Origin of the sequence: Pseudorhodobacter ferrugineus DSM 5888, from assembly GCF_000420745.1 — a bacterium.
In the GTDB taxonomy this organism is placed as follows: Bacteria; Pseudomonadota; Alphaproteobacteria; order Rhodobacterales; family Rhodobacteraceae; genus Pseudorhodobacter; species Pseudorhodobacter ferrugineus.
The window spans coordinates 1-54,363 of the sequence record NZ_ATVN01000013.1 but is presented as its reverse complement, the minus strand read 5'-3'; the positions used below and the strand labels follow the sequence as shown (position 1 = coordinate 54,363).

Sequence of the window (54,363 nt, the reverse complement as noted above, 5' to 3'; positions counted from 1 at the left end):
AGGATCATGGTCACAAGGCGCGCGCCATGATCGGGGGGGAAGCTGAAATTTTGGCGGTTCAGAAAGGCAAGGTTGCCCTGGACCACGGCGCGCATGTCGGCCTTGGGCGACACGGCGATCAGGATGCCCGTGCGTTCACGGTAGATGCCAAAGTTTTTGGAACAAGACGCGGCGATCAGCAGTTCGGGCAGGCGGGCGGCCAAAAGGCGCATACCCGCGGCGTCAGCCTCTAGCCCGTCACCAAAGCCTTGGTAGGCAATGTCGATAAACGGGATTGCGCCGGTTTTTTCCAACAGATCGGCCACGGCGGCCCATTGGGGCAGGGTCAGGTTTGCGCCGGTCGGGTTGTGGCAGCAGGCGTGGAGCAAGACGACATCACCTGCTTTGATTTGGCCCAGATCGGCCAACATGCCGTCAAAATCGACGCCACGGGACTCGGTGTCGAAATACCGATATTCGGACATGGTCATGCCCAGATATTTGATGATTGACGGGTGATTGGGCCATGTGGGGTTGGACAGCCAGACCGTTGCATCGGGGCTGGCAAGTTGGATCAGTTCCAGCGCCTGACGAATGGCACCTGTGCCGCCGGGGGTGGCAATTGCAGACAAGCGGTCGGCGGGCACAGTGCCGTCCAACAGCAAATCCTGCATGGCGGTCGCATAGGCGGGTTCGCCTGCAAGGCCGGTGTAGGTTTTGGTGACTTCGGTTTCCCAAAGCTGTTTTTCCGCTGCTTTGACCGCCCGCATCACAGGGGTCAGGCCCGTTGCATCCTTGTAAACCCCGACCCCAAGGTCGATTTTGGTATCCCTTGGGTCATCCTTGAACATCTGGATCAGTTGCAGGATTTTGTCTTGGGGTTGGGCGTGCAGGGCGTTCAGCATTTTGTGGGCTTTCAAAGTATCAGAGGGTTAACCTTTGGCGATAGGCAGGTCGTCAAACATGCCCCACTCGGACCAAGAGCCATCATAAAGCGCGTGATTGCGGTGGCCGATCCGTTCCAGCCCAAGGCTGAGGATTGCCGCCGTCACCCCTGAGCCGCAAGTGGTGATGACGGGTCTGGACAGGTCAACGCCTGCGGTTTCAAACGCCGCTTTCAGCGCGGGTGGCGCCTTCATCGTGCCGTTATCATTCAGCAAATTACCAAAGGGCAGGTTTTTGGAGTTGGGGATATGACCGGACCGCAGACCTGCGCGGGGTTCGGCCACCTCGCCTTTGAAACGCGGGGCGGCGCGGGCGTCGATGATTTCGACTTGTGCCAATTTGGAGGCTGACGCCACTTGGGTCACATCTTTGACCAAACCGGATTGGCGCTGCACGGTGATGTGGCGGTCGCGGACCACGGGGGGCATATCTTCGACCTCGCGGCCTTCGGCCAGCCATTTGGGCAGGCCGCCATCCAGCACGGCGACATCGGTTTTGCCCATCAGGCGGAAGGTCCACCAGACGCGGGCGGCGGAAAATAGGCCTGTGCTGTCATAGACCACCACTTGATGCCCGTCGCCTATGCCCATCGCGCGCATGCGGCTGATGAATTTTTCCACCGGCGGGGCCATGTGGGGCAGGTCAGAGCGGTGGTCCGAGATTTCATCAATATCGAAAAACCGCGCGCCGGGGATATGGGTGCTGTTGTATTCGGCGCGTGCATCGCGGGCCGCGGCGGGCATGTGCCACGAGGCATCAATGATGCGCAGATCTGGGTCTTTGAGATGCTGGGCCAGCCACTCGGTCGAGACGAGGGTTTTTGGGTCATCTTGCGGGGCGGGGGTCATCGTTGGCTCCTTGCTGCAATGCGTCGGGTATATCGGATCGCGCGATTGAGGCAAGGGCAGAGCGGGGTGGGTCATGCAAAACTGCCCCAGCATGGGGTGCAGGGGCGGCCCAATCGGGCAAAAGGTGGCATGGTGTTGCGGGTTTTACAGGCCGGATGTCAGCGATTCTGCTTTAGCAACCGTGCTTTTTGCCTGTCCCAATCGCGTTTGGCCGAGGTTTCGCGCTTGTCCGCGTTTTTCTTGCCTTTGGCGATGCCGATTTTCAGTTTTACTGTGCCGCGTTCGTTGAAATACATCTTTAGCGGCACGATGGTCATGCCTTCGCGGGCCGTGGAATTCCACAGGCGGGCCAGTTCCTTTTTGGAAACCAGCAGCTTGCGCTTGCGGCGTTCGTCATGGCCCCAGGTTTTGGCTTGCAGGTAGGGGGCGATATAGCCGTTGATCAGCCACAGCTCGCCGTCCTCAACGCTTGCATAGCTTTCGGCGATGTTGGAGCCGCCTTGGCGCAGGGACTTTACCTCGGACCCGAGCAGCATGATGCCGGCCTCGATATCATCTTCGATTGCGAAATCGAACCGCGCGCGGCGGTTTTCGGCAATCAGTTTGGAATTGGGGTCGCTGTGTTTTACCATAGCCCATCAGATAGGGGTTCGCGCCGCGACTGTCCAGATGGGCGCGCGTTTGGGCGCGGGTAAAGGAGCCGTATGATTTTACAGATTGCCATAGGCACGGGGTTGATGATGCTGTCGATTGCCGTAGGCGGGGCGGGGATTTTGGCGATGGAGATGGGGTTTGCGCGCAGTCACCGTTGGTTGGTGCGCGAACCGCATCGGCCCAAGCTGCTGTTGGTGATGCTGGGTGTGTCGTTTGTGGTGTTGGGGATTATTACGGCGGGGGTCTGGATTTGGGCGCTGGCGTTTTGGGGGTTGGGGATTTTTGTGACGCTGGAAGCGTCGGTGTATTTTTCCTTGGTCAGTTTCACCACGCTGGGGTTTGGCGATGTGCTGTTGCCGCGTGAATGGCGGTTGTTAAGTGGAATGGCGGCGGCGAATGGGTTGCTGAATTTCGGGTTGCTGACCGCGTTGTTGGTTGAGGCGCTGCGCCATGTGCGGTTGGGGCAGATGAATGCGCGCAAGCGGCCGGATTAGAGGCGCCGCGCGATTAGGGTGTAGTTTATGGGCCGTTGCGCGGGTTGGTTATGGCATTGGTAACGTGTTTTCATAGCCGCACGATCGCCCAAGGCAAAGCGTTGCGCAAGGTCCGGTTAGCCTGCCTTGCGTCCGCGTAGCAGGGTGTAAATGCCCGAGGCGACAATGATTGCGCTGCCAAGCAAGGTGGCGGCGTCGGGGCGTTCGGCAAAGACGAGTGTGCCGAGGATCAGCGCGAACAGCAGGCGTGTATAGCGGAACGGGGTGACGACCGACACCTCGCCCACACGCATTGCGGCGGTTAGGGCGTAATAGCCCGCCACGCCGAACACGGTTGCAGCGGCAAGGGCCGCGCTGGTGGCGGCATCAGGCACAACCGCGCCGCCTGTCCATGCCAAAAGGCCTGCGCCGGTGGGCACCATCATGGCAAAGCCGTAGACGCCAAGGGTCAGGTTTGACAGGGTTTTGGGCGCGGCGCGGGTGGCGAGGTCACGGCCGGCAAAGCCGAGCATGCCCAGCACGGCCAGAATCGACAAAGGTGTGAACCCCTCCAATCCCGGCCGCAGTATGATTATAACGCCTGCAAAGCCCGCCATGATCGCCGCCCAGCGCCGCCAGCCCACGCGTTCGCCAAACACTAGCGCCGCCCCTGCGACGACGACCAAAGGGGTGGCTTGGAGAATGGCGGAGGCCGAGGACAGTGGCGTCATGGCGATGGCGAGTGTGTAGAACAGCCGTCCCATCACCTCGAACACTGCGCGGGTCAGAATGGGGCGCGACAGGATGTCGGGGTTGAGGAGCTGCGCGCCTTGGCGTTTGGCGAGTATGGCAAAGCCGACCATCCCCGCCGCACCAAAGATCATCAGGATTTGGCCCACAGGGACAGTGCGGGCGGCGGTTTTCAAGAACATATCTTCAACCGCAAAGCCCGCCATAGCCGCGATCATCAAAAGCCCACCGCGTGTGTTGTTGTTCATGGGGCGACCTTTGGTTGGTTTGGCGACTGTTTGCTGCGGATGGAACGACCCCCGCTTAGGCGGGCAGGCGCAAACTGTCGGGATGCAGGTGGCCCGTCTTCACATAGATCAGACAGCCTTCATCGGACCAAGGTTGGTGGCGCGATTGGTGGGGGCTGCGCAGCCAGCTTCCGGCGGGATAGCTGCCGTGTTCATCTTGAAACGTGCCGTCTATCACAAAGATCTCTTCGCCGCCCCAATGGGCGTGGGGGGTAAAACGGGTGCCGGGGGCCCAGCGCACAAGGGCCACGTTTTCGCTGGGGCCGCTGTGCAAGGGCAGAACCGATAGCCCCGCAACCATGCCGGGCCGAAAGGTTGCGTTGGCGGAGTCGATTTTAACCGGCACGTCATCGGAGGGGTCGAATTGGTGCAGTTTCACAAATATGGTGCAGCCTTGTTTGGTGTGAGGCGTGTGGCTGGTGCCGATGGGATTGCGGATGTAACTGCCAGCGGGATAATCGCCGGTTTCATCGGAAAACACGCCGTCCAGCACCAAAAATTCTTCACCACCCGCGTGGGTATGGGGGGTAAATTGGCTGTCGGGGGCAAAGCGCACAAGGCTGCTGGCGCGTGCCACCTCGTCGCCAACGCGGTCCAGCATCATGCGGGTGACACCTGCAGCGGGAGACGCAACCCATATGTGGTCTTGCGGGCGAACCACAACGCGCTGGGTGAAGTCAGCGTTCAATCGCATGCGGGGATCCTTTGGGTTTGGGCGCACATCCGGCAGGCTGTTGCGCTGTGCCGGATGTTTGGGGTTCAACGATCAGTTGATCAGGCCCGCAAAGCGCATGGCGGCATCCATTTTGGCCTTGGCGCTATCGGTCAAGCCCAAAAGTGGCAGGCGCACCTCTTCGGAGCACAGGCCCAATTTGGATAGGCCGTATTTTGCGCCAACCAAGCCCGGTTCGATAAAGATCGCCTCGTGCAGGGGCATCAGGCGGTCCTGGATTTCAAGGGCTGTTTTATAGTCGCCTGCCAAAGTCGCCTCTTGGAACTGGGCGCAGAGGCGCGGGGCGACGTTGGCGGTGACGGAAATGCAGCCGACGCCGCCGTGGGCGTTAAAGCCCAAGGCCGTGGCATCTTCGCCCGACAATTGCACGAAATCCTTGCCGCAGGTGATGCGCTGCTTTGGCACGCGCGACAGGTCACCCGTGGCATCTTTGACACCGATAATGCGCGGCAGTTTGGCCAGCTCGCCCATAGTTGCAGGCGACATATCGACGACCGAACGGCCCGGGATGTTGTAGATGATGATCGGCAGATTGCAGCAATCATGCAGGGCGGTGAAATGCGCGATCAGGCCCGCTTGGGTCGGTTTGTTATAATAAGGCGTGACCACAAGGGCAGCGGAGGCGCCCACGCGTTCGGCATGCTGGATCAGCTCGATCCCTTCGGCGGTATTATTGGAACCCGCCCCTGCGATGACCGGAATGCGGCCAGCGGCGGCTTTGACCACGGCCTCGATCACTTGGGCATGTTCGGCGTGGCTTAGGGTTGGGCTTTCGCCTGTCGTGCCGACGGGGACAAGGCCGTGGCTGCCCTCGGCGATATGCCAGTCGACAAGTTTTTTCAGCGCGTCCAGATCCACTTTGCCGTTTTTCAACGGCGTGACCAAAGCAGGCATTGATCCTTTGAACATGGAACGCGTCTCCCTCTTGCGACAGGGGCGGTTGGATGACTCGCCCCTTTGGTTTCTGTGCCTTCCTAGCCGGATGTGCGCGGCTTGCCAAGCATGGCGCGAAATTGCGCACACGCGGGGATGTGAGTTGCGCCCATGCAGGCACAGTGGCAAGTTGGGCCGTATGAAAACAGTACATGTCACCCGCCTTTTGTCCTTTGTCCGCGCTTGCGGGATGTCTTTGGTTTTATTGGGGGTTGGTTATGCCACGCCCCTGCGCGCCGATGCGGCAGGGGAATTGCGTGCTGCGTTGGGGTTGGCCAGTGGGCGCAATTGGGAACAGGCGCTGGCGGCGGCCCCTGCGGGTGTGGGCCGCGATGTGATCGAATGGCAACGCCTGCGCGCGGGCGAAGGGTTGCTGGGGGAATATGAGGCGTTTTTGACGCGGCGTGCCGATTGGCCAGGGATGGAATGGCTGCATCAAAAGGGCGAGGTGGCCGTGGTGCGGTCCAATACGCCGGAGCGTGTGGTGGCGTATTTCAAAGCTGACAAAGCCTCGACCGCCGCAGGGTCGATTGCGTTGGTTAAGGCGTTTTTGGCGCTGGGCAATACGGATGCGGCGGGGGCCGAGGCGCGGCGGGCGTGGGTAAGCCTGCGGTTTAACGTGGCGGAGCAGGCAGAGATGCTGGCCCTGCAAGGGGCGGCGTTGCAGGCGGTGCATGCCAAGCGGATGGATATGCTGCTGTGGGCGGGGCGTGACGGCGAGGCGTTGCAAATGCTGCCGTTGGTGTCATCCGGTTTGCAGGCGGTGGCACGGGCGCGGATTGCGTTGCAGGCGTTGCAAGACGGGGTGAACCCGTTGATCGCGGCTGTTCCTGCGGCGCAGGCGGGGAATGCGGGGCTTGCCTATGACCGCTTTGCGTGGCGGGCGCGCAAGGGCAATCTGGACGGGGCGCTCGAGCTTATTTTGGAGCGGTCGGTTTCGGCGGCGTCATTGGGGCGGCCCGAGGCTTGGGCGGATCGGCGTGCGCTGGTTGCGCGGGATTTGGTGCAAGCGGGGCGGATGACGGACGCGTACCGCGTGGCCGCATCGCATCATTTGACCGAAGGCAGCGATTATGCCGAGCTGGAGTTTTTGGCGGGATTTATTGCGCTTCGCAAGCTGAATGACCCGATGACCGCGCGGCGGCATTTCCAGCATTTGAAGCAAGGGGTCAGCACGCCGATCAGCCTGAGCCGAGCCCATTATTGGGAAGGGCGTGCCGAGGAGGCACTTGGCAATTTTGCTGCGGCGCGGGTGGCGTTTGAGGCGGGGGCGAAACATCAGACCGCCTATTACGGCTTGCTGTCGGCGGAAAAGCTGGGGGTGGCGCTGGACGCGGCCTTGCTGGCTGATGCGCGGCCGAATGATTGGGGCAAGGCGGGGTTTGCCAAGTCGTCGGTGTTCGAGGCGGCGCGGGTGTTGCTGGCGGCGGGTGATCTGGAGTTGGGCAAGCGGTTTGTGTTGCATCTGGCCGAGGGTTTGAACCCTGTTGAACTGGGCCAGCTTGCCGATTTCGCGCTGCAAAACCGCCAGCCGCATATTGCGGTATTGATTGGCAAACAGGCGGCATCGCGCGGGGTTATCCTGCCGCATGCCTATTTTCCGGTGGTCGATTTGGTGCCGGACGGGTTGGCGGTGAGCCGTGCGCTGGCCCTGTCGATTGCGCGGCGGGAGAGTGAGTTTAACGTGGGCGTGGTTAGCCCCGCAGGCGCGCTGGGCCTGATGCAGGTGATGCCGGGCACGGCCAAGATGATGGCTGAAAAAACCGGCAAACCCTATGCCGTGGGGCAATTGACCACGGACCCCGCCTATAATGTGGCGCTTGGGGCTGCCTATCTGGCGCAGTTGGTTGAGGAGTTTGGCCCCGCCGTGGCGCTGATCGCGTCAGGGTATAATGCGGGGCCGGGGCGTCCGCGCCGTTGGGTTACGGAATTTGGCGACCCTCGCGTGGCGGGGGTAGATGTGGTGGATTGGGTGGAAACGATTCCATTCAGCGAAACCCGCACCTATGTGATGCGGGTGGTGGAGAGTCTGGTGATTTACCGCGCGAAATTGCGCGGGTCGGTTGGGGTGGTCAATGTCACCTCGGAGTTGACGGGGCGTTAAGCCTTTAGTGCCGCCGCGCGCACTTGGGTCAGGGTTTGGCCTGTGGTTAGCATGTCGGGGTCGAGTTTGAGTTCTATTACCGACAGCACGCCACTGGCCTGCGCGCGGGCAAAGGCGGCTGGAAAATCGGCCTGATCGGTGACGGTTTCGCCGTGGCCGCCGTAGGCCTTTGCCAGTGCTGCAAAGTCGGGGTTGGCAAGGTCGGTGCCCGAGGGGCGGCCCGGGTAATGGCGTTCTTGGTGCATGCGGATGGTGCCATAGCGGCCATTGTTGGCGACGATGACGATGGGTTTGGCGCCGTGTTGGACGGCGGTCGACATTTCATTGCAGGTCATCTGAAAACAGCCGTCACCCGCCATGCAAACCACTGTTTTATCAGGGTTTTGCAAGGAGGCGGCGACAGATGCCGGAAAGCCGTAGCCCATAGAGCCGGAGGTGGGCGCAAGCTGGGTGCCAAACTGGCGGAAGCGGTAATAGCGGTGCAGGAAAGCGGCGTAATTGCCTGCGCCGTTGGTGATAATGCTGTCGGGCGCGAGGTTGGCGGCAAGCCATGTGATGACCTGTTCCAATTTGACCGCGCCGGGGGTCTCGGCCGGTTTTTGCCACGCCTCATAGTCGCTGCGGGCCTGTGCTGTCCAATCGGCCCAAGTGCCTGCACCTTTGGTTTGGGCCAGTGCCTGCACCACATCGGCGGTGGGGGCTGCGATGGCAAGCGCGGGGTGAAAGACGCGGCCCAGCTCATCCGGATCAGGGTGGATGTGCAAAATGCGGGGGCCGGGGCGGGTAGGGTCTAGGATTTGATAGCCATCGGTGGCGATGTCGCCAAAGCGCGAGCCTATGACCAAAATCGTGTCGGCTTTTGCCAATCGCTGCCCCAGTTTGGGGTTCATGCCGACGCCCAGATCACCGGCATAGAGGGGATGGTCGTTGTTCATCCGGTCTTGGCGGCGGAAGGTGACGGCGATGGGCAGGTTCCAGTTTTCGGCAAATTTTGTCAGGGCATCGCTGGCGCTTTGCGTCCAGCCCGAACCGCCTGCCACGACCAGCGGGCGCTGGGCGGTTTGCAGGGCATTGGTGATCGCTGTGATTTGGGCGGGGCTGACGGCCACGGGTTGCGGCGCGGGGGCGGGCAGGTCGGGGACATCGGCGTGGGACGACAGCATATCTTCGGGCAGGGCCAGAATTACGGGGCCGGGGCGGCCGGAATTGGCCACATGAAAGGCGCGGCTGATATATTCGGGCAGGCGTTCGATCTGATCGACCTCGGCCACCCATTTGGCGAGGGTGCCAAAGACGGCGCGGTAATCGACCTCTTGAAACGCCTCACGGTCGCGGTGGGCACGGGCGATTTGGCCGACGAACACCACCATGGGCGTGCTGTCTTGTTTGGCGATATGGATGCCAGCGCTGGCGTTTGTGGCCCCCGGTCCGCGGGTCACGAACACCACGCCGGGTTTGCCGGTCATTTTGCCGTGCGCCTCGGCCATCATGGCAGCGCCACCTTCTTGGCGGCAGACGATATTTTGGATGCCGCTGTCGTGGAGGCCATCAAGGGCGGCGAGAAAGCTTTCGCCAGGTACGGAAAACACGCGGGTGACGCCTTGGGCCACCAGTTGATCCACCAAAATTTGCCCGCCGTGCCGCATGTTCGTTCTCCTTGCCCGTGTTCGGGGGAGTTTGCGCTGGCGCGGGGGCGGGTTCAAGGGGGGCTTTAGATGCTGGCGGCGATGCGAAAGTCATCGGGGATGGTATCGCGCCCGTCCAAGACCAGATCGACCATGCAGGCGGCCACACCCGTTGCCATGCCAAAGCCGATTTTGAAGCCGCCATTGGCGATGAAATGATCTGGCCTGTCGGGCCATGCGCCGAGCATCGGGGCGCGGCTGCGGCTGCGGGGGCGGATGCCGGCCCAGCGTTCGGCCACGGGGGCGGTGGCAAGGCAAGGCAGGGCCGCGCGGGCCTTGGCGATCAGGGTATCGAGTTGCGCATCGGTGCTGGTGGGGTCCGTCCAATCGCGTTCAGACGTAGAGCCGATGGCGACCGTGCCATCGCCGTGGCCGATGATGTGCAGGCCATCGGTAAAGATTTGCGGCAGGGTGGCGGCGTTATATTGCAAGGCGGCGGCTTGGCCCTTTACCCCTGTGCCGATGGGGCGGGTGCGGCCGTGGGAGGCGTCTAGTAGGCCAGCGTAGCCTGTGGCCCAGACTTGCGAGCCTGTGGTTGGGGGGGCATCGCCAAGGATGATTTCGCCGCCTTTGGCCGTGATCGCGGCCACCAAGGCGGCGCAGGCGGCGCGGGGGTGGAGGCGGGCGGTGAGCGTGTCGTGGATGAGCCAGCCGCTGAGGCTGTGGGGTTCCCATGCGGACCCTGTTGTGGGGATAATCTGCCAATCGGCGCGGCCTTGCCACAGGGTTTTGGCGGTGTCTGCGCGGGCATGGGCGAGAGCCAAAGCGGCCTCATCGGCGATGGGTTGCAGGCGGCCTGTGCGGGCATACATCGGGTCTGTGCCGCCTGCGGATTGCACCTGTGCCCACCAGTTTTCGGCACCGAGCAAGCAGTCGAGTTGAAACGCCTTTTTGCTGTTCCAGTTTTCCGGCACATGCGGGGCCAATGCGCCGACGATACCGCCGGAGGAGCCTGCGCCTATGCGTGCCGCTTCCACCACCCGCACGGTTGCGCCGCGTTGCAGGGCGGTCCATGCAATTGACAGGCCAAAGATGCCTGCGCCGTGCACTGTCAGATCTGGCGTTGCCATTCGTGGCCCCTTTGCGCATTGTCGCGTTGACCACCCCTTTAGGCGAAATTCCCATGCCAGACCATAGCCCCGAAACCCCGCCCGCGTTGGACTGGCGCGATGGTGTATTGCCGATATCGACGCAGTTTGATGACCCGTATTTCAGCCTTGCCAATGGGTTGGACGAGACGCGCCACGTGTTTTTGGCGGGCAATGATTTGCCCCAGCGGTTTCGGACTGGATTTCATATCGCGGAATTGGGGTTTGGGACGGGGTTGAACCTGCTGGCCACGTTGTTGGCTGTGGGCGATACGCGGGTGCGTTATACGTCGTTTGAGGCCTATCCGATGGCCGCGCCCGATATTGCCCGCGCCTTGCAGGCGTTCCCTGAGGCGGCGGCAGTGGCGGAGGATTTTCTGACCCAATGGGCGCAAGGTTTGCGGCGGTTTCAGCTGGGGCCGATTGCGGTAGAGGTGATTGTGGGCGATGCGCGCGCGACGTTGCCCGCGTGGGGTGGCCGCGCCGATGCGTGGTATCTGGACGGGTTTTCGCCGGCCAAAAACCCCGAATTGTGGACTGAGGAATTGATGGCCGAAGTGGCGGCGCATACCGCACCGGGCGGCACATTTGCCACCTATACCGCGGCGGGATTTGTGCGCAGGGGCTTGCAGGCCGCCAGATTTGCAGTAGAGCGGCGCAAAGGCCACGGCCATAAACGCCATATGGCGACAGGAAAGTTACTGGAATGACCGTTCAAAATACCCGCCTTGGCATGATGTTGATGGTTTTGACGGTGTTCGTTTTTGCCGTGCAGGACGGGTTTTCGCGTTACCTTGCCGGTGGGTACAGTGTGTTTATGATTGTGATGGTGCGCTATTGGGTGTTTGCGGGGTTTGTGACCGTGCAGGCGGTGATGACGGGCAATTTGCGCAGCGTTGTCCGCACCCGCCATCCGTGGCTGCAAATCGCGCGGTCGGTGCTGTTGATTACGGAAATCTGCGTGATGGTATACGCCTATAACCGCATTGGCCTGATCAACACCCATGCGATTTTTGCGGTGTGTCCGCTGCTGGTGGCGGGGCTTGCCATGCCGATTTTGGGCGAAAAAGTGGGTTGGCGGCGCTGGGTGGCGATTATCATCGGGATGGTCGGGGTTGGGATTATATTGCAACCCGATGACGGCGTGTTTTCGGTGGACAGCCTGTTGCCATTGGCCAGTGCGTTCATGTTTGCACTTTACAGTTTGCTGACCCGCCTTGCCACGCGGGACGAGCCTGCGTTTGTGTCGTTCTTTTGGTCGGGGATTATTGGCTGTGTGTTGATGACGGTGATCGGCTTGCCTTATCTTACCGCGATGCCGCCGTTTGATTTGCTGATGATCGGGGTTTATTCGTTTCTGGCCTTGTTCGGGCATTACCTGCTGATCCGCAGCTATTCGATGGCCGAGGCAAGCGCGTTGCAACCCTTTGCCTATTTGCAGATCGTGTTTGTGACTGTGATCGCAATCGTAGTGTTTGACGAGGTGCTGCATATGAATGTGGTGATCGGTGGGGGCATCGTCATTCTGGCGGGGCTGTTTACCGTGATCCGCAGCCGCCAGAAAAACCAAGGCAAGGCGATGCGGGTGTCGCAGCGATAACGGTGGCAAGTGCAGGGGTGAGGGGCGGTGTGACCCGCCCCCACGTTGTTATTCGGCAGGAATAGCGGCCTGCGTGTTGGCGCTGAAATGCCGTTTGTTCAGCACCAAAACCAGCACAATCATGGCGAGTTGAAAGCCCACCGCCACGGCAGACAAGACCCAATAGGCCGCGCCGAACTTGGCGATCAGGCCCGCGCCGACCAGCCCTTTGTTGATCCAGAATTGCATCAGCACACTGATCGCCACGCCGGGGCAGACCAAGGCGTAGGACCCGACAGATGTTTCACGTCCCGCAAGGAACCGCGCGAAATAGCCCTGCGCGCGCAGCACGGCCAGCCCGAACAGGCCAAAGGCGATTTGAATGGACAGGTACACGGTCAGTTGCCGCATCACATCCCCCGACGCTGCATGTGCGTCGAAATGCACGTGCAACCCGTGGTCTTGGCGCAGCACCAAAATCCCCAAAACCGTAGTCAGCGGGACAAGGATAAGCAGGGTTGGCGCGCTTTCGGCATTCGCCCCGTTTTGCAGCATTGCGGCAAGCCCGAGCACGACGGCGACTGCTGCCCAGAGGAGTGAGATCACCAAAAGCAGGGTCGACGCGATTACGGCGATACCCGACACCACAGCAACTTGTGACATCGCGGCTGGGGCTGACAGGCCAACACCGATCATCGCGATGGCAAAGGCTGGCAGCACTTGGGCAAAGGAGTTATTGGCGGCAAAATTAAACCCGCCTTTGGCGATAACCTGCCCGATGAACCGGCCCGTCTGGGCAAAGGCCAGCAGGGCGGTCAGTGCAAAGCCGATCATGGCCAGCGGAAAGAGGTATTCCACGATGCCCCACAGGTTGGGCACAAAGACGAGGCCCAGGATGAAGCCTACGTTGATCGACATCGCAATCGCCAAGGGCAAAGCGGTGAGCTGGCTTTCGGCGTTGGTGCCCAGCATCGCGCCATAGGCGTCGGTTCGTTTGAAACGGGCCAGTTGGCCCATGTTCCAGATCAGCGATTTCAGGTTCAGAATGGCAAAGCCTGCAATCCCCAGCACGGCCATGACAATGGCGGCCTGTTGCAACATGGCGCCGTTGGCAAAGGCCGCTGCGATATCTTCGAACACCGGAACGGGTTGGCCTTTGTGCGGGACCCACATGTAAAGCCACATGAAAAACGTAACGACCAAGCCGCCGGCACCAACGGATGACAGAAAGTAAAGCGGGCTCCAACGATCGGCGGGGCGGGTATATGCAGATGAGTTTGACATCACAGTCTCCATCAAATTCCAATTATTGAATATGTATAGGCGCGGAAAAGTCCTGTGGCGCTGTGACACCGCGTCGCAGAGTTAAAGCGTTTTGGTAAAGACCAAAGATGTCGGGCCAGCAAACCCCGGATGCGAGGTTGAGCCGTGTTGTTTGAAACCGAGCGCAAAGAAAATTGCGTGGTTTTCAACCAACTCGATCCGCGATTGCAGTTCGAGCGCGGGCAGACCTAATGCACGGGCGCGCGTTTCGGCCAGATCAATCAAGACATGGGCATAGCCTTTGCGCTGCCACATCGGGTCCACCGACAAGCGCCCCAAGTGCAGTGCGTTGGGTTTGGGCGTCAAAACCATACAGGCGCGGGCGGGCTGGCCAATGACCCAAATTTCACCGGAATGGGTGGCCAAGTCTTGCGCCGTCATTTTATGCAAGGAGGATGGCGGATCAATCCGCCCTTCCATCCCCGCAAATGCGCGTTTTATCAACGCAAACAGCGCATCCCAATCATAGGGGTCTTTGGGTTGAAACGGGGTCATTGCAGCTTCCATAATCGGCAAGACTTTCCGCGCAGTCCTACGTCCGGTCAAGTGCTTTTCGCAACCGAACCCTGTGGTGCGCGAATTAAAATCTAAATCCCAAGGGCCACACTTGTCAAAGCTCTGTGCGCGGCGGCATCGGCCGCCACGACGTGACCTTGGCCCCGATGCAGAGGATTTTCCAACCCATCGGCGCGATATTGCCAAGATGTTGTGGATAAGCCGGCTGTCGCCGCAGGATGCTGAGGGTTAACGGGTTGACACATTCCGTGATGGGGCGGACCATCGCTGACCTTACAGAATCAATGGTGCCAAGACTTTGCGTTTCAACCGCCTTCGCCTGAATGGCTTTAAAAGCTTTGTCGACCCTACGGATTTGATTATCCATGAGGGGCTGACAGGTGTGGTTGGTCCCAATGGTTGCGGCAAGTCCAATCTGCTGGAAGCGCTGCGCTGGGTGATGGGCGAAAACCGCCCCACGGCGATGCGCGGCGGCGGGATGGAGGATGTGATTTTCGCGGGCACCTCCAGCCGCCCCGCCCGCAATTTTGCCGAAGTGGCGTTGGTGATCGACAACCAAGACCGGCTTGCGCCGTCTGGGTTTAATGAGGCGGACCAGATTGAAATCACCCGCCGTATCACGCGCGATGCGGGGTCGGCCTATAAGGCGAATACCCGCGATGTGCGGGCCCGCGATATTCAGATGCTGTTTGCCGATGCGTCGACGGGATCCCATTCGCCCGCGCTGGTGCGCCAAGGGCAGATCGCCGAGCTGATCAACGCCAAGCCAAAAGCGCGGCGGCGGATTTTGGAAGAGGCTGCGGGGATTTCCGGCCTGTACCAGCGCCGGCATGAGGCGGAGTTGCGGCTGACCGCGACCGAGACGAACTTGTCTCGGGTTGATGATGTGTTGGAGGCGCTGGCGTCACAGCTTGGCACGCTTGCGCGTCAGGCCCGCCAAGCCGCACGGTACCGCGAAATCGGTACGGAATTGCGCCGATCGGAAGGGATGCTGTTGTTCCGCCGCTGGCGCGAGGCGGATATTGCCGTGCATGAGGCGGAAAACCTGCTGCGGGAGCGTTTGGTGCAGGCGGGCAAGGCCGAAACCTTGTCGCGGGTGGCCCAAGAGGCGCGGGCCTTGGCCGAGGAAGGCCTGCCACCCAAGCGTGAAGAGGAGGCGATTGCCGGGGCGATTTTGCAGCGCCTGACCGTGCAGCGCGACACGCTGAATGATGCGGAAACCCGCGCTTTGCAAATGATTGAAACGCTGCGCGGTCGTATTGACCAGCTGTCGCGTGATATGGAGCGGGAGTCAGGCCTGAACCGCGATGCGCAAGACACGATTGAGCGGTTGGATTGGGAGGCCGAGCAATTGGCCCGCGCCGCGGATGGCCATGATGACAAGCTGCGCGAAGCGTCAGAGGCTGCGCGGGAGGCGGGTGCTTTGCTGACCGAGCGTGAAGGCGGCATGTCGGATATGACCGAGGATGTCGCCCGCCTTGCTGCGCGCCACCAATCGGCAGGCCGTTTGCTGGCCGATACGCAAAGCACGGTCGACAAGGCCGAGGCGCAGACCGCGCGGGCCAAGGACGCCTCGGTCGAGGCCTTAGAATTTGAGGCCCGCACCGCCGAGGCGTTCGAGGCGGCCGAGGTCGCGCAAGAGGAGGCCTTGGCAATGGCCGAAGCCACCGAGGAGGCGCTGCTGAGTGCCGAAGAGGCCCGCGCCGAGGTGCAAACGCGTGAGGCGGATGCCCGCGCCATGCGATCCGAGGCCGAAGGTGAAGCGAACGCTTTGCGCGCCGAAGTGGCGGCGCTGGGGCGGTTGGTGGAGCGAGAGTCTGCGGCGGGTTCGCAAGTGCTGGATCAGTGCAGCGTAGAACCGGGGTATGAGGCGGCTTTGGGCGCGGCCCTTGCCGATGATTTGCGTGCCCCTGCCGTGGGTGGCGATGCGGTTTCGGGCTGGGCGGCTTTGCCCGATTATGATGAAAACGCGGCCTTGCCAGCAGGTGCCGCGCCGCTGGGCAAATGGGTGCAGGTGCCCGCCGTTTTGCGCCGCCGGATTGGGCAAATCGGGTTCGTTGATCGCGCGCAGGGGGCGGCGTTGCAACCTGCTTTGCGCCCCGGTCAGCGTTTGGTCAGCCTTGAGGGTGATTTGTGGCGCTGGGACGGGTTTCGCGCGGGGGCCGATGATGCGCCGTCAGCCGCGGCGCTGCGGTTAAAGCAGTTGAACCGTTTGGTGCAATTGAAGCGCGATTTGGAAGATGTGGGCGCGCGTGCCGATGGGGCAAGATTGGCGCATGAGGCGTTGCAAACCCGTCTGGCCGACCTTGCCCGCGCCGACCAAATGGCCCGCGATGCCCGCCGCGCCGCCGATGCCCGCGTGACCGAGGCGAACCGCGCGCTGGCGCGGGCCGAGGCGGACAGGTCGATTGCGGGCGGTAAGCTCGAGGCTGCGCGTCTGGCCGTGACTCGGTATGAGACCGAAGCGACCGAGGCGCGGGCGGGCTTGCGTGATGCCAAGAACGCGGTTGCGGCGTTGCCGGATTTGGAGGCCGCGCGGGCCACGGTGGAGGCGTTGAAAACGACCGTGGAGGCGGCGCGGATCACGATGATGACGCGCCGATCGGCCCATGATGAATTGCGCCGTGAAGGCGAGGCGCGGTTGAAGCGGCGGCAGGAGGTGACCAAGGAAACCTCTGGCTGGAAGCACCGTTTGGAGACGGCGGAAAAGCGCAATCAGGAGTTGGCTGAGCGCAAGGTGCAGACCGAGGAAGAGCTGGAAGACGCCCAAGCCGCGCCCGAAGAAATCGCCATCCAGCGTGAAGAGCTGGCCGATGCGATGGGCGCCGCCGAGGCGCGGCGGGCGGTGGCGGCGGATGCGCTGGTTTCGGCCGAGGCGGCGCTGCGTGAGGCGACGTTGAACGAGCGCGAAGCCGAGCGGTTGGCAGGCGAGGCCCGCGAGGCCCGCGCGCGGACCGAGGCGCGGCACGAGGCGGCCGTGGAGGCGCGCGAGGCGGCGGCTGTTCGGATCCGTGAGGAGGCGGAATGTGCGCCTGCCCAGCTGTTGGAAAGCTTGGCTGCCGATCCCGACAAGATGCCCGATGTCGAGCATTTGGAGAATGAGGTCAGCCGGTTGAAACGGCAACGCGAGGCCTTGGGCGCGGTGAACCTGCGGGCCGAGGAAGATGCGAAATCAGTGCAGGAAGAGCATGACAATCTTGCCGCTGAAAAGACTGATCTGGAAGAGGCGATCAAGAAGTTGCGGGCCGGCATTGCGGGGCTGAACCGCGAGGGGCGTGAGCGCCTTTTGACCGCGTTCGAGCAGGTCAATAATTCCTTTGGCACCTTGTTCACCCATCTGTTTGGCGGCGGCGAGGCGCGGCTGGTTTTGGTGGAATCGGATGATCCGCTGGAGGCAGGTTTGGAGATTATGTGCCAGCCACCCGGCAAGAAATTGGCGGTGTTGAGCCTGCTGTCGGGGGGCGAGCAGACCCTGACCGCGATGGCACTGATTTTTGCGGTTTTCCTTGCCAATCCGGCCCCGATTTGTGTGCTGGATGAGGTGGACGCGCCGCTGGATGATGCCAATGTGACGCGGTTTTGTGACTTGTTGGATGAGATGACACGGCGGACCGAAACGCGGTTTTTGATCATCACCCACCATGCCGTCACGATGGCCAGAATGGACCGTTTGTTCGGGGTCACGATGGCCGAGCAAGGCGTGAGCCAGCTGGTCAGTGTGGACCTGAAACGGGCCGAGGCAATGGTGGCCTGATTGGCCTGTGCGCGGGTTTGTCCGCGCGCGGTCATTTTTGTAAGCTATTGTTTTTGCAAAGCTCCGCGATTTTTGTTTACCAAATCTTAATGCGTCCTCACGGGTCCAAGCGGTGATTGCGGGCGCGTTCTGGGGCGTGTTCCCGTGCCATCCGAGGGCGGGAGATGGATATTTAGGAACAGAAAAAGGTGGGGCCCATATTCTGGGGCAGGTTAGAGTTTGCGCAGGGGGTCGCCGGGGCGAAGGGTGCCGTCTTGTTCCACTGCGCAGAGGACGCCGCGCAGGCGCAAGGTTGGGTGGTTGGTGATCCAGTTTTTGGCGTCTGCGCCGTAGCGCGCTTTCCATTTGACGCAGCCTTCGTTGAAGAGGTTTGAGACGCGCAGGATGGCGGTGCCAGCCTGAAGCCGCGTGCCATCGGGCAGGTTCTCAAGGCTGGTATCAAGATCGGCGATGAAGGTGTCGCCGGGGTGGGGGGTGGTTTGTCGGTTGGTCCAGATCAGATTCAGGACGCGCAGGGGCAGGATAGAGACTTGGATATTCGGGTCGGGGTCGCCATTGGGCAAGCGCAGCCACGGGTCGGTTTGCCAGCGGTCGCCGGTGATGCCGTGGGCGCGGGTTAAGTGCAGCGTTTCGGGGAAGCTGCGTTCGTTGCGGGCGGGGCGCAGGCACAGGCTGTGGATGGTGGTGTCGGTTTTGGGGGCGGCGCGGACGTGGGGCATTGCTGCCGCAAGTTCGGCGGAGGTTACGGTCATTGCAGGCCCATATCTGCAATCGTTTGGCGCAGGTTGAGGGTGGCGGTGAGAAGGGCGTTTTCGGCGCGGAGTTTATGTAGCGTGTCGGGCGTGGCGGTTTGGGTGCCTACGTAAAAAGCGTCGATTTCGGTATCGGAGGCGGCGATGAGCCAGTCTTGGAGCGCGGGGTTGTATTGATAGGCGCCGCGTGTGAGGCGAAAGTGCAGTCGGTCGCGCCAGCGGGCGGGGTCTTGGGCATGGAAATGCAGCAGGGCGATGTTGGGGTGAAACTCGCCGCCCGGTACGCGGGTGCCTGCGCGGAATGCGCCGTGCAGGCGGGGTTCAAACCGCGACAGGCCGGTGCGGAAAAAGCATTTTCCGGCGGAGTGGGATAGGACGCCGCTGGTGAGCAGGGGGGCGTAGGGGCCGAAGGCGCGGCTGCGGGCGGCCTCGTTTCGTTGGCCGTTTAATGCGGCGCGAAACTGGGTGGCGGTGAAGATGTCATCGGGGAGGGACGGGTCGTGCAGCGCCTCATACGGGGCCATGCGGAGCATGGATTGGTCGGGGGGGAGGGCGGCGAGGGCTGTGGGGATGTCTGTGTTTGGCAGGATGTATTCGTCGACGTCGATATGGGCGATCCACGGCAGCGCCTCGGTTTGATAGACCCGCTGCATGTTGCGGCCCTGGCGGTTTTGGTGGCGTTCGGGGCGTTTGCCGATCAGGCCCATCCAATAGGCATGGCTGCACAGGGTTGTGGTGATTTGCGGGTGGGTGAAGTGGTTGGCCGCCGGATCATCGGGGTCATCGAAATGCAGCCAGATATGGGCGGCGCCGAGGTTCAGGTGATAGGCGGCGAAGGCTTGGACCTGTTCCAAGGGTGCCTTTACCGTGGTGCAGATGCCCCATTGTGGGGTAGTGTGGAGCATGGGTTGGGGGCCTGCTGTTTGGGGTGGTGTGACGCCAGACTAGCAGGGTGCGCGGGCGTGGCAACGGGGTTTAAATGCTGGCGATGATCGCTACCGCCAGCAGCATCAGCGCCCATGAGCGCCACAGGGCGTTGCAGGCGGAGTCGATTTGCGTGGGGCCGGGGGTGCGGGTGCCTGCGGGCCAGACCCAAGGGAAATCTTGCATTTTGCCATCATAGCTTCGCGGACCCGACAGGGCGGTGTTGAGGACGACTGCCATTGCCGCCTCGGGCCAGCCTGCATTGGGCGAGCGGTGGAGCGGGGCGTCGCGCAGGATGGGTGCAGGGTCGAATTGCAGGTGGCTGATCGCGATGAGGGCGGCGGTGAGGCGGGCGGGGGCGAGGTTGAGGAGGTCATCAAAGCGGGCGGCGGCCCAGCCGAATTGTTCGTATTTCGGGGTGCGGTGGCCGATCATGCTGTCAGCCGTGTTGGTGATTTTATAGAGCATGAGGCCCGGCAGCCCGAGGAGCAGAAACCAGAAGGCGGGGGCGATGACGCCGTCCGAGAGGTTCTCGGCGGCGCTTTCGATCGCCGCGCGGGAGATGGCGGGGGCGTTGAGGGTGGCAGTGTCGCGGCCCACGATCATCGCGACGCTGCGGCGACCTGCGGGGACGGACATGCGCAGGGCATCGGCCACGGCGCGGACATGTTGGACAAGGGATTTTTGGGCGAGGAGAATCGCGGCGGCGATGATTTCCAAGAGGCCGAAATCGGGGATAGCGGCGATGAGCCAGCCCAAGACCCATGCGCCAAGGGCGAGGAGGGTCATGGCGAGGATGCCCATTTGTTTGCGGGCGGGGCCGTGGTTTAGGTGTTTGTCCATAAAGCCCACGGCGCGGCCCATCAGGACGGCGGGGTGGGGGAAACGGTCCCACAGCCATTTGGGTTCGCCCAAGGCGGCATCAAGGAGGAGGGCGGGGAGGAGGAGGGTCGCGCTCATGCCGCTAGGGCCTGTTGCAGGCGGGCCCAATGGTCGGGCGTGCCGGGCAGGCCGAGGCGGAGCCAGCGGGTAGAGTAGGGGAAGATGCGGGTCCAGATATGCGCGCGGGCGAGGCGGGTTTGCAGGGCCGCCGCATCGGTGGTGTCGTAAAGGCGAAAGAGGGTGGTGCCGCCGACCACGGGCAGGTTTAGCATGGCGTCGAGGCGGGCGGCATCGGCTGCAAGGCGGGTGCGGGTTTGGGTGGCCCAAGCGGGGTCGTTGAGCGCGCGGGTGCCGATTTCCAGCGCGGGGCCAGAGACGGCCCAAGGGCCGATGCTGTGCGCAAGTTTGGCGATAAGGGTAGGGTCGCCGATGGCAAAGCCAAGGCGCAGACCCGCGAGGCCCCAGAATTTACCGAAGCTTTTCAGGATGATGGTGTTGGGGCGGATGGCGTGTTCGATCAGGGTGGCGTTTGGGGTGACGTCACAAAAGCTTTCATCAATGATGGTGGTTTGGGTCAGGTCACTGGCCTGCCAAAGCCGCCCGTCGGGGTTGTTGGGGTGCACGATGACGCGGGTTTGGGCGTCGTCGTCGCTGGTCCAGCCTTGGGCCGCAAAGGCGCGGGCGTGTTCGTTGTAGGTGGGCGCGGGAATGTGGACGGGGCCGGGGAGCGCGATAGTGGGCATGCGGGCGATCAAGGCGCTGGCACCGGGGGCGGGCAGGACGGCGGCGGCATCGGGGATGGTCCAGAAGCAGCGGGCGGCGGTTTCGAGGCGCGCAAAAGCGCCCGTGTCGGGCAGGGCATTCCACGCGTCAGCAGGCAGGTCGCCCAGCGGATAGGGGATGGGGTTGATGCCGGTCGACAGGTCGATCCAACCAGCGCGAGTGCCGCCGAATTGGGCGATTGCGGCGTCAATCCCGCCACCGTGGTCAGGCTTTTGGTCTGCTGCGTCGATCATGGTGCCCTCGATTTCTGACGCCCAGAAACCTGATTTTGCGGCCAAGAGCAACGTGGCTTTTCTGCCGCGCGGGGAGGAATGTGAAAAACTGTCACCGCGGTGTCTTGATTTTAACCCATTTTGCCGCAGACTGAGGGTTAACGAAAGGACACATCATGCTGGAATTTCTGCCGCAAGAGATACGGGACGGGCTGGCCGCCGCAAAAAAACGTGATTTAAAGCGGAAATCGCGGTTGCGGGTGCAGTTGGGCGAGGCGGTTTTTCCGATTCTGCGGATGTGGGACGACGGGATTGCGCTGGATGCTGACCGCACGCCGCATTTGCGCGGGTTGATTGATGTCTATGACGGGGCGAACCAGATTTTTCAGTGTTTGATCATTGCGTCGACGGTTGAGAATGGTGAGCTGATCTGTGAGTTCAAGCGGTCTACGGCGGTGACAGACACGCCTGCGCTGGATTTCTGGCGCGATGAAAACGCGCCGGTGGGGTATTTGACCAAGCAATAGGGGCGCTTTACGGGCGAACCCTAGCCTGAAGCGTTTCGAGTCAAGCCTGAGCCAAATGACGCCACGGGACATCAAGATTTGGGCGGGTTATGTGATGCGCTGCGTTTCGAGGTAACGCCGAAATGCTGTCACGCCTTATCTTTGCTTGTAGCGCTGCCAAAGCCAGAGCAAGAGAACAGCGCCCAAAATTGCGCCGACAAACATGGCGACAGCCCCAGTTACGGCGACAAGGACACGCAAGATAAGCCAACCCACCACCGCGCCGACCACGCCGATGGCGATGGTGGTCGGCACATCTGCCTGAACGCGCATAAAGCGGGTGGCGAGAAAGCCTGCGGCGGCACCGATGATGACGATAAGCAAAATCATGGGCATGGGGCGGTCCTTATATAGCGTTTGCCAAGTGTAGCAGGGACTGCGGGTTTTGCGATAGGGCAATCCGGCGGTTTCAAAATGAAACGCTATGCGTGCGCGTCTTTGGTCATCGCCGCAAGGATGGTGACGAAATCGGTGGCCGAGATTTGCACCAGCCCGAAGCGGAAAACATAGCCCCAGTTGCGCAGCCCGCGGGTCAGGTCAAGGTGTTCGAGCAGTGGGCGGATGGGGGCGATGGCAGAGGGGGGCCAGCGACATCAAGGCGGAAGGGCGTAAAACCTGCGCCCATGTCGTGCTGATAAGGGGGCGGTCAAGGGCGGTGCCGATGGTGCTAAAATTTTACAATCCGTCCTTGCCGCCCATCGTTTAGGCGGGGGAATAGGAGATCACGGCACGGCCCGGTTTGATCCGCCGCAAGGGGCTGCCCTTGTCGTGGCAAACCTGCATAAAACCCTGCGCGCGCCCGATGGCCACGTGATCGGCCGAAGCAACGCCGATCCAGCGGTGTGTCGCGGTTGTTTCTGCGGGCGTGGTGGAGGGGCTTGGCCAGAGCTTTCCTTGTGTCATGCTGTGATCCTTTGCGGTTGGCCGCGGGACAGCAGGGTCGTGCTGACAGATCCTGTCAGGAGAGCGTTGCGGGTATGGTGAAGCCGCGCAGGATGTCGGTGGCATCGGCGGGGCGCTTGCCCTCACGTTGCGCTTGCAGGATTTCAACCGCTCCTGTGCCGCAGGCGATGGTAAAGCCGCCGAGGGTTTGGCCCGGTGCGCCTGTGCCCGTAGCGAGACGAGAGCGCAGCAGTTTTACGCGCTCGCCCGCGATGTCGCACCACGCGCCGGGAAAGGGCGAGAGGCCGCGGATTTGGCGGTCGATGGTGGTGGCGGGTTGGGTCCAGTCGATGCGCGCCTCTGCCTTGTCGATTTTTGTGGCGTAGGTGACGCCCTGTTCTGGCTGGGGTTCGGGGGTGAGAGTGGGGAACTGGTCGAGGGCTTGGAGGATGAGGTCAGCGCCCATTTTGGACAGGCGGTCGTGTAGGTCGGCGGTGGTTTCCTCTGCGCCGATGGCAGTCTCGCTGCGCAGCAAAACGGGGCCGGTGTCCAAACCTGCCTCCATCTGCATGATGCAGATACCCGTTGCAGCATCGCCTGCCAGAATGGCGCGGTGGATGGGGGCGGCACCGCGCCAACGGGGCAGGAGCGAGGCGTGGATGTTAAGACATCCATGCTGCGGTGCAGAGAGAATATTTTGCGGCAATATCAAGCCATAAGCGACGACGACAGCGATATCGGCGTTATGCGCGGCAAAGGCGGATGCTGCGGAATTGCTGCGCAGCGAAACGGGGGTGTGGACGGGGAGGTTTAGGGCCAGCGCGCGGGTGTGGACGGGCGAGGGGCGGTCCTTTTTGCCGCGACCGGCGGGGCGAGGTGGTTGGGAATAGACCGCGACGATATCGTGTTTCGCGGCCAAGGCATCAAGGATCGGGACCGAGAAGTCGGGGGTTCCCATGAAGATCACGCGCATCGGGTTTTCCTTTGGGGTTTGGGGGTAGGGTGGGTGCAACCCACCGTTATTGGGATTTGCGCGCCTTGCGCAGCAGCATATCGCGTTTCATTTTGCTTAAGCTGTCAAAGAACATTTTGCCGTTCAGGTGGTCGATTTGGTGTTGCACCGAGGTGGCCCAGAGATTCACGAAATCACGGTCCTCGGTCACGCCATCGGCGTTCAGATAGCGCACGGTCACGGCACGGGGGCGGGTGATTTTGGCGTGGACGCCGGGGAGATTCGGGCTCGCCTCGTCATGGTCCCTTGGTTGGGCGGAGGCGTGGAGAATTTCGGGGTTGGCCATCAAGATCGCGCGGCCACGTTCGGTGGAACAATCGACCACGGCAAGGCGCAGCATGACGCCGATTTGCGGGGCGGCGAGGCCGTAGCCGGGCATTGCCTCCATCGTGTCGACCATATCTTGCCAAATTGCGCAGATGTCATCGGTGATTTCGGCCACGGGGGTGGCGGCGGTTTGCAGGCGTTTGTCGGGCCAAGGGATGCAGCGGCGGGCGGTCAATGGATTGGCTCCGGTTCTGGTTCAGGAAGGTCGGGGTAGTCGATGCACAAAATGCCGTCGAGGTGGTCGCGTTCGTGTTGGACGCAGGCGGCGGCGAAGCCTTCAAAGAACCCTTCGCAGGCGCGGCCTGCGAGGTCTTGCCATGCCAGTTGCACCACGGCGGGGCGGGCAATGCGGACGGGGTGGCCGGGGATGGATAGGCAGCCTTCGCCATTTATGGCGGTGCCTGTGGCGTTGCGGATGACGGGGTTTATGAAGATCAGGGGGCTGGGGCGACCTTCTTTCCAGCCCGTGTCCATCACGAAAATGCGCTGCATTGCGCCCACCTGCGGGCCTGCGAGGCCACGACCGGGGGCTGCGTACATGGTTTCCAGCATATCGTCGGCAAGGTGTTTCAAGGCGGCGTCAAACTGGGTGACGGGGGCGCAGGTTTGGCGCAAACGCGGGTCGGGCAGGTGCAGGATGGGGAGCAGGGCCATTAAGCGTTTCGCGCCAATTCGCGTTTCAGCTTTTCCATTTTGCGGGTGATCATCTGGCGTTTCAGGGGGCCAAGGTAATCGATAAACAGCTTGCCGTTGAGGTGGTCGATTTCGTGCTGAACGCAGGTGGCCCAAAGGCCTTCGAACTCTTCCTCGGTGGTTTTGCCATCAAGGCCCAGCCATTCCACGCGCACCTTTGCGGGGCGCGTCACCTCGGCGTATTGATCGGGGATGGACAGGCAGCCTTCGTCATAGATCGACGTGTCCTCGGATGACCACGTGACCACGGGGTTAAGCATGACCATCGGGCGCGGGGATTTGGCGGGGTCTTTGACGCAATCCATCACCAAAAGGCGGGTCATCGCACCGACCTGCGGCGCGGCCAGACCGATGCCGGGGGCGTCGTACATGGTGGCCAGCATATCCTCGGCCAATTGGCCAATATCGGTTGTTACCGCGTCCACGGGGGCGCAGGTTTTTTTGAGGCGTGGGTCGGGGTGGATCAAAATGGGGCGTATCATGGGCGTTGATGTAAGGGATGTGGCGGTTTCGTGCAATCCTGTGTGGCGGCGTTTTTTGCGGCCAGCGGATTGTATGGGGCACATTGCGGGGCTGGAACGGGGCGTAAGGCGCGGCTAGGGTGGGGGAAATAGCGAGAGGGTGAGCGATGAATTTTGATGAAGAGATTGACCGCGTTGGCACGCATTCGGTGAAATGGGATGCGATGGAGAGCCTTTACGGGGTGTCGCCTGCGGATGGGATTTCGATGTGGGTGGCGGATATGGATTTCCGCCCGCCGGCCTGCGTGCAAGCCGCGTTGGAGCAGATGACGGCGCATGGGATTTACGGGTATTTTGGCGATGACAGCGCCTATTTGGGCGCGATCCAGTGGTGGATGAAGAACCGCCACGGCTGGGATGTGGAGAAGGCGTCAATTTTCACCACGCATGGGTTGGTGAATGGCACGGGGCTGTGCGTGCAGGCGTTTACCCAGCCCGGTGACGGGGTGGTGTTGATGACGCCGGTGTATCATGCGTTTGCGCGGGTGATTGCGGCGGCGGGGCGGCGGGTTGTGGAGTGTCAGTTGCCTGTGGTTGCGGGGCGGCATGTGATGGATTTTGACGCGTGGGATGCCCAGATGACGGGGGGCGAGCGGATGCTGATTTTGTGTTCGCCGCATAACCCCGGCGGGCAGGTTTGGAGCGTGGAGGAGTTGCGCGGCGTGGCCGCGTTTGCGCGGCGGCATGATTTGATCGTGGTGTCGGATGAGATTCACCATGATTTGGTATTTGCGGGGGCCAAGCATACGGTGATGCCATTGGCCGCGCCCGAGATTATGGACCGTTTGGTGATGATGACCGCGACGACCAAGACGTTCAACATTGCAGGCAGCCATATTGGCAATGTGATCATTCCCGATGCGGGTTTGCGGGCCAAGTTTGCGGGGGTGATGAATGGTTTGGGGATTTCGCCAAACTCATTCGGGTTGTTCATGGCGACGGCGGCCTATAGCGCCGAAGGTGCCGTTTGGTTGGATGCGCTGATGGATTATTTGGCCGAGAATAAGCGGGTGTTTGACGAAGGGGTTGCGGCCATTCCGGGGCTGAAGTCGATGCCGTTGGAGGCGACGTATCTGGCCTGGGTGGATTTTTCGGGCACGGGGATGGGACGGGCCGAGTTTACCGACCGCGTGCAAAAGGGGGCGCGGATTGCGGCGAACCACGGGCCGAGTTTTGGTAAGGGCGGCGAGGATTGGATGCGGTTCAACATCGCCACGCCGCGCGCGCGGGTGGTGGAGGCTGTGGCGCGGTTGAAGGCGGCGTTTTCCGATTTGCAATGAGGTGGTCGCCGCTGAAACCTTTGGCGGGCGTGTTTTCGGCATTGGTGCTGTTGGTGGTGATTGCCGCCGTGGCCGTGCTGATCGTGATGCGCCCGCCTGCGCCTGTTGTGGTTTTGCCGCCGCTTACGGGCGCGGTGGAGCGGATTGTGGTGCAAAAGGCGGCGCGGCGGATGATGCTGTTTCAAGGCGGCGCGGTGGTGCGCGAGTACCGGATCGCGCTGGGGTTTGCGCCTTTGGGCACCAAGGAACGGCAAGGCGATGGGCGTACGCCGGAAGGCAATTTCAAGATTGATCGGCGCAATGCGGGGAGTGCGTATCACCTGTCATTGGGGATAAATTACCCACGGCCCGAGGATGTGGCGCGGGCGGCGAAGAGTGGGTATGATCCCGGTGGCGACATCTTTTTTCACGGGCAGCCCAATGCCTTGCCGGATGGGGCGGTGTTGCCGGGGGATTGGACGGCGGGGTGTATGGCGCTGACCGATGCGGAAATGCGCGAGATTTGGGATTTTGTGCCGATTGGGACGGATGTTCTGATTTTACCGTGACGGGTTTGGGTGACGCGCTTTTAGGTATTTGGACCAAGATGAAATGCAGGGTGGTCCTAGAGTTCGGGGATGGCCCATGTGTCTGCCGGAGCCATGGGGCGGAAGCGGGCGCTGGGGATTTTGTGTTTTTCCAAGGCGGCGGTCAGGGCGGTTAGGGGCGCGTCGCGGGATTCGTTTGTGAGTTGGAAGGTGCCCCAGTGGTGGCCGATGCCATGGGCGGCACCGGAGAGGGCAAAGCCCATCGCCGCCTCGTCGGGGTTTTGGTGTTGGTCGCGCATGAACCAGCGCGGCTCATACGCGCCGATGGGCAGGATGGCGGCGCGCAGTTTGCCGTGGCGGGCGGGCAGGTCGCGGTAGGGGCGGCCGTGGTCAAAGCCTGTGTCGCCGATATGCAGGATTTTGCCCTTTGGCCCGTCGATAACGAAGGCGGCCCAGAGTGCCATCGACCGATCGCGGGTGCCACGGGCGGACCAGTGGTGGCAGGGTTCGAAATGTACGTTCAAGGGACCGTGTTGCGCCATTTGCCCCCAATCGCCGCGCGTGATTTTGGCCTGCGGAATGGCGGCATGGATGATCGCGTCATTGCCCAAGGGGGTGATGATATGGGGGGCGTGGGTTTGGTGCAGGCGCGCAAGGGTATCAATATCGAGGTGGTCGTAGTGGTTGTGGCTGAGCAGCACGATGTCAATTTTGGGCAGGGCGTTGAAGTCGACCCCCGGGGCGGTGGTGCGTTTGGGGCCGGCAAAGGCCACGGGGCTGGCGCGGTCGGACCAGACCGGATCGGTCAGGATATTCAGGCCGGCGGTTTGGATAAGCAAGGTGGCGTGACCGATCATGGTGACGGTCATATCGGCCACGCGCGGGGCGGGCATGCGCGGGGTGACGGCCACCGTATCGGGCCATTCGGCCGGATTGCTGCCCAGTTTCCATTTCAGCAGGTCGCCAAAGCCGCGCGGTTGGCTGCCGCCCGGGTTGAAAAAGCGTTTGCCATCAAAATGGTCGCTGGCGGGGCCGTTGTGATAGGGCTTTGATATCATGGCAGGTTAATTAGAGCGTTGCAGGTTGGATGCAAGGGGCCATGGACGCCCCGTTTTGCTTGCGCTATCACAGCGTTAAGTTTTGAGGAGAACGCTATGTCCGGCCACGGTATTGCCCAAGTTATGACCGCCACAAAGTCTGGCCCCTTAAGCGGGCGGGCCGAAGTGCCGGGGGATAAGTCGATCAGCCACCGTGCGCTGATTTTTGGGGCGATGGCGGTGGGGGAAACCAAGATCACCGGATTGCTGGAGGGGCAGGATGTGTTGGATACGGCATCGGCCATGCGGGCATTCGGGGCCGAGGTGGTGCAGCATGGGGCAGGGGCGTGGTCGGTGCATGGGGTTGGTGTTGGCGGGTTTCGTGAGCCCGATGCCGTGATTGATTGCGGCAATTCCGGCACGGGTGTGCGGCTGATCATGGGCTGTATGGCGACGACTGCGATGACGGCGACGTTTACGGGTGACGCATCGTTGCGCAAGCGGCCGATGGGGCGGGTGACGGACCCGCTGTCGCTGTTTGGCACGCAGGCCTATGGGCGTAAGGGCGGGCGGTTGCCGATGACGGTTGTGGGGGCGGCGAACCCCGTGCCGGTGCGCTATGCGCTTCCGGTGGCGAGTGCGCAGGTGAAATCGGCGGTTTTGTTGGCGGGGTTGAATGCGCCGGGGCAGACGGTGGTGATTGAACGCGAGCCCACGCGCGACCATTCCGAGCGGATGTTGGTGGGGTTTGGCGCTGAGTTGGTGGTGGAGCGGACCAGTGAGGGGAATGTGATCACCCTGACCGGCCAGCCCGAGCTGCGGCCGCAGGTGGTGGCGGTGCCGCGCGATCCATCCTCGGCCGCGTTTCCGGTGTGTGCGGCGCTGATTGTCGAAGGGTCGGATATTTTCGTGCCCGGTGTCAGCCAGAACCTGACGCGCAACGGGATTTACATCACCTTGGTCGAGATGGGTGCGGATATTACATTCGAGAACCCGCGTGAGGAAGGCGGCGAGCCAGTTGCCGATTTGCGCGTGCGGTTTTCGGAGTTGCGCGGCATTGAGGTGCCGCCGGAACGTGCGCCGTCGATGATTGATGAATACCCTGTGTTGGCCGTTGTCGCGGCCAATGCGGTGGGGCGCACGGTGATGCGCGGCGTCAAGGAATTGCGGGTCAAGGAATCGGACCGGATTGATGCGATGGCGCGGGGGCTTGAGGCCTGCGGCGTGCGGGTTGAGGAGGACGAGGACACGCTGATCGTGCATGGAATGGGGGCGGGCGGCGTGCCCGGCGGGGCCACTTGTGCCACCCATATCGACCACCGGATTGCGATGGCGTTTATGGTGGCGGGGATGGCCAGCCAAAAACCGATCACGATTGATGATGCGAGCCCGATTGCCACGTCCTTCCCGCTGTTCGAGGGGTTGATGACGGGGTTGGGTGCCAAGCTGACGAAAGGGTAAGTCATGGATATGCAAGGAAAAGAACGCTTTGCCAAACTGCTGCATCACCGGGCTGCGGGGATTGCCAAGGGCGAGGCTGTGGCCCCGCCGATTGTGTCGGCGACGACCTATCATCTGCCCGAGGTCGACGGGGCGAGCCATGTCTATGGCCGTATGTCGATGCCCACGTGGGACGCGGTAGAGACGCAGCTGGGGATATTGGAGGACGCGCCGTGTGTGGCGTTTCCATCGGGGATGGCAGCGATTTCGGCTGTGCTGATGGCGGTGCTGACGGACCGTAAGCGGCTGATCATTCCGGCGGACGGGTATTATGTGACGCGGGTGTTTTCGGCGGAGTACTTGGCCGCGTATGGGGTTGAGGTGATTGAGGTGCCCACCGCCGATATCGTGACGGCGGATGTTTCGGGCGGGGCGGTGGTGTTTATTGAAACGCCGTCGAACCCCGGTTTGGATTGCTGCGATATTGCGTTGATCGCGCAGCGGGTGCGGACGGCGGGGGGATTGCTGATCGTGGACAACACGACGATGACGCCCTTGTTGCAGCGCCCGTTGGATTTGGGTGCGGATGTGGTGGTGGCCGCCGATACCAAGGCACCCGGCGGTCATTCGGACATTCTGTTTGGCCATGTGGCGACGCGCGATGCGGAACTGGCTGCACGGGTGCGGCAATGGCGCAAGCTGTCGGGCGCTGTGCCGGGCGCGTTTGAAGCGTGGTTGTTGCACCGCGGGATCGAGACGCTGGAGGTGCGGCTGGAACGGATGTGTGCCAGCGCACAGGTGATTGCGGAACGGTTGGCCGTGCATCCTCGGGTCGCAAATGTCCGGTTTCCAGGGCTGGTGGATGATCCGTCACACGCGATTGCCAAGCGGCAGATGGCGGGGTTCGGGTTCCTGATTGGGTTTGAATTGCCGAGTGCCGAGGCGGCGGAGGCGTTTCTTTCGGCCTGTCCCTATATCACCCAGACCACCAGTTTTGGTGGCACCCATACGGCAGGCGAGCGGCGCGCGCGTTGGGGCGACCCTGTGGCGGACGGGTTTATCCGGCTGTCTGTGGGGGTGGAGCCTGTGGAGCCGTTGTGGGAGGCGATTGCGGCGGCGCTGGAAAGCTGACCCAATCCAAACCGCATTCTTTTCGGCACAAATATCCCACGGGGGTCTGGGGGTGTGAAACCCCCAGCTGTCGGTCAGGTCCGCGTTGCGGCTGAAGTTGCGGCTGAAACGGATCGGGCCAGCGCGTTCTCGGGCAGTTGATCGCCGCCCCAGAATTGCGCAACGGTTTGCCCCGGTTTGGCGCGAAAGCGCAGGGCGTCGCGCCATTCGCGCAGCCAGACGCCACGGCCCATGGCCGTGTACCAGCGCTGGGCGTGGCGGATATCGGGATCGGGGTGGCGCCACATCCGCCAGAGCGCGCGGGGACGCAGTTGCAGCGTCGCCTCGATCAGTTTGACCCACAAAAAGACGCGCCATGCAGGTACATGCGGGGTTTCCAGCACCTGATGCTTGTAATCCCACAGCCGCAAGTCGGTTTGCACCACGCGGCGATGGGCGGATTGGCCATGAAACGGGGTCCAGCGGTGCGGGGTGGCATAGACCGACATCACCTGATCGGGATCATAGCGTAGAAGGTGGCGCAAAAGTCGCCAGTAATCGCGGTCGGTTTCTTCCTCGAACCCGACGGCAAAGGTGCAGAGGCCGATCATGCCATGATCGCGCAGCAAGGTGATGGCTTGGGCGTCCTTGGCGCGGGTGCCGCCTTTTTTGAGGGTGGTCAGCGTGGCCTCATCCGTACCCTCTAACCCCAAAAGGAAGCGCAAGCAGCCCGCTTGTTTATAGAGCGACAGCAGGTCGGCATCGCGGACGATATCATCGGCGCGGGTGGAGCCGACGATCAACACTTTGACGTTCTCGGCCACCAGCGCTTGCAAAAACGCCGTCCATGCACGGCGTGAGGAGGTGGGGTTTTCATCGGCGAGGTTGATCAGTTCCACCCCTTCGTCGCGCACCAATCGGGCGATTTCGGCGGCGAATTTCACGGGGTCGCGGTGTCGCCATTTGGTCCAGAACCCGCGCTGGCCGCAATAGGTACACAGATGCGGGCAGCCGCGTGAAAACTGCATGACAACGGCGCGCTTGCCGCCCCAATAGCTGTAATCGCGGTGGTCGATCAGCTCCCACCCTGTTCGGACAGAGTCCAGATCGGCCAGCATGGGGGCGGGGTGGGTGGCGGTTGGGATGCCGTCACAGCGGTAGGCGATGCCTGCAGTTTGGGCCACGTCACCTGTGCCAAGGGCGGCGATCAAGGCGGGGGGGTTGTAACCTCGCCTTCACCGCGCACGATGTAGTCGATTTGTGGCGCCTCCCCCAGCACATCTTGCCAGTGATAGCTGGGATAGACGCCGCCATAGATGATTTTGACCTGCGGATAGGCTGCGCGGATCATCGCGGTCAATTCCAAAACAACCGGATGGGCCGAGGTAGAACCGGAATGCCCGATCAGCACGGCTTCAGCATTGCCGATCTGTGCGATGATCTCGGGCAGGGGCATGGGGGCAATATCGGCATTGATCAGCCGGACCTCGTGGCCTGCGTCGATCAAGGGGCCACCAATGGCCAGCAGGCCAAGCGGGGGCAGCAATTCGCCCGGAACGCGGCTGCCGATGGCGCGATGTGGTGGGTTGATCAGGACAATGCGCACGGGTTACTCCGGTGACAAACCAGTCGTTGCAGGGTAAAGCAAGGGCGCGCGAAGGCAAGCTTTGAGAGGTCCGACATGAAGTTTACAGTTGCCATTGATGGGCCGGCGGCGGCGGGCAAGGGGACCATCAGCCGTGCTGTGGCTGGGCGGTTTGGGTTTGCGCATCTGGATACGGGGCTTTTGTATCGCGCGGTCGGGATGAAGGGGGGCGATCCGGTTTTGGCTGCACGCGGGTTGACGGCGGCGGATTTGGCGCGTGAGGATTTGCGGTCGTTGGAAGCGGGGCAAGCGGCCAGCAAGGTTGCGGTTTTGCCGGATGTGCGAGCGGCCTTGGTTGCGTTTCAGCGCGCATTTGCGCGGCGGGACGGTGGCGCGGTTTTGGACGGGCGCGATATTGGCACGGTAATTTGCCCTGAGGCCGAGGTGAAGCTGTTTGTCACCGCCAGCGCCGAGATCCGCGCGCGCAGGCGGTGGTTGGAGCTGGAGGGTGAAGCGTTCGAGGATGTTTTGGCCCAAGTGCGCGAACGTGACGACCGCGACATGAACCGCGCCGATGCGCCGATGCGGGCGGCCGAGGATGCGGTGGTTTTGGACACATCCGAAATGAGCGTCGAGGCGGCGATTGCGCAGGCGCTGGCTTTGGTGGCGGCCAAGCTGGGATAAAGGTTTTTTGAAACCAAACGGGCGGGTCCTGCGTATAATTAGTATAAGCAGGAGGATGCTATGAAAACGACCGCTATTGCCTTTGGACTTGCCGTGGCCTTTGCCACCGCGGCGCTTGCCGCGCCGCCTGCCGATCCGTTCCAGTCGATTGACGGGGGCGATGTGTCGTTGGCCGATTTTGCGGGGCAGCCGGTGTTACTGGTTAATACCGCGTCACAATGCGGGTTCACGGGGCAGTATGAGGGGTTGCAGGCGCTGTATGACACCTACCGCGCGCAGGGGTTGGTGGTGTTGGCGGTGCCGTCGGATGACTTTAACCAAGAGCTTGCGACAGCGGCCGATGTGAAAGAATTTTGCACGATCAATTACAACATCACCTTGCCGATGACCGATATCACCCATGTGAAGGGGTCGCAGGCGCATCCGGTTTACAAGTGGTTGCGCGATGAGGCGCAGTTTGTGCCGCGCTGGAATTTCAACAAGGTGCTGATTGGCCGCGATGGCGCGATTGTTGCGACTTGGGGGTCGAATGCGCGGCCCATGTCGCCGGAGATCGTTGGCGCGGTCGAGGTGGCGTTGAAATAGAGTTACGCGATTTTCGCACAGACGCTTTGCGTTTTGGTGCCTTTGCCTTGGGCTGGCCTGCGCCTATTTGGGGTGGGTAGCGGTAACATGCCAATGATTTGGCGCAATTAGGAATCTTATATGCTGAACGAACGCTTGAACTGGCGCTATGCCACCAAGAAAATGGACCCGTCGAAAACCGTGCCGCAGGACAAGTTGGACCGGATTTTAGAGGCCGTGCGGCTTGCGCCCACATCCAGCGGGTTGCAGCCGTTTGAGGTGATTGTGGTGAAAAACGCGGCAATCCGTGAAAAGCTGAAAGAAGCAGGTTTCGGTCAGACCCAGATCACCGACAGCACGGCGGTCTTGGTTTTTGCGGCTTGGGATAACTATACCGACGCACGGATTGATGGCGTTTTGGCGCTGACAGAAAAGGTGCGTGGCGGGGCGTCTGAGACGCTGACAGGTTATTACGACCGTCTGAAGGCGTCTTATGTGCCGCGTGATGCGGATACGAACTTTGAGCATGCGGCGCGTCAGGCCTATATCGGGCTTGGCCTTGCCATGACCGCAGCGGCGTTTGAAGAGGTGGACGCCACCCCAATGGAAGGGTTTGATCCCGCGCAATTTGACGAGATTTTGGGACTGCGCGCGCGCGGTTTGAAAACGGTTGCGATTTTGCCTGTGGGTTACCGCGCCGAAGAAGGTGACTGGTTGAAGGGGGCGCCAAAGGTGCGCCGTCCGATGAATGAGTTCGTGACTGTGGTTGAGTAAGGACTAAGGTTTAAAACACACGGCCTGACCATTTGGGCCGTGTGTTTGTGATGATAAGTGGCGTTACTCTCGCAGAGCGACATAAGGCGCTCCTATATTTCAGGCGGGGTTGGTCAGACGCCAACAAGCTGAATTTCGTCGAGGGTGAAGGCTGCATTGCTGATGATCGTTATGGTCGCCATCGCTTGGGTTGCAACGAGAGTTTCGGCAAAGGTCAAAGTGATCTGCGACGTGAAGGACCCATTCTCCTCGGTCTGATCCAACTCTACCACTATGTCCCTGTCGGCTGTTGCGTCGTTTCTTTCGATTTCGATGCGGATGCTGTCTTCATCAGGATTAAAGTCGTTGATACGCGCGACCGATGTTGACAGGCTGTTGCTGCTTTCCTGACTGTTTTGCAGATCGAGAATAACGTTGAAATCGTCCGACCCGTTTCCACCCAGAATGATTGCGCCGCCACGATCAAAAGTGTTTACACCGGCATCTGCGAAAACGTCGATCTGGTCATCCCCGTCGCCGCCGTCGATCCTGGCCACAGAATCGTTCAACTCCACATCGCTGTTGAAGATCAGGTGATCATCGCCTGCGCCGCCGTACAAATTGGTGGCATCAATGCCTGTTAGCGTGTCATTGCCTGCATCACCGTTTAGCGTGTTCCCGACAGTTGTGCTGGAGAGCGTGTCGTCGCCATCGCCGCCGTTTACGGTGATGTCAAAGGGAAGGTCGATCACTGCGGTGTCATCGCCACCAAGCAGGTTGACGGTTTCTGGAGCCAAGTCCTCATCTTGCCCGGCGGCAAGGGTGTCATTACCTTCGGTGCCCTCAAGGGTTTCGGACCCGTCAAAGGTAAGGTTCTCTGCGGTTTCTTCGGTTTGGGGCGCGCTGTCACTCGTGTCATCTTTACCAAAAAGGTCGAATGTGATCGCCCCGAGAAAGGCCGTGCCAAAAAGAGCAAGAAACAAGAATGACATAGCAAACCCCCAAAACAGTACAGAAAAATATAGGTGGCGAAAATCTATAGGAGTCAACTGCGATTTCCGCTGTGCTAGCCTGTTCGCGATGGCAAAACTGCACAAAGCCGCTGTGCCGCCAGCTGTTGTTGGCTGCGTCTTTCCCTTGCCAGCAAGGGGTAATAGGGCTATAGCCCGCCCATCCTAAGGGGGATTCTGTCTGCGTGCCGTATTCCGGCGCGCTTTTGGTTTTCCTTAAAGCGCAACCCAAAGACCGGCGGAGACAACCGCATGGCCAGTGAAAACGACGAAAAGGAAACTGATTTTAATGGCTACTATGAACACTATGGAAGAATTCGAAGCGCTTTTGGCAGAAAGCCTCGAAATTGACACGCCCCAAGAGGGTTCTGTTGTCAAAGGCAAGGTTATCGCAATTGAAGCGGGCCAGGCCATCATCGACGTCGGCTATAAGATGGAAGGCCGCGTTGATCTGAAAGAATTTGCTGAAATCGGCGGCGAGGCCGAAATTAAAGTTGGCGACGAAGTTGAAGTGTTCCTCGACCGTGTGGAAAACGCACGTGGCGAAGCACAGATTTCGCGCGAAAAAGCCAAGCGCGAAGAAGCCTGGGACCGTCTTGAGCGTGCATACGCAGACGAATCCCGTGTTGATGGCGCGATCTTTGGCCGTGTCAAAGGCGGCTTTACGGTTGATCTGGGCGGCGCTGTTGCGTTCCTTCCGGGTTCCCAAGTTGACGTGCGCCCTGTGCGCGACGCAGGCCCGTTGATGGGTATGAAGCAGCCGTTCCAGATTTTGAAAATGGACCGTCGTCGTGGCAACATCGTTGTATCGCGTCGCGCAATTTTGGAAGAATCGCGTGCGGAACAGCGTGCCGAAGTTATCGGCAACCTGACCGAAGGCCAGACTGTTGACGGCGTTGTGAAAAACATCACCGAATACGGTGCGTTCGTTGATCTGGGCGGCGTTGACGGCTTGCTGCACGTCACCGACATGGCATGGCGCCGTGTGAACCACCCATCCGAGATTTTGACAATCGGCGAAACCGTTAAGGTTCAGGTTATCAAGATCAACAAAGAGACACACCGCATCAGCCTTGGCATGAAGCAGTTGCAGTCGGACCCATGGGATGCGGTTGAAGTGCAGTACGCACTTGGCACAATCCACAAGGGCCGCGTTACCAACATCACCGATTACGGCGCATTTGTAGAGCTGGAAGCCGGTGTTGAAGGTCTGGTTCACGTGTCTGAAATGTCTTGGACCAAAAAGAACGTACATCCCGGCAAGATCGTTTCCACGAGCCAGGAAGTCGAAGTTATGGTTCTGGAAATCGACAGCGCCAAGCGCCGTGTATCGCTTGGCCTGAAGCAGACCCAGCGTAACCCATGGGAAGTGTTTGCAGAAACCCACCCCGTTGGTACGAACATCGAAGGCGAAGTTAAGAACATCACCGAATTCGGTCTGTTCGTTGGCCTTGATAACGACATCGACGGCATGGTTCACCTGTCCGACTTGTCATGGGACCAGCGCGGCGAAGATGCGATTGCCAACTACCGCAAGGGCGACACGGTTCAGGCCGCTGTTACCGAAGTGGACGTTGAAAAAGAGCGTATTTCGTTGTCGGTCAAAGCCCTTGGCGAAGACACCTTCACCGATGCGGTTGATGGCGTAAAGCGCGGCTCTATCATCACGGTTGAAGTGACCGCGATTGAAGAAGGCGGCGTGGAAGTGGATTACAACGGCCAGAAGTCGTTCATCCGCCGTTCCGACCTGTCGCGTGACCGTGCCGACCAGCGCCCAGAGCGTTTCGGCGTGGGCGACAAGATCGACGTGCGCGTCACCAATGTCGACGCAAAGACCCGCCGCATGGGTCTGTCGATCAAGGCACGTGAGATCGCAGAAGAGAAAGAAGCTGTGGAACAGTACGGATCATCCGATTCGGGCGCGTCCCTTGGCGACATTCTGGGTGCGGCGCTGAAAGGCGACAAAAACTGATCTAGGGGACTGTTGTTCCTGAATCACCCATTTGGGGCCCTGCTGAAAGGCAGGGCCCCTTGTTTTTGTGCGTTAATGCACGGAGTTACTTGGATTTCCTGTTTGTCAGGGCCGGATTTTTCCCTATAGTCAGGGAATAAAAATGTCGGGGACGCCAAGATCACTGACGCTCACGGGGGGTATAAACGGATGATCCGTTCGGAACTGATCCAAAAGATTGCAGATGAAAATCCGCATTTAACTCAGCGTCATGTTGAGCGTATTGTAAACACAGTGTTTGAAGAGATTATTGAGGCCTTGTCGCGTGGCGATCGGGTCGAGTTGCGCGGTTTTGGCGCATTTTCGGTAAAGTCGCGCGATGCGAGAACGGGGCGAAACCCGCGCACAGGCGAGTCGGTTCAGGTTGAGGACAAGAAAGTCCCCTTCTTCAAAACCGGCAAGCTGCTGCGCGACCGACTGAACGGAAGGTAAGGCCAAGAATGATCCGGTATCTGCGGTACGTGTTGCTAATTGCTTTGGCGATTGTCTTGTTGACGGTGGCGATTGCCAACCGTGGGCCAGTCACGCTGAACGCGCTGCCGCCGGATATGGCCGCCTTTGCCAGCCTGCATTATACCCTGACGCTGCCGCTGTACCTTGTGATTTTTGGCGGGATCGTTGTGGGGTTGATGATTGGCTTTGTGTGGGAATGGTTCCGTGAACATGGGATCCGGTCCACCGCCAACAGCCGCGCGCGTGAAATCACGCGGTTGGAGCGGGAGCTGGAGGCGTTGCGCCGTGAAAGCCCTGCGCAAAAAGATGATGTGCTTGCCTTGTTGGACCGCCCCGCCAAAGCGGGCTGACCTATGGCAGATAGTCGCGTTAAAATCTGCGGGTTGCGCAGTGTGGCGGATGTTGCCGCGGCCGTTGCGGCGCAGGCGGCCTATGCGGGTTTTGTTTTTTTCCCAAAATCGCCACGGCATTTGACCACCGATCAGGCCCGCCTGTTGGCCTTTGCCGCGCCGCCCGGCCTGATGAAGGTGGCGCTGACGGTGGATGCGGATGACGCCACGCTGGACGCGATTTGCGATGCGGTGCCGCTGGATATGCTGCAATTGCATGGACATGAAAGCCCCGAGCGCGTGGCGCAGGTGCGCGCGCGGTACGGCCTGCCAGTGATGAAGGCGGTGGGCGTAGCGGATGAGGGCGATCTGGCCGCGCTGACCGAGTATTCGCTGGCCGCCGACCAGATTTTGATTGATGCCAAGCCGCCCAAGGGCGCCGATTTGCCCGGCGGAAATGGGCTGTCGTTTGACTGGCGGTTGCTGGTGGGGCGCAAGTGGTTGCGGCCGTGGATGCTGGCCGGTGGTTTAACGCCGGACAACGTGGCCGAGGCGATCCGGCTGACCGGCGCGCGGCAGGTCGATGTATCATCGGGCGTGGAATCCGCACCCGGGGTAAAGGACGAGAGGCTGATGGCCGCATTTGTAAAGGCTGCACAATGATCCGTTGGCGAGACGCAAAGCGTGAGGATGTGCCAGCGATTGTGGCGCTATTGGCCGATGATGCGCTGGGGGCCACGTTGGAGGCGGGCGACATGGACGCCTTTTACGCCGCCTTTGACGCGATGTCCTATGAATATGGCAATGACCTGATTGTGGGCGAGGCGGATGGTCGCGTGGTGGCGACCTATCAGTTGACGTTCATCACGGGGCTGTCGTTGCGGGCCAGCCGCCGTGCGCAGGTGGAATCGGTACGGGTGGCGGCCAAGCTGCGGTCCGAAGGGGTGGGGGCGGCGTTGATGCGCGATGCCGAAATGCGCGCCTTTCATGCCGGTTGCACCTTGATGCAGCTGACCACCGACAAAACGCGCGAGGATGCGCACAGGTTTTATGAACGCGCAGGCTTTACCCCTTCGCATATCGGGTTTAAACGCAAATTAACCCCGTAGGAGGTGCCTGATGTCACGGATTATAGGCTTGGCAATCCGCCTGTGCGGCCTAGTTCTGGCTGGGGGCGCATCTGGGCTGGTTGGCTTTGGCATGGGCGGGCCTGTGGGCGCGGTTTTGCTGTTTGCCATCGGCGGGTTTATCGGATTTTTCGCGGCACCGATGGTGTGGCGGTTTGTGGCATCGAACAAGGGGCAGTGACAATGGCCGAAGACGGTATCAACAGCTTTATGACGGGCCCGGATGAGCAGGGCCGCTTTGGAATTTTCGGCGGGCGGTTTGTGTCGGAAACGCTGATGCCACTGATCTTGGAGCTGGAAGAGCGCTATGAGTTTGCCAAGACCGACCCGGCATTTTGGGCGGAAATGGATGATTTGTGGAAGCATTATGTGGGCCGCCCGTCGCCATTGTATTATGCCGACCGCATGACAAAGCATTTGGGCGGCGCCAAAGTGTATATGAAGCGCGACGAGCTGAACCATACCGGCGCGCATAAGATCAACAACGTGCTTGGCCAGATCATTTTGGCCCGCCGTATGGGCAAAACGCGGATTATTGCGGAGACAGGCGCGGGGCAGCACGGGGTTGCCACGGCGACGGTTTGCGCGAAATTCGGTTTGAAATGCGTGGTTTACATGGGCGCGCATGATGTTGAACGCCAAGCGCCGAACGTGTTTCGGATGCGGTTGCTGGGGGCCGAGGTTATTCCCGTGACCAGCGGTCGGGGTACGCTTAAAGACGCGATGAACGATGCGTTGCGCGATTGGGTGACCAATGTGCGCGATACGTTTTACTGCATTGGCACCGTGGCTGGCCCTGCGCCTTACCCCGCGATGGTGCGCGATTTCCAGAGCATTATCGGCAAGGAAGTGCGCTGGCAGCTGCCCGAGCAAGAGGGTGAGGGCCGCTTGCCCGACACCGTGATTGCGGCGATTGGCGGTGGGTCAAACGCGATGGGGTTGTTTTACCCCTTTCTTGATGACCCGTCGGTGAACATTATTGGCGTCGAGGCTGGCGGCAAGGGTGTTGACGATCGGATGGAGCATTGCGCATCCCTGACCGGCGGACGTCCGGGTGTGCTGCACGGCAACCGCACCTATTTGCTGCAAGACGATGACGGGCAGATTTTGGAAGGCTTTTCCATTTCGGCAGGTCTCGATTACCCCGGCATTGGCCCCGAACATTCGTGGCTGCATGACACGGGCCGCGCACAGTACGTGTCGATCACGGACAAGGAGGCGCTGGAGGCGTTCCAGCTGTCTTGTGCGCTGGAAGGGATTATCCCCGCGTTGGAACCCAGCCACGCGCTGGCCCATGTGATGAAGATTGCGCCGAAACTGCCGCCCGAGCATATCATCGTGATGAACATGTGTGGGCGCGGCGACAAGGACATCTTTACCGTGGCCAAGCACCTTGGCTTTGACATGAAGATTTGACGGGACAGAACAATTAAAACAGGGGGCAGGCGGTGGCGTCTGCCCTTTGTCGTTTCGGTCATCACCTCAGGCGCGGTATGCCGCCTTGCAGGGTTTGACCCTCGACAACCCCCATGCGCAGCCCGCGCCCGATGCGGTGGGCAAGGGCCGACCATTGCGTCGCGGTTTCGGGGGGCAGTTGGCGCGCCAGGGTGGCATCAAACAGGGCAAGCCAATCGTCGAACATGCCCGGGCGGACATTGCCAGCGGCCTTGTGGACAGCCATCGGATTGCCGTCATAGCTGCGTTCAAACAGGATGGCATTGCGCCAGAAACGGGCGATTTTTGCCTCGTGCGGGGGCCAATCAGTAACATGGGCGGCGAACACGGGGCCAAGTTTGGGATGCGCGCGGATGGCCGCATAGAAATCGGCGACAACGGCGTCGATCTGGGCGTGGGTTATGGGAAAGCGTGCAAGGGTCATAGCCAATGGCTAGCCCTGCACGGCGCATAGGGCAAGCGCCACGCTGTCGCAGGTTATTCCTGTGCCAAAGCGTTCAGGCGTGATTGCGCAAAGCTGCAGGCCGCAAATTTGGGGGAAGAGGCAAGGTCGCAGGCCTTTTGAAACAGCTGCTTTGCGCGTGCGGGGTCGGCGGCCACGCCTTCGCCAAGCTGATAGGTTTGGCCCGACATGGCGCAGCCCCAGCTATCCCCTTCGCTGCAGGCCAGATCAAAGCTGCGAAACAGGCAAGCGTTCAGATCCACAGACGCGCTTTGCATCGGGTCGTCCGCGACGTCGCGGTTGCGCAAGCCGCCGCCGCGATTGGTGCAACCGCCCGCACGCCCAAATGCGCAAGACAAGGCATGGGCCTTGCGAGACGCGACGCGCGCGCCATCTTCTTTCCGGTTTTCCAATATTCGCGCAATATTGACGCAGGCTTTTGCATCAGACGTGGACAGGCACAGGTTGGTGCAGCGGTCAAAATTCTTTTTGCAAAATTCAAAAGATACGGATGTGTTGCCGCGTGTCAGGTCGCGCCACCAGCTTTTGCGGCTGGCGTAATAGTCTGCGGGGCAGGCGGCATACAGCGCATCAATCCCGTCTGTGGCGGTGACGCCCGCAATGGCGGTGGTCACAAGGTCAGCGGGTATGTCTGCGATTTGTGCAATTTCGGCACGGGCCGAAAGAGCAAAGGTCATGCAAAACGCCAGTAGAATGCCTTTGAAAACCATACTGAACCCTTTTGTTTATGGGCGTGAATACCGTTGAAGCACATCCATCGACACAATGTCCAAGGTGCGGATATGGGTGGCGGCAAGGTTGACCTGCGGTGCCGCGCCTTCCTCATGCGCTTGCAAGAAGCGACCGGCGCACAAGCACCAGCTGTCACCCGGTTTTAGCCCCGCAAAGCCGTATTCGGGGCGGGGGGTGGACAGGTCGTTGCCAAGGTATTTTGACATGGCCAAAAACTCTGATGTCATAACGGCGCAAACGGTGTGGACGCCGTGATCTTCGGGGCCGGTATCACAGCAGCCGTTGCGGAAAAATCCGGTCATGGGCGTGGTTGAGCAGCCTTCGAGAGCGCCGCCCAAGACGTTGGTTGATTGCAGTTTTGCTGGTTTCATCACGTATTCCCTTATTGGTAAGCGGTTGCAATGGCGCGGAACATCGCAATATTGCTGGGGTAGGATTGTGGTTCGCGAAAACTGCGATCGGCGGCATTCACAGCGACCACAACGCCCGCCGCGCGGTTGACGTAGATATACTGGCCGTAAATCCCGCGCGCCAGAAATTCGCCCGCTACGGCCCCGTCGGGCACCCACCATTGATAGCCATAGCCGATAGCGCCCGCAGCCGTATTTGCCTGACGGCTGGTTGACGTATCAACCCAACCTTCGGGCACAATCTGGGTGTTGCCGCGCCGCCCGTGGTCCAGAAACAGCTGGCCCATGCGGGCATAATCGCGGGTGGTCAGGTTCAATCCGCCCAGCACAAAGGGCTCATAAAAACCGTCGGTGACGTAAAAGGGTGCGGCCTCCAGCCCCATCGGGCCGATCAGCTTTTCCTGCATCAAATCGACAATCCCGCGCCCCGTGGCCCCGCGGATCACCATGCCGATGACATGGGTGTCTATGGACACGTATTGCCATTCCTGACCCGGCGCATGGTCGTGTTCCCGTAGCCCTTCGGCGAAACCGTCCATTGATTGACCAAGCGCCAAGACGCGGCCCATTTTGTTGATATCGCTCCAGAAATCCAGATAGTCCTCGTTGAATTTTACCCCCGATTGCATGGTCAGCACATCGCGCACACTGGCCCCGTCATAGGCGGTGCCGGTCAATTCGGGGGCGTATTTCGTGACAGGATCGTCCAGCGAAGCAATCGCGCCTTCGGCCATCACGATGCCAAACAGGGCCGACAAATAACTTTTGGCGACCGACCACGAGATGCGGCGATCTTGTGCGGTGGTGCCAAGGCGGTAGTCTTCGGCCACCAAGGCGCCATTGTGCAGCACGACAAAGCCGGTGACGCTGCGCGCGTCTTTCCATGCCACTAGCCCGTCAATCGGCGGCATCGCGGCACCTTGGGGCAGGGGCATGACAGGTGCCATGATCGGGATGTCGCGGGTCAGGAAAGCGCTGTCCATATGGCTGAAATTCTGGACGATCCGGTCGGGTTTGAACATCCCCAAAACGGCCTGAAACCGTGTGATTTCGTCGCGCTTCCACAAGGCAATCGCGGCGATAAGCAGGGCAAGCACCCCGAGGATTTTGGCAAAACGGCGCATGGCATTCCCTTGGAAGTCGGTTGTGAAAGGGGACCACAGACGCGGTCCCAAGGCAAGAGGGGGGCAAGGCGCGCAACGTGGCGTTACGGCGCGGGGGCCTGCCAATCCACCCAGCGGCCGTGAAAATCGACACGCCCCAGCGGGATGGTTTGCGCATTTGGCCAAAGCCGTAGGGTCAGCGCCGCCCCTGGTTCGGACCCGTCATTTTCCATGCCCAAATGTGCCAAGGGGGCGGTCGCGGTGGCGCGTTTGGCTGCCGCTTGCAGCAGTGCCTCGCCCCGCGCCTGTGCCGCTTTGGGGAAATATTGCCATGCAACGGTGTGAAAGATCAGGTGCAATTGGCCCGACATCGGCGTTTGCAGGCGGGTTTCCAGCCAGTCCACCGCATCGGCACGGTCAATGGTTATGCCTTGGGCCATATCAATTGCGGTTTGGGTCAGGGCCATGCGGTGCGGTTGATCGGCCCAGATATAGGACCGGATGCGCAAGGCATCGCGCGACACATCCAGCGGGTTCAAATCTACGCCGCGACGTTCGGTGATTTGGGGCTGGGTGCGGGGCGGCAAGGGGCCGCACCAATCGGGTGTCAGGCGCAGGGGGCTGCCCACATCGCCAAAGGTTTCGCCGATATCCAGCGCATAGCGGTCCCAGTTCAGGTTCAACCCCGCGCTTGCGCCCAGTTCCGACAAGGCGATTGGCAGGCCGTAATGCGCCGCCAGCCAATGCCCTGCGGCGATAAGGGGGGCCGAGCGGCGGACCTCATTCGTTTGGGGGGCGCTGTTCAGCCATGCCAGCAAGGTTGGCGGGGCGGCGTCGATTGTGTCCAGCAGCACCGCCAGCGCCTCGATATCGGTATAGCGGGCGGGGGTGGTGTAAAAGCTGTGTAGCGCCGTGGGCGTGCCTTGCAAGGCCAGCGCGTGCAGCCCACCCGCCAGTCGCAGGGCGAGCGCATCGGCACGGACCGAAGGGTCGCCTTGCCAGTTCAAAATGCGGTCGGCCACGGGGGTGCCAAGGGCCAAACCATCGGCCAAAAGCCGCAGGATGCGCGCGGTTAAGGGCGAGCCCAACGCCTCGCATGCATCGGCCTGCACGCGAAAGCTGTGGCGAACTGTGTTTGTCACCGGAACCTATCGGCCAGTTTTTGCAAGGCGTTACGTGTATCGGGGGCGGGTTCCGGTTCGGGTTTGGTAGGCGGTGCGGCGGGGGCGGGTTTTGGCCCTGTTTGCACGCCTGTGGACGGGCGCGCGGGGGCTGTGCGCAAGGCCACGGCATTGGAAAACTTGGGGCCATCGCCTGCGGCCAAAAAGGGCGCGCCATCGGACAGGCCGCGCAAAAGGTCGTCCAGCCAATCCTGATCAGCCTTGGCAAAATCATGCAGAACGTAACCTGCAACCGCATCCTTGTGGCCCGGGTGGCCGATACCAAGGCGGACGCGGCCATACGCCTCGCCGATATGGGCATGGATGGAGCGCAAGCCGTTGTGGCCCGCATGGCCGCCGCCCTGTTTCAGGCGCATCTTGCCGGGGGCAAGGTCAAGCTCGTCGTGGAACACCATCACCTGCGCGGGGGTGATTTTATGAAAGGCCATGGCGGATTGCACCGCTTCGCCCGACAGGTTCATAAAGGTTTCGGGCTTCAACAGCAGCACGCGGGCATCACCCAGCCGCCCTTCGGCAACCAGCCCCTTGAACGCCTTTTTCCATGGGCCAAAGCCGTGATCGGCGGCGATACGGTCCAGCGCCATAAAGCCGATGTTATGCCGATTGCCCGCATATTTCGCGCCCGGATTGCCCAAGCCAACAAACAGCCACATGTCGCGCCCCCTTTTTTCCGTTTCTTACCACCCCCGCCCCCCGAACGCAAAACGCGAGAGCCGTGGCCCCCGCGCTTTTTCGTGTTGTTCAGAAGGTTGCAAAGATTACTCTTCAGCAGCGTCGTCTTCTGCCTCATCCACGCCCGACGAGCGCAGGCCCGATGGGGCCGAGAGGTTGGCGATAACAAAGTTACGGTCCACAGTCGGCTTGGCACCAGCAGGCAGCACGATGTCGTTGATGTGGATCACATCGCCGATTTGCTTGCCTGTCAGGTCCACGGTGATGTGGTCTGGAATGTCGCCTGCGGTCACTTGCAGTTCAACCTCGTTACGCACGATCACCAACGTGCCGCCCTTTTTCAGACCGGGTGCCTTTTCATGGTTGATGAAATCAACGTGAATGAACAGGTTCACCAAGCTGGTCCGACGCAGACGCATCAGGTCGAGGTGCAGCGGGATATCCTTGACCACGTCGCGCTGAACGTGACGGCAGATCACGCGCACGTCGTCTTGACCTTCAACCTTGAGGTTGAACAGGGTCGACAAGAAACGGCCTGCCTTCAGGTGCTTGATCAAGTAGTTATACTTGATGTTCAGCGGCTGCGGGTCGATGCCGCCACCGTAAACGATGCCGGGTACCAGTTGATCACGACGAGCTTGGCGGGCGGCCCCCTTGCCTGTCCCCGCGCGAACCTCGGCTACAAGATCTGGGATCTCTTTTGCCATTGTAATTCTCCATATGTTAAATCCGCCGCCCTCCAAGGGTGTGCGACGCGACTGGGGGGCTATAGCGGGGAATCACTTTGGGGGAAAGGCGGAAAGTGGGCTTAGGGGGCGAGAAAGGGCGCGGAATCTGGGTCTTGCTGCGCATTTGTATCGCCTGTAGCAGCAATGCAGAGTTTTGGAGCGTATGATGTCCTTTTCAGCCACTCTTGTTGCCGTGCGTCCGGCATTGGCCGCGTTTGGCGCGATGGGTGTTTTATGGGGCGGTTTTGCGGCGACCTTGCCCGATATCAAGACAATGCTCGGGGTGGATGAGGCGGGCTTGGGGCTGTTGCTTCTGGGCACGCCCCTTGCGGCGGTTCTGGCAATGTTAGTGGCCCCTGCGGCGGGAGTTGTGTTGGGGCGGGTGGCGTTGCCGATTGCCGGGGTGGCGATGGCACTGGCATTCATATTGCCGGGGCAGGCCCCGATGGCAGGCGGGGCGATGCTGGCGGGTTTTGCCGTGGCGATGGCGGTGTGTGGGGCGACCACGGGGTTGCTGGATGTTTTGATGAACGCACGAGTGGCGGCGATGGAAAACGCGCGGGGGCATTCGCTGATGAATCTGTGCCATGCCGCCTATTCTCTCGGCTATGCTGCATCTGCGCTGTGGACGGGGGCGTTGCGCGGTGCGGCGTGGCCACCTGGGCAGGTGATGCTGGTGGCGGCGCTGGTCGCATTGGGTTTGGGGGTGCTGTCGTATGAACGGGATGGCACGATTGACGGTTTGGGCAGGCCAAAGGATGGCAGTTCGGCGGCACTGGGGCGGGCCACGGTGATTGGCGGAGCGATCGTTCTTATCGCGTTTTTGTCGGAAAACGCAGCGGAAAGCTGGTCGGCGCTGCATATTGAGCAGACCTTGGGTGGAAGTCCGGCCCAAGGGGCCTTTGGGCCGGCTGCGATGGCGCTGACGATGGCCGTGGCGCGGTTGGGCGGGCAAAGCATCATCGCACGCGTCAGCCCGCTGCGGCTGCTGACCTTTGGGTCTGTGATCGCAGGACTAGGCGCGCTGATTGCGGCGGCAGCGGTGAGCCCCGCAATGGCCTATGTCGGGTTTATCGTGCTGGGAATTGGCGCGTCCGTGGTGGCCCCAACGGCGTTCACGCTGGTCGGGCAAATGGCCCCGCCCAACGCCCGGGCGCGCGCTGTGGCACGGGCCACCTTGCTAGGTTATCTCGGCTACTTTTTTGGCCCGCCGGTGATCGGGTTTATCGCAGCCAGCTTTGGGTTGCGGGCGGCGTTCGGCTGTGCCGCGGTCGCCTTGCTCGCGGTGACGGTGTTGGCACCGATGATGCTGCGCAGCAAGGCCCCTTAGGTCAAGGTGTGCTAATCAACCCAGTCGCCTTCAAACCCCTTGGGGATCAGCAGGTTGTGGCGACCAAGGTCATTGATAGTACGTTCGCCGACAAGGCCCATCGTGGTGATCAGTTCCTTCTGGATCACCTCTAGCGATTTTGTCACGCCCGCCTCGCCCATTGCGCCCAAACCGTTCACAAAGGCGCGGCCGACATAGGTGCCTTTGGCCCCCAAAGACAGCGCCTTCAGCACGTCTTGGCCCGACCGGATACCGCTGTCCATATGGACCTCAATCTTGTCGCCGACCGCATCGACGATGCTTGGCAAAGCGCGGATCGACGACAGCGCCCCGTCCAATTGCCGCCCGCCGTGGTTCGACACCACAATCGCATCGGCCCCCACGGCCAGCGCGTTGCGGGCATCTTCGGCGTCCATCACGCCTTTCAAAATCACCTTGCCGCCCCACATTTCCTTGAACTTGGCGATCCGCTTCCAATCCAAGGACTCGTCAAACGCCTCGGCCGTCCAGGACGACAGGCTGGACGGGTCGGACACCCCTTTGGCATGGCCAACGATATTGCCAAAGAACCGCCGCTTGGTTTGCAGCATCCCAAGGCCCCACTGCACCTTGGTCATCATATTGGCGATGGATTGCGGGGTCAGTTTGGGTGGCGCGGACAACCCGTTTTTCAGGTCCTTGTGACGCTGGCCCATGATCTGCAAATCGACCGTAATGACGATGGCCGAACATTTCGCGGCGCGCGCCCGTTCAAACAAACGGTTCATGAAATCATCGTCTTTCAGGGTATAGACCTGAAACCAGAACGGCTTGGTTGTGTGTTCGGCCACATCTTCGATCGAACAAATGCTCATGGTCGACAGGGTGAATGGGACGCCCATTTTCTCGGCCGCTTTTGCTGCCAAAATCTCACCATCCGCGTGCTGCATGCCCGTCAGGCCGACAGGGGCAAGCGCGACCGGCATCGCCACATCTTCACCAATCATCGTACTGGCGGTGCTGCGCCCCGACATATCGACCGCCACCTTTTGGCGCAGCCGCAACTGCGCAAAATCGGAGGTGTTTTCGCGGAATGTCTGTTCGGTATAGCTGCCGCTTTCCGCGTAATCATAAAACATCTTGGGCGTACGTTTTTTATGCAAGCGCTTTAGATCATCAATGCAAGTAATCACGGGCATAGCAGCCTCTCCCTAATCTGGTAAGGTTTTATTACCAATGATCGCGGTGCATTGCAAAGCATTTGATGATGCAGGGTCAAACGGTATGCAAATACAAATCGAAATCCACCTCGGACACGGTGCGCGCGACACGGGCATATTCGGCAGCTTTGATGGCGACAAAGGTGCGGTGCATATCCTCACCCAGCGCATCGCGCAAGAACCGCGACTCGCGCGCAGCCTCAATCGCGCCGCGCCAATCGACGGGCATATCGCCCGCTTCGGCCCCGTCATAACCATTGCCCGTTGTTTCCGGCCCGGGATCAACGCGGTGGGCAAGGCCTGCCCGGATGCCCGCCAAAACGGTTGCGGCGACCAAATAGGGGTTGGAGTCCACGCCTGCGGGGCGGTGTTCAATGCGCCGCGCCTTGATGTCACCTGCCGGAATGCGCAACGCGACCGAGCGGTTGTTGACGCCCCAAGACGGGCTGACCGGCGCATAGGATTGCCCGACAAACCGCCGCCACGAATTGGCATGCGGCGCGAACACCAGCATCGATTCTGCCATCGTGACGCGCAAACCGCCCAAAGCGTGCAGGATGGTCGGTGACCACTCGCCCTCCACCGCCTCGACAAACACATTGCGACCCGCTTTATCGAGCATCGACACGTGAAAATGCATGCCCGACCCTGCGTAATGTTCCACGGGCTTGGCCATAAAGCAGGCGGTCACCCCATGGGCCCGCGCCTGCGCCCGCACGATCCGTTTCAGGCGCATCAGGTCATCGGCGGCCTGCATCACATCGGTCCGGTAGTGCAGCGTCAGCTCGTACTGCCCCGGCGCATATTCGGAAATCATGGTTTCGGCCTTGATCCCCGCCAGCGCCGCCCCTGCGTAAATATCGGAAAACAAGGGCAACATGCCGTGCAAATGGTCGACCGAATACACTTCGGTCTTGGAACTGGGCCGCCCATCCAGCACATCTCGGGCAGGCTGCACGCGGCCATCGGGGCCGCGCTCATTGGCCAGCAAGAAAAACTCCAACTCGAACGCGCCCGCAGGCATCATGCCCTCAGCGGCGAGCGCATCGACCTGCCGTTGCAAGGCATGGCGGGGGTCGGATGTCATGGGTTTACCGTCCAGCGAATACATGCACATGAACACCTCGGCCCGCGCAGGTTTGGTGCCATGCAGCGGCACCAATGTTCCGGGCACGGGCCAAGCGCGCAAATCGCCATCGCCTTGATCCCAGATCAGCCCGGTTTCATGCACATCCTCGCCGCAGATATCCAAGCCCAGAATGGAAATCGGCAAATGCCGCCCGGACTGGTAAAACCCCAGCAACTCATGTCGCCGGATGATCTTGCCGCGCCCAATGCCATTGGCGTCATGCAATACAAGGTCAATCGCCTCAACTTCGGGGTGGGCGGCCAAAAACGCCTCGGCCTCGGCCACGGTTGATCCCGAAGGGCTTAGATCCTGTTTCACTTGCGCCATCGCTTCTTTCCTTTTTCGTCTTTCTGTTCGGCCCAAATATCCCGGGGGGAATCCGGGGCACCCGGATGGGGGGCAGCGCCCCCCTTGCCCGCGCCGCATATCATGCGGCGCAACCTGTCATTCCACCAATTCCGCCAAAACCTCGACAAAGGCCCCGATCAACCGATCCACTTGCCGCTTTTTCGTCGCAGGGCTGACCAGCATCATATTGTGGAACGGCGCGATCAGGCAGCCACGGTTCACAAGTCCCAAATGCACGGCGCGTTCCACAGGGCCGCAATGCGCGGCCTTGGCTTGCGTGCCGTTGCGCAACGGGCCGGGGGCGCAGATAAACTCCACTCGCGCACCCACCCGCACCACATGCCACGGCAGGCCCGCACCCGTGATCGCCGCCGCCAACCCATCGGCCAGCCGTGCCGCGCGCTTTTCCATGCGGGCATAGGATTTGGCGGTCATCACTTCGCCCAGATTGGCACGCAGGGCGGCAAATTGCAGCGGGTTTCCGGACAGCGTGGTGCCCATCCCCGAATGGCCCGGCAGGCGTTTTGCATCTTGGGCCATAAATTTGCGCGCGAGATCTGGAGCCAAACCCCATGCCGCACAGGCCACACCACCCGCGACCGATTTGCCGATCACAAAGGCATCGGCCTGCAAGCCGTGGCCCCGCGCCCAACCGCCCAAACCGCTGGAAACCGTATGGGTTTCATCCACAATCAACAGCGTACCCGCCGCATCACAGGCCGCACGCACGGCAGGCCAATAGCCATCATCGGGCAAAACCATGCAGCAATTGGTCATCACGGGTTCGGCCAGAACGGCGGCGACATCGCCCTTTGCAAGGGCGGCTTGCAGGGCGGCGATGTCGTTGAATTCCACCACAACCGCATGGGCGGCGGGGTCGGCAACTTGGCCCACCATACCCGCACGGGTGACGGTTTTGCGCCCCTTCAGCTCGACCATCACATCATCCACCGTGCCGTGATAGCAGCCATTGAACACCAAAATCTTGGGCCGCCCCGTCACCGCCCGCGCAATCCGAATGGCGCAGCGGTTGGCATCGGACGCGGTGGTCGCAATCTGCCAGCGGAAATTGCCAAAGCGTTTGGTCAGCAACCGCCCCGCCTCGAGCGCATCAGTTGACGGCAACATATAGGTGAGGCCGCGCCGGGCTTGCGCCGCCACCGCCTTGGCCACAGGGGCGGGCGAATGGCCAAACAGGCTGCCCGTATCGCCAAGGCAAAAATCATCAAGGCTGTAGCCGTCGACATCGGTGATCGTGGCACTATTGGCCGAGGAGATCAGCAGCGGAAAGGGCATCGGCCAATCGCGCATCCAATGCATCGGCACGCCCGCCAAAAACGCCCCGTCGCCTGCGTTCAGCGTGTGCTGGGTGTTAGGGCGGCTTGCGGCAAAGCGCATCGCCTCTCGGGTTGCAAAATGGCGAAGGCGGTCAGCATCGAGTCCGGCGATAAGCGCAGTCATTTCGGCCCCCAAGGGTTTCGCTGGCCTTAATCGACCCGCGTCATTTCGTTCAGCGTCAGGCTGGTGATCCAGCCTTTGGTCGCCGCGTTATAGGCCGCCAAATGTGGCGCTTTCATGTGATCGAGCCACAGCGCGCGGGTTTCCCAGTTTTCATAGAACATGAAAAACCCCGGCTTGTCGTTGTCGCGGTGCATATCATATTGCAAACAGCCTGCTTCCAGCTTGGTGGCGGCGATCAGCTTGTGCATCTCCATCATCAAGGCATCTTCTTTGCCGGCGACGGCTTGGACTTGGGCTAGGATTGTAAGGGCCATGATCTGGGCTTTCAAAAAGGGGGCGACAAAAAGGGGGGCTGGGCCTGCGTTTTGGTGCGGGTCAACCGCGATGCGCGCCTGCGGCAAGCGCGGCCACACGGGCCAAAACCTCGGCCACGGGTTTGCCGTCAGCGATGTCTTTGACAATGGCAGAACCGACCACGCAGCCATCGGCGATGCCTGCAATCGCTTGGGCCGCATCGGGTGTGGTGATGCCAAAGCCGACGATGACCGGCAGGTCGGTTTGCGATTTGATCCGCGCCACTTCGGGGGCGACATCGGCAGCTTCGGGGGCCGCTGCACCAGTGATGCCGGTGATTGAGACGTAATAGACAAAACCGGAGGTGTTTTGCAAAACCTTGGGCAGGCGTTTGTCATCGGTGGTTGGGGTTGCAAGGCGGATAAAGTTCAGGCCCGCCTTTTGCGCGGGGATGCAAAGCTCGTCATCTTCCTCGGGTGGCAGGTCGACGATGATCAACCCGTCGATGCCCGCCGCTTTGGCTTGGGTTAAAAACAGGTCCACGCCGCGGCTGTAGATCGGGTTGTAATAGCCCATCATCACGATCGGAGTGGTATCGTCGCCCTTGCGAAATTCAGTTACCATCGCCAGCGTTTTGGTCAGGGTCATCCCGCCTTCCAGCGCGCGCTGGCCTGCAAGCTGGATCGTGGGCCCATCGGCCATCGGGTCGGTAAAGGGCAGGCCGATTTCGATGATATCAACGCCAGCCCCCGGAAGGCCTTTCATCACGGCCAATGAGGTTTCCACATCGGGGTCGCCAGCCATGATATAAGACACAAACGCCTTCTTGCCCTCGGCCTTGAGGGCGGCAAATTTTTGATCAATCCGGGTCATGGGCGCGTCCTTATATCTGCTCGTGTCCGGTTTGCCCAAAGCTGGGGGGGAAATCAATGGCCGATGCGATTGTGAGGGTCGCTCGGCTTGCGGTTTCCCTATGTTTCGGCCTATGAGGGCCGTGAAATGGATGGAGAATAGATCATGGGATTTCGCATGGGGATTGTCGGGCTGCCAAATGTGGGCAAATCGACCCTGTTCAACGCGCTGACCCGCACGGCGGCGGCGCAGGCGGCGAACTTTCCGTTCTGCACGATTGAGCCGAATGTGGGCGATGTGGCCGTGCCGGATGCGCGGCTGGAAAAGCTGGCGGCGATTGCGGGGTCCAAGCAGATCATTCCGACGCGGATGACCTTTGTGGATATCGCGGGTTTGGTGCGGGGCGCCAGCAAGGGCGAGGGGTTGGGCAACCAGTTTCTGGCCAACATCCGCGAATGTGACGCGATTGCCCATGTTTTGCGCTGCTTTGAAGATGATGACATCACCCATGTTGAGGGCAAGATTGACCCCGTGGCCGATGCTGAGACAATTGAAACCGAGCTGATGCTGGCCGATCTGGAGTCGATTGAACGCCGCCTTGCCAATTTGGCCCGCAAAATCAAAGGCGGCGACAAGGATGCGGGCGATCAGGTGCGGCTGCTTCAGATGGCGCAAAAGGTGCTGGAAGAGGGCAAGCCTGCGCGGTCGGTTGAAGTGGCTGAGGATGACAAGCGGAACTGGAAGCTGTTGCAGCTTTTGACCTCCAAGCCCGTGCTTTTTGTTTGCAATGTTGAGGAATCTTCGGCGGCGAACGGGAATTCCCAATCGGCCCGCGTGGCGGAAATGGCGGCCAAGCAGGGCGCTGGCATGGTGGTGATTTCGGCGCGGATCGAGGAAGAGATCAGCCAGCTGGCGGCGGATGAGGCCGAGATGTTTTTGGGTGAAATGGGGCTGGAAGAGGCGGGGTTGGACCGGCTGATCCGGGCGGGGTATCAACTGCTGGGCTTGCAGACTTATTTCACGGTCGGCCCAAAAGAAGCGCGGGCCTGGACCATTCCGAAAGGCACCCTTGCCCCGCAGGCGGCGGGGGTTATTCACGGCGATTTTGAAAAGGGATTCATTCGGTCTGAAACGGTTGGATATGATGATTATATCGCTGGAAACGGCGAGGCAGGGGCCAAGGAAGCGGGCAAATTCCGCGTGGAAGGCAAGACCTATCTGGTGAAAGATGGCGATGTTTTGCACTTCTTGTTTTCTGGCTGAAAGGGCTGCGCGCGGGAAATGACCGCGCGCGGACAGTTTTGTAAGTGTTTGAAAATAATGGGTAACAGGATTTTTGTTAACTGAATTTTAATGCTGACACGGGTGGGGTGGTGGGGTGAAACCCCACCCTACCATTGATGGAGTCACAAAACGTATCCGACGCTTGTTTGCGCAACAGGACCCATCGAGCGCAGTGCTAGATAAGGCTCTTTTGATATTGCCATCTTAGCGGGGCCTTTGAATGAAGTCGCCATGATGTAGTTGCATCGCGAGAGGAATATCCGATGTCCTCCCATCTTCGTGCAGTAGAGCTGGCTCTGGATATGGACCGAGCCATCCCAACAATGCCTGAACTTTTCCGTCGGTCACGGGTTCGGTTGTAATCGTAAGCTCGACTGATTTAAGCCGCACCCCTGCGCCAAAGGATGTGGCGAGATCGTCGGGATCAACCAGCTTGACGCTGGTGGAGTCGTTGAGATCATTGAAGGTCAACAATCTGGGGCGATATGCCCCGGTGAGCGTAATCGTATCTGTCTGTTTGGGTATCAGTTTCAGCCAATCGCAGCGCCGCAGGCCTTTGAACCGATCTTGGGCGACCATATAAAAGCGGTCGCCACTTTTATAGAGA

At 60.9% G+C, this 54,363-nt stretch carries 59 protein-coding genes (1 of these 59 only partly in view); 22 read left to right on the top strand and 37 right to left on the bottom strand.

Translation table 11 applies throughout. The features are described from left to right. The 3 genes from G560_RS0112390 to smpB form a co-directional block, all read right to left on the bottom strand. A protein-coding gene (locus tag G560_RS0112390) for an amino acid aminotransferase (RefSeq protein WP_022704627.1) crosses the window boundary here: on the bottom strand, positions 1-884 show its 5' portion. Its footprint begins 301 nt before the window's first position; only the first 884 of its 1,185 coding nucleotides appear in the window; it begins with the start codon at positions 882-884; the stop codon falls past the left edge of the window. A gap of 27 nt (positions 885-911) precedes the next feature. Beyond that, a complete protein-coding gene (sseA, locus tag G560_RS0112385) occupies positions 912-1,772 on the bottom strand; it encodes a 3-mercaptopyruvate sulfurtransferase (RefSeq protein WP_022704626.1) in 861 nt (286 codons plus the stop codon). Between the two features lie 158 nt (positions 1,773-1,930). Further along, positions 1,931-2,404 (bottom strand): SsrA-binding protein SmpB, encoded by a 474-nt coding sequence (smpB, locus tag G560_RS0112380; RefSeq protein ID WP_022704625.1) that lies wholly within the window; start codon positions 2,402-2,404, stop codon positions 1,931-1,933. 72 nt (positions 2,405-2,476) lie between these two features. Between smpB and G560_RS0112375 the strand changes: the two genes are divergently transcribed. Beyond that, entirely contained in the window at positions 2,477-2,920 is a 444-nt protein-coding gene (locus G560_RS0112375) for an ion channel (RefSeq protein ID WP_022704624.1), read from the top strand. Between the two features lie 116 nt (positions 2,921-3,036). On the opposite strand, the gene G560_RS0112370 is transcribed toward G560_RS0112375, so the two are convergent. The 3 genes from G560_RS0112370 to dapA form a co-directional block, all read right to left on the bottom strand. After that, the gene (locus tag G560_RS0112370; protein ID WP_022704623.1) at positions 3,037-3,897 is read right to left on the bottom strand and encodes a DMT family transporter; all 861 of its coding nucleotides are present in this window, start codon (positions 3,895-3,897) and stop codon (positions 3,037-3,039) included. Positions 3,898-3,952: 55 nt separating this feature from the next. Further along, a complete protein-coding gene (locus G560_RS0112365; RefSeq protein ID WP_022704622.1) occupies positions 3,953-4,630 on the bottom strand; it encodes a cupin domain-containing protein in 678 nt (225 codons plus the stop codon). Positions 4,631-4,702: 72 nt separating this feature from the next. Further along, positions 4,703-5,578, bottom strand: a complete 876-nt coding sequence (dapA, locus tag G560_RS0112360; RefSeq protein ID WP_022704621.1) for a 4-hydroxy-tetrahydrodipicolinate synthase — start codon at positions 5,576-5,578, stop codon at positions 4,703-4,705. Between the two features lie 163 nt (positions 5,579-5,741). Here dapA and G560_RS0112355 point away from each other — a divergent pair, with 163 nt between their 5' ends. After that, positions 5,742-7,706 (top strand): lytic transglycosylase domain-containing protein, encoded by a 1,965-nt coding sequence (locus G560_RS0112355; protein ID WP_022704620.1) that lies wholly within the window; start codon positions 5,742-5,744, stop codon positions 7,704-7,706. Here G560_RS0112355 and G560_RS0112350 read toward each other — a convergent pair. Both G560_RS0112350 and G560_RS0112345 read right to left on the bottom strand, forming a co-directional pair. Further along, a complete protein-coding gene (locus G560_RS0112350) occupies positions 7,703-9,352 on the bottom strand; it encodes a thiamine pyrophosphate-binding protein (protein ID WP_022704619.1) in 1,650 nt (549 codons plus the stop codon). The genes G560_RS0112355 and G560_RS0112350 overlap by 4 nt on opposite strands. Before the next feature lie 65 nt (positions 9,353-9,417). Continuing rightward, positions 9,418-10,461 carry an NAD(P)/FAD-dependent oxidoreductase gene (locus G560_RS0112345; protein WP_022704618.1) on the bottom strand — a complete coding sequence of 348 codons (1,044 nt, stop codon included), beginning with the start codon at positions 10,459-10,461 and terminating at the stop codon, positions 9,418-9,420. Positions 10,462-10,514: 53 nt separating this feature from the next. On the opposite strand from G560_RS0112345, the gene mnmC2 reads away from it, so the two are divergent. Continuing rightward, the gene (mnmC2, locus tag G560_RS0112340; RefSeq protein WP_028914052.1) at positions 10,515-11,189 is read left to right on the top strand and encodes a tRNA (5-methylaminomethyl-2-thiouridine)(34)-methyltransferase MnmC2; all 675 of its coding nucleotides are present in this window, start codon (positions 10,515-10,517) and stop codon (positions 11,187-11,189) included. Then, the gene (locus G560_RS0112335; RefSeq protein WP_022704616.1) at positions 11,186-12,079 is read left to right on the top strand and encodes a DMT family transporter; all 894 of its coding nucleotides are present in this window, start codon (positions 11,186-11,188) and stop codon (positions 12,077-12,079) included. The genes mnmC2 and G560_RS0112335 overlap by 4 nt, the downstream gene beginning before the upstream one ends. 48 nt (positions 12,080-12,127) lie before the next feature. Here the strand turns inward: G560_RS0112335 and G560_RS0112330 are convergent, their stop codons facing one another. Both G560_RS0112330 and G560_RS0112325 read right to left on the bottom strand, forming a co-directional pair. Next, positions 12,128-13,342, bottom strand: a complete 1,215-nt coding sequence (locus tag G560_RS0112330; RefSeq protein WP_028914051.1) for a TsoY family (seleno)protein — start codon at positions 13,340-13,342, stop codon at positions 12,128-12,130. Positions 13,343-13,423: 81 nt separating this feature from the next. Next, positions 13,424-13,876, bottom strand: a complete 453-nt coding sequence (locus G560_RS0112325) for a GNAT family N-acetyltransferase (protein ID WP_028914050.1) — start codon at positions 13,874-13,876, stop codon at positions 13,424-13,426. A gap of 319 nt (positions 13,877-14,195) precedes the next feature. On the opposite strand from G560_RS0112325, the gene smc reads away from it, so the two are divergent. Further along, a complete protein-coding gene (smc, locus tag G560_RS0112315; protein WP_022704612.1) occupies positions 14,196-17,651 on the top strand; it encodes a chromosome segregation protein SMC in 3,456 nt (1,151 codons plus the stop codon). Between the two features lie 212 nt (positions 17,652-17,863). Here smc and G560_RS0112310 read toward each other — a convergent pair whose 3' ends face one another. From G560_RS0112310 to G560_RS0112295, 4 genes are all read right to left on the bottom strand, one after another. Beyond that, the gene (locus G560_RS0112310; RefSeq protein WP_022704611.1) at positions 17,864-18,403 is read right to left on the bottom strand and encodes an MOSC domain-containing protein; all 540 of its coding nucleotides are present in this window, start codon (positions 18,401-18,403) and stop codon (positions 17,864-17,866) included. After that, on the bottom strand, positions 18,400-19,308 hold the full coding sequence (locus tag G560_RS0112305) for a glycosyltransferase family 2 protein (protein ID WP_022704610.1): 909 nt from the start codon (positions 19,306-19,308) through the stop codon (positions 18,400-18,402). The genes G560_RS0112310 and G560_RS0112305 overlap by 4 nt, the downstream gene beginning before the upstream one ends. A 70-nt stretch (positions 19,309-19,378) precedes the next feature. Continuing rightward, positions 19,379-20,287, bottom strand: a complete 909-nt coding sequence (gene cbiB / locus G560_RS0112300; protein WP_022704609.1) for an adenosylcobinamide-phosphate synthase CbiB — start codon at positions 20,285-20,287, stop codon at positions 19,379-19,381. After that, complete coding sequence (locus G560_RS0112295) at positions 20,284-21,225, bottom strand: threonine-phosphate decarboxylase (protein WP_028914049.1); 942 nt, start codon at positions 21,223-21,225, stop codon at positions 20,284-20,286. The genes cbiB and G560_RS0112295 overlap by 4 nt, the downstream gene beginning before the upstream one ends. A 155-nt stretch (positions 21,226-21,380) precedes the next feature. Here G560_RS0112295 and G560_RS0112290 point away from each other — a divergent pair, with 155 nt between their 5' ends. Next, positions 21,381-21,731, top strand: a complete 351-nt coding sequence (locus G560_RS0112290) for a hypothetical protein (protein ID WP_022704607.1) — start codon at positions 21,381-21,383, stop codon at positions 21,729-21,731. Between the two features lie 135 nt (positions 21,732-21,866). On the opposite strand, the gene G560_RS0112285 is transcribed toward G560_RS0112290, so the two are convergent. From G560_RS0112285 to def (G560_RS0112255), 6 genes are all read right to left on the bottom strand, one after another. Further along, on the bottom strand, positions 21,867-22,106 hold the full coding sequence (locus tag G560_RS0112285) for a GlsB/YeaQ/YmgE family stress response membrane protein (protein ID WP_022704606.1): 240 nt from the start codon (positions 22,104-22,106) through the stop codon (positions 21,867-21,869). Positions 22,107-22,472: 366 nt separating this feature from the next. Next, positions 22,473-22,673 (bottom strand): EVE domain-containing protein, encoded by a 201-nt coding sequence (locus G560_RS21370; protein ID WP_022704604.1) that lies wholly within the window; start codon positions 22,671-22,673, stop codon positions 22,473-22,475. A 55-nt stretch (positions 22,674-22,728) separates the two neighbouring features. After that, complete coding sequence (gene fmt / locus G560_RS0112270) at positions 22,729-23,625, bottom strand: methionyl-tRNA formyltransferase (protein WP_022704603.1); 897 nt, start codon at positions 23,623-23,625, stop codon at positions 22,729-22,731. A gap of 46 nt (positions 23,626-23,671) precedes the next feature. Next, positions 23,672-24,166: a peptide deformylase gene (gene def, locus G560_RS0112265; protein ID WP_022704602.1), complete on the bottom strand. Its 495-nt coding sequence runs from the start codon at positions 24,164-24,166 to the stop codon at positions 23,672-23,674. Beyond that, complete coding sequence (def, locus tag G560_RS0112260) at positions 24,163-24,645, bottom strand: peptide deformylase (RefSeq protein WP_022704601.1); 483 nt, start codon at positions 24,643-24,645, stop codon at positions 24,163-24,165. Before def (G560_RS0112260) ends, def (G560_RS0112265) begins: the two co-directional genes overlap by 4 nt. Then, positions 24,645-25,166: a peptide deformylase gene (def, locus tag G560_RS0112255; RefSeq protein ID WP_028914048.1), complete on the bottom strand. Its 522-nt coding sequence runs from the start codon at positions 25,164-25,166 to the stop codon at positions 24,645-24,647. Before def (G560_RS0112255) ends, def (G560_RS0112260) begins: the two co-directional genes overlap by 1 nt. Before the next feature lie 146 nt (positions 25,167-25,312). Here def (G560_RS0112255) and G560_RS0112250 point away from each other — a divergent pair, with 146 nt between their 5' ends. Next, complete coding sequence (locus tag G560_RS0112250; protein WP_022704599.1) at positions 25,313-26,485, top strand: MalY/PatB family protein; 1,173 nt, start codon at positions 25,313-25,315, stop codon at positions 26,483-26,485. Next, positions 26,482-27,033: a L,D-transpeptidase family protein gene (locus G560_RS0112245; RefSeq protein WP_022704598.1), complete on the top strand. Its 552-nt coding sequence runs from the start codon at positions 26,482-26,484 to the stop codon at positions 27,031-27,033. Before G560_RS0112250 ends, G560_RS0112245 begins: the two co-directional genes overlap by 4 nt. A gap of 56 nt (positions 27,034-27,089) precedes the next feature. Here G560_RS0112245 and G560_RS0112240 read toward each other — a convergent pair whose 3' ends face one another. Further along, on the bottom strand, positions 27,090-28,070 hold the full coding sequence (locus G560_RS0112240) for an MBL fold metallo-hydrolase (RefSeq protein ID WP_022704597.1): 981 nt from the start codon (positions 28,068-28,070) through the stop codon (positions 27,090-27,092). A 96-nt stretch (positions 28,071-28,166) separates the two neighbouring features. Between G560_RS0112240 and aroA the strand changes: the two genes are divergently transcribed. Beyond that, the gene (aroA, locus tag G560_RS0112235; protein ID WP_022704596.1) at positions 28,167-29,510 is read left to right on the top strand and encodes a 3-phosphoshikimate 1-carboxyvinyltransferase; all 1,344 of its coding nucleotides are present in this window, start codon (positions 28,167-28,169) and stop codon (positions 29,508-29,510) included. A 3-nt stretch (positions 29,511-29,513) separates the two neighbouring features. Then, the gene (locus G560_RS0112230) at positions 29,514-30,620 is read left to right on the top strand and encodes a cystathionine gamma-lyase (RefSeq protein ID WP_022704595.1); all 1,107 of its coding nucleotides are present in this window, start codon (positions 29,514-29,516) and stop codon (positions 30,618-30,620) included. Positions 30,621-30,694: 74 nt separating this feature from the next. Here G560_RS0112230 and G560_RS20015 read toward each other — a convergent pair whose 3' ends face one another. Both G560_RS20015 and G560_RS21365 read right to left on the bottom strand, forming a co-directional pair. Next, positions 30,695-31,810, bottom strand: a complete 1,116-nt coding sequence (locus G560_RS20015) for a radical SAM protein (RefSeq protein WP_197082851.1) — start codon at positions 31,808-31,810, stop codon at positions 30,695-30,697. Further along, positions 31,807-32,205, bottom strand: coding sequence for a cobalamin-dependent protein (locus tag G560_RS21365; protein WP_197082852.1), 399 nt, complete (start codon positions 32,203-32,205; stop codon positions 31,807-31,809). The genes G560_RS20015 and G560_RS21365 overlap by 4 nt, the downstream gene beginning before the upstream one ends. A gap of 75 nt (positions 32,206-32,280) precedes the next feature. On the opposite strand from G560_RS21365, the gene G560_RS0112220 reads away from it, so the two are divergent. The 3 genes from G560_RS0112220 to G560_RS0112210 all read left to right on the top strand — a co-directional run bounded on the left by G560_RS0112220 (position 32,281) and on the right by G560_RS0112210 (position 34,206). Further along, a complete protein-coding gene (locus G560_RS0112220; protein ID WP_022704594.1) occupies positions 32,281-32,868 on the top strand; it encodes a (d)CMP kinase in 588 nt (195 codons plus the stop codon). Positions 32,869-32,928: 60 nt separating this feature from the next. Continuing rightward, positions 32,929-33,453: a glutathione peroxidase gene (locus G560_RS0112215; protein ID WP_022704593.1), complete on the top strand. Its 525-nt coding sequence runs from the start codon at positions 32,929-32,931 to the stop codon at positions 33,451-33,453. Positions 33,454-33,573: 120 nt separating this feature from the next. Beyond that, positions 33,574-34,206: an NAD(P)H-dependent oxidoreductase gene (locus G560_RS0112210; protein ID WP_022704592.1), complete on the top strand. Its 633-nt coding sequence runs from the start codon at positions 33,574-33,576 to the stop codon at positions 34,204-34,206. Positions 34,207-34,319: 113 nt separating this feature from the next. Here G560_RS0112210 and G560_RS0112205 read toward each other — a convergent pair whose 3' ends face one another. After that, on the bottom strand, positions 34,320-35,177 hold the full coding sequence (locus G560_RS0112205) for a calcium-binding protein (protein ID WP_022704591.1): 858 nt from the start codon (positions 35,175-35,177) through the stop codon (positions 34,320-34,322). A gap of 307 nt (positions 35,178-35,484) precedes the next feature. Here G560_RS0112205 and rpsA point away from each other — a divergent pair, with 307 nt between their 5' ends. The 7 genes from rpsA (at position 35,485) to trpB (ending at position 40,531) form a co-directional block, all read left to right on the top strand. Continuing rightward, positions 35,485-37,167 (top strand): 30S ribosomal protein S1, encoded by a 1,683-nt coding sequence (rpsA, locus tag G560_RS0112200; protein WP_022704590.1) that lies wholly within the window; start codon positions 35,485-35,487, stop codon positions 37,165-37,167. A gap of 189 nt (positions 37,168-37,356) precedes the next feature. Continuing rightward, a complete protein-coding gene (gene ihfB / locus G560_RS0112195) occupies positions 37,357-37,638 on the top strand; it encodes an integration host factor subunit beta (protein WP_022704589.1) in 282 nt (93 codons plus the stop codon). Between the two features lie 8 nt (positions 37,639-37,646). Further along, positions 37,647-38,009 (top strand): lipopolysaccharide assembly protein LapA domain-containing protein, encoded by a 363-nt coding sequence (locus G560_RS0112190; protein WP_022704588.1) that lies wholly within the window; start codon positions 37,647-37,649, stop codon positions 38,007-38,009. Between the two features lie 3 nt (positions 38,010-38,012). Beyond that, complete coding sequence (locus G560_RS0112185; RefSeq protein WP_022704587.1) at positions 38,013-38,651, top strand: phosphoribosylanthranilate isomerase; 639 nt, start codon at positions 38,013-38,015, stop codon at positions 38,649-38,651. Continuing rightward, a complete protein-coding gene (locus G560_RS0112180) occupies positions 38,648-39,097 on the top strand; it encodes a GNAT family N-acetyltransferase (protein WP_022704586.1) in 450 nt (149 codons plus the stop codon). The genes G560_RS0112185 and G560_RS0112180 overlap by 4 nt, the downstream gene beginning before the upstream one ends. A gap of 10 nt (positions 39,098-39,107) precedes the next feature. After that, a complete protein-coding gene (locus G560_RS0112175; RefSeq protein WP_022704585.1) occupies positions 39,108-39,296 on the top strand; it encodes a hypothetical protein in 189 nt (62 codons plus the stop codon). Positions 39,297-39,298: 2 nt separating this feature from the next. Further along, on the top strand, positions 39,299-40,531 hold the full coding sequence (trpB, locus tag G560_RS0112170) for a tryptophan synthase subunit beta (protein ID WP_022704584.1): 1,233 nt from the start codon (positions 39,299-39,301) through the stop codon (positions 40,529-40,531). Between the two features lie 61 nt (positions 40,532-40,592). On the opposite strand, the gene G560_RS0112165 is transcribed toward trpB, so the two are convergent. The 7 genes from G560_RS0112165 to G560_RS0112135 all read right to left on the bottom strand — a co-directional run bounded on the left by G560_RS0112165 (position 40,593) and on the right by G560_RS0112135 (position 45,838). Continuing rightward, positions 40,593-40,994 carry a group III truncated hemoglobin gene (locus G560_RS0112165; RefSeq protein ID WP_022704583.1) on the bottom strand — a complete coding sequence of 134 codons (402 nt, stop codon included), beginning with the start codon at positions 40,992-40,994 and terminating at the stop codon, positions 40,593-40,595. A 53-nt stretch (positions 40,995-41,047) separates the two neighbouring features. Then, on the bottom strand, positions 41,048-41,743 hold the full coding sequence (locus G560_RS20355; protein WP_022704582.1) for an SEL1-like repeat protein: 696 nt from the start codon (positions 41,741-41,743) through the stop codon (positions 41,048-41,050). Between the two features lie 15 nt (positions 41,744-41,758). Further along, positions 41,759-42,136, bottom strand: coding sequence for a DUF2237 family protein (locus tag G560_RS0112155; RefSeq protein ID WP_022704581.1), 378 nt, complete (start codon positions 42,134-42,136; stop codon positions 41,759-41,761). 11 nt (positions 42,137-42,147) lie between these two features. Then, the gene (locus tag G560_RS0112150; RefSeq protein WP_022704580.1) at positions 42,148-43,299 is read right to left on the bottom strand and encodes a serine hydrolase domain-containing protein; all 1,152 of its coding nucleotides are present in this window, start codon (positions 43,297-43,299) and stop codon (positions 42,148-42,150) included. Positions 43,300-43,382: 83 nt separating this feature from the next. Beyond that, positions 43,383-44,420, bottom strand: a complete 1,038-nt coding sequence (locus G560_RS0112145; protein WP_022704579.1) for a DUF2332 domain-containing protein — start codon at positions 44,418-44,420, stop codon at positions 43,383-43,385. Beyond that, positions 44,417-45,112, bottom strand: a complete 696-nt coding sequence (gene pth, locus G560_RS0112140) for an aminoacyl-tRNA hydrolase (RefSeq protein WP_022704578.1) — start codon at positions 45,110-45,112, stop codon at positions 44,417-44,419. The genes G560_RS0112145 and pth overlap by 4 nt, the downstream gene beginning before the upstream one ends. 105 nt (positions 45,113-45,217) lie before the next feature. Further along, positions 45,218-45,838, bottom strand: coding sequence for a 50S ribosomal protein L25/general stress protein Ctc (locus G560_RS0112135; RefSeq protein ID WP_022704577.1), 621 nt, complete (start codon positions 45,836-45,838; stop codon positions 45,218-45,220). Between the two features lie 184 nt (positions 45,839-46,022). Between G560_RS0112135 and G560_RS0112130 the strand changes: the two genes are divergently transcribed. Then, the gene (locus G560_RS0112130; protein ID WP_022704576.1) at positions 46,023-47,189 is read left to right on the top strand and encodes an MFS transporter; all 1,167 of its coding nucleotides are present in this window, start codon (positions 46,023-46,025) and stop codon (positions 47,187-47,189) included. An 11-nt stretch (positions 47,190-47,200) separates the two neighbouring features. Here G560_RS0112130 and G560_RS0112125 read toward each other — a convergent pair whose 3' ends face one another. The 5 genes from G560_RS0112125 to trpA form a co-directional block, all read right to left on the bottom strand. Then, a complete protein-coding gene (locus G560_RS0112125; RefSeq protein ID WP_022704575.1) occupies positions 47,201-48,367 on the bottom strand; it encodes an alpha-hydroxy acid oxidase in 1,167 nt (388 codons plus the stop codon). Between the two features lie 76 nt (positions 48,368-48,443). Further along, positions 48,444-49,844 carry a glutamine synthetase family protein gene (locus G560_RS0112120; protein ID WP_022704574.1) on the bottom strand — a complete coding sequence of 467 codons (1,401 nt, stop codon included), beginning with the start codon at positions 49,842-49,844 and terminating at the stop codon, positions 48,444-48,446. Between the two features lie 117 nt (positions 49,845-49,961). Next, on the bottom strand, positions 49,962-51,326 hold the full coding sequence (locus G560_RS0112115; RefSeq protein WP_028914040.1) for an aspartate aminotransferase family protein: 1,365 nt from the start codon (positions 51,324-51,326) through the stop codon (positions 49,962-49,964). Positions 51,327-51,352: 26 nt separating this feature from the next. Then, complete coding sequence (locus tag G560_RS0112110) at positions 51,353-51,640, bottom strand: putative quinol monooxygenase (protein ID WP_028914039.1); 288 nt, start codon at positions 51,638-51,640, stop codon at positions 51,353-51,355. A gap of 61 nt (positions 51,641-51,701) precedes the next feature. Next, on the bottom strand, positions 51,702-52,493 hold the full coding sequence (trpA, locus tag G560_RS0112105) for a tryptophan synthase subunit alpha (RefSeq protein ID WP_022704571.1): 792 nt from the start codon (positions 52,491-52,493) through the stop codon (positions 51,702-51,704). Positions 52,494-52,637: 144 nt separating this feature from the next. Between trpA and ychF the strand changes: the two genes are divergently transcribed. Next, entirely contained in the window at positions 52,638-53,735 is a 1,098-nt protein-coding gene (gene ychF, locus G560_RS0112100; RefSeq protein ID WP_022704570.1) for a redox-regulated ATPase YchF, read from the top strand. 225 nt (positions 53,736-53,960) lie between these two features. Here the strand turns inward: ychF and G560_RS21210 are convergent. Further along, positions 53,961-54,363, bottom strand: a 403-nt coding sequence (locus G560_RS21210; RefSeq protein WP_211215447.1) for a hypothetical protein, incomplete at its 5' end; no start/stop codon positions are given.

Excerpts from the sequence above, each read along its gene's own strand:
- G560_RS0112220 (WP_022704594.1), top strand. The coding sequence starts at position 32,281 with ATGAAGTTTACAGTTGCCATTGATGGGCCGGCGGCGGCGGGCAAGGGG.
- trpA (WP_022704571.1), bottom strand. The coding sequence starts at position 52,493 with ATGACCCGGATTGATCAAAAATTTGCCGCCCTCAAGGCCGAGGGCAAG.
- cbiB (WP_022704609.1), bottom strand. The coding sequence starts at position 20,287 with ATGAGCGCGACCCTCCTCCTCCCCGCCCTCCTCCTTGATGCCGCCTTG.
- G560_RS0112250 (WP_022704599.1), top strand. The coding sequence starts at position 25,313 with ATGAATTTTGATGAAGAGATTGACCGCGTTGGCACGCATTCGGTGAAA.
- G560_RS0112150 (WP_022704580.1), bottom strand. The coding sequence starts at position 43,299 with ATGCGCCGTTTTGCCAAAATCCTCGGGGTGCTTGCCCTGCTTATCGCC.
- G560_RS0112190 (WP_022704588.1), top strand. The coding sequence starts at position 37,647 with ATGATCCGGTATCTGCGGTACGTGTTGCTAATTGCTTTGGCGATTGTC.
- G560_RS0112335 (WP_022704616.1), top strand. The coding sequence starts at position 11,186 with ATGACCGTTCAAAATACCCGCCTTGGCATGATGTTGATGGTTTTGACG.
- G560_RS0112210 (WP_022704592.1), top strand. The coding sequence starts at position 33,574 with ATGCTGAACGAACGCTTGAACTGGCGCTATGCCACCAAGAAAATGGAC.
- G560_RS0112115 (WP_028914040.1), bottom strand. The coding sequence starts at position 51,326 with ATGACTGCGCTTATCGCCGGACTCGATGCTGACCGCCTTCGCCATTTT.
- G560_RS0112165 (WP_022704583.1), bottom strand. The coding sequence starts at position 40,994 with ATGACCCTTGCACGCTTTCCCATAACCCACGCCCAGATCGACGCCGTT.
- G560_RS0112215 (WP_022704593.1), top strand. The coding sequence starts at position 32,929 with ATGAAAACGACCGCTATTGCCTTTGGACTTGCCGTGGCCTTTGCCACC.
- smpB (WP_022704625.1), bottom strand. The coding sequence starts at position 2,404 with ATGGTAAAACACAGCGACCCCAATTCCAAACTGATTGCCGAAAACCGC.
- ihfB (WP_022704589.1), top strand. The coding sequence starts at position 37,357 with ATGATCCGTTCGGAACTGATCCAAAAGATTGCAGATGAAAATCCGCAT.
- dapA (WP_022704621.1), bottom strand. The coding sequence starts at position 5,578 with ATGTTCAAAGGATCAATGCCTGCTTTGGTCACGCCGTTGAAAAACGGC.
- G560_RS0112155 (WP_022704581.1), bottom strand. The coding sequence starts at position 42,136 with ATGAAACCAGCAAAACTGCAATCAACCAACGTCTTGGGCGGCGCTCTC.
- G560_RS0112230 (WP_022704595.1), top strand. The coding sequence starts at position 29,514 with ATGGATATGCAAGGAAAAGAACGCTTTGCCAAACTGCTGCATCACCGG.
- G560_RS0112240 (WP_022704597.1), bottom strand. The coding sequence starts at position 28,070 with ATGATATCAAAGCCCTATCACAACGGCCCCGCCAGCGACCATTTTGAT.
- G560_RS0112110 (WP_028914039.1), bottom strand. The coding sequence starts at position 51,640 with ATGGCCCTTACAATCCTAGCCCAAGTCCAAGCCGTCGCCGGCAAAGAA.
- G560_RS0112310 (WP_022704611.1), bottom strand. The coding sequence starts at position 18,403 with ATGACCGTAACCTCCGCCGAACTTGCGGCAGCAATGCCCCACGTCCGC.
- pth (WP_022704578.1), bottom strand. The coding sequence starts at position 45,112 with ATGTGGCTGTTTGTTGGCTTGGGCAATCCGGGCGCGAAATATGCGGGC.
- G560_RS0112295 (WP_028914049.1), bottom strand. The coding sequence starts at position 21,225 with ATGATCGACGCAGCAGACCAAAAGCCTGACCACGGTGGCGGGATTGAC.
- G560_RS0112370 (WP_022704623.1), bottom strand. The coding sequence starts at position 3,897 with ATGAACAACAACACACGCGGTGGGCTTTTGATGATCGCGGCTATGGCG.
- G560_RS0112375 (WP_022704624.1), top strand. The coding sequence starts at position 2,477 with ATGATTTTACAGATTGCCATAGGCACGGGGTTGATGATGCTGTCGATT.
- G560_RS0112135 (WP_022704577.1), bottom strand. The coding sequence starts at position 45,838 with ATGGCAAAAGAGATCCCAGATCTTGTAGCCGAGGTTCGCGCGGGGACA.
- G560_RS0112245 (WP_022704598.1), top strand. The coding sequence starts at position 26,482 with ATGAGGTGGTCGCCGCTGAAACCTTTGGCGGGCGTGTTTTCGGCATTG.
- G560_RS0112130 (WP_022704576.1), top strand. The coding sequence starts at position 46,023 with ATGATGTCCTTTTCAGCCACTCTTGTTGCCGTGCGTCCGGCATTGGCC.
- G560_RS0112365 (WP_022704622.1), bottom strand. The coding sequence starts at position 4,630 with ATGCGATTGAACGCTGACTTCACCCAGCGCGTTGTGGTTCGCCCGCAA.
- G560_RS0112285 (WP_022704606.1), bottom strand. The coding sequence starts at position 22,106 with ATGCCCATGATTTTGCTTATCGTCATCATCGGTGCCGCCGCAGGCTTT.
- G560_RS0112175 (WP_022704585.1), top strand. The coding sequence starts at position 39,108 with ATGTCACGGATTATAGGCTTGGCAATCCGCCTGTGCGGCCTAGTTCTG.
- G560_RS0112305 (WP_022704610.1), bottom strand. The coding sequence starts at position 19,308 with ATGCTCCACACTACCCCACAATGGGGCATCTGCACCACGGTAAAGGCA.
- fmt (WP_022704603.1), bottom strand. The coding sequence starts at position 23,625 with ATGCGCGTGATCTTCATGGGAACCCCCGACTTCTCGGTCCCGATCCTT.
- G560_RS0112290 (WP_022704607.1), top strand. The coding sequence starts at position 21,381 with ATGCTGGAATTTCTGCCGCAAGAGATACGGGACGGGCTGGCCGCCGCA.
- G560_RS0112185 (WP_022704587.1), top strand. The coding sequence starts at position 38,013 with ATGGCAGATAGTCGCGTTAAAATCTGCGGGTTGCGCAGTGTGGCGGAT.
- G560_RS0112120 (WP_022704574.1), bottom strand. The coding sequence starts at position 49,844 with ATGGCGCAAGTGAAACAGGATCTAAGCCCTTCGGGATCAACCGTGGCC.
- G560_RS0112325 (WP_028914050.1), bottom strand. The coding sequence starts at position 13,876 with ATGACCCCGTTTCAACCCAAAGACCCCTATGATTGGGATGCGCTGTTT.
- mnmC2 (WP_028914052.1), top strand. The coding sequence starts at position 10,515 with ATGCCAGACCATAGCCCCGAAACCCCGCCCGCGTTGGACTGGCGCGAT.
- trpB (WP_022704584.1), top strand. The coding sequence starts at position 39,299 with ATGGCCGAAGACGGTATCAACAGCTTTATGACGGGCCCGGATGAGCAG.
- G560_RS0112355 (WP_022704620.1), top strand. The coding sequence starts at position 5,742 with ATGAAAACAGTACATGTCACCCGCCTTTTGTCCTTTGTCCGCGCTTGC.
- G560_RS0112205 (WP_022704591.1), bottom strand. The coding sequence starts at position 35,177 with ATGTCATTCTTGTTTCTTGCTCTTTTTGGCACGGCCTTTCTCGGGGCG.
- ychF (WP_022704570.1), top strand. The coding sequence starts at position 52,638 with ATGGGATTTCGCATGGGGATTGTCGGGCTGCCAAATGTGGGCAAATCG.
- G560_RS0112330 (WP_028914051.1), bottom strand. The coding sequence starts at position 13,342 with ATGTCAAACTCATCTGCATATACCCGCCCCGCCGATCGTTGGAGCCCG.
- sseA (WP_022704626.1), bottom strand. The coding sequence starts at position 1,772 with ATGACCCCCGCCCCGCAAGATGACCCAAAAACCCTCGTCTCGACCGAG.
- def (WP_028914048.1), bottom strand. The coding sequence starts at position 25,166 with ATGATACGCCCCATTTTGATCCACCCCGACCCACGCCTCAAAAAAACC.
- G560_RS0112350 (WP_022704619.1), bottom strand. The coding sequence starts at position 9,352 with ATGCGGCACGGCGGGCAAATTTTGGTGGATCAACTGGTGGCCCAAGGC.
- G560_RS0112125 (WP_022704575.1), bottom strand. The coding sequence starts at position 48,367 with ATGCCCGTGATTACTTGCATTGATGATCTAAAGCGCTTGCATAAAAAA.
- G560_RS20355 (WP_022704582.1), bottom strand. The coding sequence starts at position 41,743 with ATGGTTTTCAAAGGCATTCTACTGGCGTTTTGCATGACCTTTGCTCTT.
- G560_RS0112180 (WP_022704586.1), top strand. The coding sequence starts at position 38,648 with ATGATCCGTTGGCGAGACGCAAAGCGTGAGGATGTGCCAGCGATTGTG.
- G560_RS21370 (WP_022704604.1), bottom strand. The coding sequence starts at position 22,673 with ATGACACAAGGAAAGCTCTGGCCAAGCCCCTCCACCACGCCCGCAGAA.
- G560_RS0112345 (WP_022704618.1), bottom strand. The coding sequence starts at position 10,461 with ATGGCAACGCCAGATCTGACAGTGCACGGCGCAGGCATCTTTGGCCTG.
- def (WP_022704601.1), bottom strand. The coding sequence starts at position 24,645 with ATGGCCCTGCTCCCCATCCTGCACCTGCCCGACCCGCGTTTGCGCCAA.
- aroA (WP_022704596.1), top strand. The coding sequence starts at position 28,167 with ATGTCCGGCCACGGTATTGCCCAAGTTATGACCGCCACAAAGTCTGGC.
- rpsA (WP_022704590.1), top strand. The coding sequence starts at position 35,485 with ATGGCTACTATGAACACTATGGAAGAATTCGAAGCGCTTTTGGCAGAA.